We start from the raw sequence: 56435 nt of genomic DNA on the forward strand, positions 1-56435 counted from the left end.
ATGCATCAATGTGCTTTTGATTGATTGTACAGTAATTAAATCAGGAATGATCTCCTGAAGCCACAGGAAGGAAGCTTTCTTACAGATCCATGCGTCAAGTTTTCGTAATCAAACAGTCAACGAATCAAAACAACCTTGTCATATTCCCTGCGTACGCTCTTCGCGATTCACTTTTAATCAGAAGAATAAGCGCAAGGAAAACACATGAAACACACAGTCACTTGTAAGAAGCATATCTTGGCGATGTCTGTACTGTCAGCAATCGCGGCAAGCACCACAAACGCGTTTGCGGAAGAGATGCCTCCAGAGCCACGTGATGGCGAAGTTATTGAAGAAATTCAGGTTATCGGCCGCAGCGTGTCTTATGCTAACAACGCCACTGACGAAAACATGAAACAGCAGCAAACGGCGATGACCAGCGTGCTGGCGACAATTGATAACCTGCCGGGGGTTCTGATTAACGAAGGCGACACATTCGGTGCTGATGACTGGTCTACCAGTATCTCCATCCGTGGTTTTCAGGTGGATCTGGATCAGCAACAAATTGGTATGACGGTAGACGGTATCGCGAACGGTAATTCAAACTACGGTGGTGGCTCGAAGGCCAACCGTTATATGGATACAGAAAACCTGCGGGCGGTAGAGGTGTCTCAGGGAACGGCTGATATCGCTTCCCGTTCGAACGAAGCACTGGGTGGTACGCTTAACTTCACAACCATTAACCCCGGTACAGAAGAAGGTCTTATCCTGAGTGGTACGCTGGCTGAATATGAAGGTCAGAAAATCTATGCCCGTTATGAAACCGGAGAGCTGGTAAAAGACACCTACGCATGGGTGAGTGTATCGTCACAGGACAGTTCAGACTGGATGGATCAGGCGGCTGAAAATACCCGTGACCACTTTGCAGCCAAAGTTATCAGCTATGTGAGTGGTATCGATTTTACCGGCTATGCCTCTTACGACGATACTCACGAAGACAACTATCAGCGCATTTATGGCAACGAACAATTTGCCCAGAACCCGGAATGGGATCAGCTTACCAGTGACTGGTCGGGTGTGCCTTATCAGGATCAGGCATATCGCCGCGGATGGTCAACATTGCGTGAGAACTTTTTCACCTATCTGAAAGCTGATATGTCGGTAGGCGCAGTGGATTTCAGTGCCAACGTTTATTACCACAATCAGAAAGGGCGGGGCGACTGGTTGCCTCCTTATGTGGTCGATGTAACAGACGACGGGCTGAATCAGCCTAATTCTGAACTGGTTTCGGGTAACACGGTATACGGCGGTTCTCAGTTAGGTCAGCTTTTCTATGTGTCTCCTGAAGGTGCGGCGTTATCGCCTGCAACAGGCTGTGTCAGCTCACTTAAATTCCCTTACGGCGGCAGTTCTGCCGAATATGACCCTGCCTGTTACGACAGCAGCGCAGTGCCGGTGGGCTCTTACCGTCATACGCATTACAAAAAGGAACGCACCGGCTTTAATGCTGACATGATCTGGAATACACAGATTGGCGATATGGACAACGTGTTACGTGCAGGCTTGTGGTATGAAGATTACAACCGCGAAGAATCACGTGACTGGCACAAGATCATCGATTCGAAAACCAGTTTCTATTACGACCATGTTCCATACTGGGTGCAGTACAGCCGTGAATTCCCGGTTGAAACCATCATGTATTACCTTGAAGACGAGCTGGACGTGGGCGTAGCAAAAGTACGCCTTGGTGCTAAGCAATTCAATGTAGACGTAAAGAAAAACGATTTGTTTGATGCCAATAACAACCTGGCTGTATCGTCTGATTCTGATGTGTTGTTCTCTGCAGGTTTTGTTGCGCCTCTGGCTGACAATCTGGAATTTTTCGGTGGCTTCGCGCAAAACTACGCGGCAATCAAAGATGCAGTGCTAGAGCGTGATGACGCTGACTTGTCAGTGATTGAGCCTGAAACGGCGGACAATATTGACCTGGGTGTGCGCTACTCAACCCCCGGCTTTAACGCCAGCCTGACGTACTACACAATCAAATTTGATAACCGCATTCGTTTTGTCAGTGCCGAGCAGTCTGAAGGGATAGACTTCCTTGAAGAAGGTGCCGGTGGTTATGTTAATGACGGTGGTGTTGAGTCAGACGGCATTGAAGCATCTGCACAATGGCAGGCGACGGAATACCTGAGCGTGTATGCATCGTATACCTACAACAATTCTGAATATGCAGAATCCCGTTACGAAGATATTGAAGGCAATACTGTACTTGGCACCGCAAAAGACATGGCTGTTCTGAGCCTGGACTATGCGAAAAGCAATTACATTGCCGGCCTGAGCACAAAGTATGTCGGCCCCCGGTTTATGGATCAGGCGAATCTGACAGAAGTTGAGGAGTATGTGGTCAGCGATTTCTACGCAGGTGTCGTGCTGGACAACGTGGCAAGTGGCATTAAATCACTGGATGTACGCTTAACGGTGAATAACCTGTTTGACGAAAGCTATCTGGGCACAGTGGTTGCCGGTGCAGGCTGGATTGGTGCACCGAGAACAGCCGCGATAAATGTGAAAGCGGCATTTTAAATCGCTTTGAAAGTGTAGCAAAGGCCGGAAATTCCGGCCTTTGTTATTTCTGAAATACTGTACAGCAGTTTTCATGACCTGAACGCGGATAAAACTTCTAACCTTCAGCACATACGAACAACAGCACTCAGCAAGTCTTCTGCGGAAAAAGGCTTGCTTATGTAATCGTCCATCCCGGCCGCTTCACAGCGTTCTCTGTCACCCTTCATGGCATTAGCGGTAAGGGCAATCACCGGTACATTCATGTATTTCTCGCCGGCGTCTCCGGCGCGAATACGCCGGGTTGTTTCAAATCCGTCCATTTCCGGCATGTGACAATCCATCAGGATCACATCAAAAGTCAGCTTCATTCTGTTCAACGCTTCCAGCGCTTCTTTACCGTTGCGGGCTGTCATGGTTTTATGCTGGCTCAGGTGTTCTCTGGCAATAAGCTGGTTTATTTCATTGTCTTCGACGATGAGAATTTTAGCGCAGAAGTCTTTAGCCGGAAGCAGAGGGGCAGGAGCCTGAGAATCGTTGAGGCTTTGTGCCGGTTGTGTACCTTCAGCATTACCCTGAAGCATCACAAAGCTGAAACAGCTGCCACGGCCCTTCTCGCTGGTGACGGTTAAATCTCCGCCCATCAACTGACATAACTGCCTGCTGATGGATAATCCCAGCCCTGTACCACCAAATTTACGGGTTGTGGACACGTCTTCCTGGCTGAATACTTCAAAGATGCTGTCCAGATTCTCAGGCGCAATACCTATGCCGGTATCTTCGACATCTCCCCGTAACGCCCATTTCTGTTTATCACCAACAGTCAGAGCAATGCGCAGAGTAATGGTACCTTCTGATGTAAATTTCACTGCATTGCTTAGCAGGTTACCCAGCACCTGTCGTAATCTTACCGGATCGCCGGTGACCATAGTCTGACCATTCAGATCGCTTTCCAGTTTCAGTGTCAGTCCTTTCTCACCACAACTGATACAGAACTGGTCGTAAATAGTTTTTATCAGCAGTTCCAGATTAAACGGAATGGCTTCCAGATTGAGCTGACCCGCCTCGATTTTTGAGAAATCGAGTATGTCATCGACAATGTGCTGCAAGTTCTTCAGACTGTCTTTTGCCAAATCGACATAACGTTTCTGAGTACTGTCGAGTGGGGTCTTATTCACCAGTTGCAATGCACCAGATACACCATGCAGCGGGGTACGGACTTCATGACTCATGCTGGCAAGGAAGCCGGATTTCAAACGGGCAGATTCTTCTGCCTTTAAGCGGGCGTCTTCAAGGTACTGCCGTGTTCGCTCACGGTCTGTAACATCCTGAAAGAAAGCCACGAAATGCGTTAGCTTATCCTCAGTGTAGACGGGTGTCAGGATCAACTGGTTGTAGAAAACAGAACCGTCTTTCTTATGACAAATCAGCATTTCGTCAAAGGCATGACCATGTCTGAGGGCATATTTAATTTTATGCAGCTGACTTGTTTCAGCTTTCATCTGATTTAACATCAGGAACGTCTGGCCCATGACTTCATCTTCATCAAAGCCGGTGATCAGACTAAAATGAGGATTAACGTAGATGGCAGGGAAGCCCGCTTCCTGAGCATCGACAATGAGTATCGACACGGTGGCAGATTTCATGGCATGACTGATTACATTTATCTGATTTTCCAGCACCCGCCGTTGAGTCAGGTCGTTGCCCACCAGAATACTGCCAACCTGCTTACGCTCATCGTCTATCAGAGGAAGCACCCGCCAGCTTAACGTGACCGGCCTCTTGTCACTTAAAGAGGCGTAGTGGCCGGTAAGAGACTGTTTGTCAGCAGATAAGTCAGCTTTTATATCTCTGAGCGTGTTGTCTGATAAATCATAATAGAGGGCGTATCGCTTATAAGCACGGTTCGCCAGAATGTTCTCACCGGTTTCGTCCTGCACAACCAGGATCTCTTCCAGTGAATCCAGCACATTAGAAAATTGTCTGTTGGACAGGGAGATAGTAGATAAATTAATGATTAACTGATTAAACGCTGTCCGGATTTCGTTAAGTTCTGCAGGTTCATTTTCACTGCCGGTGCTGGTTCCCCCTTTCTTCCGGCTGGTACTGCGCTGAATATCATCGTGAAGCTGACGCAGGGTTACCGCACTCAGTTTTGCAGCATGACTGGATGCGTAAATACTTACGATCACAGCAAAGGCTAGCGTGATCAAAATTGCCGGAATTAACCAGAGTACATTAGAGTAAGCTTCCAGTGCCGGCGCCTGACTGATAAGAGTCAGTCCCCGCCATTGCTCTGATTCAGACTCCCAACCGGAATAGGCTGCATGGTCGAACACACTGCCGGGCCTGAACATCGCCGGTTTATTTGAGTAGAGGATCTTCCTTTCACTGTCGAGAATTAACTGGCTTGCATCACTGTCCCGCTGATAAATTAATGCCTGCAAAGCCGGAATATGGAGTACCAGCGCCCCTTCTGCTGAATCCGCAAGTAATACCGGTACCGCGATAATTGCGCCGTCACCGGAAATATTACTGTAAGGTTTCGATTCGTTCAGTACCGTTTCCTGCCACGCGCTGGCCATCGATGCCGGCACCTGACCTTCCCAGTTGTTTGTGATGAGCGGTTCACCATTAAACTGAAACAATCCGAGACTGAAAGATCGGGCACGGGTAAAGCGCAAAGACTCAAAAAAGATGGGCAGATAATTCTGCCGCTGTTGAATATCAATAAAACTGTTTATCAGCAGATCGTTAGCCGCGATACCCTCCATAAGCTGTTGCGTACTGTCGAGGGTGAATGTGAGATCTGCCTTAAGGTGTGAGATATAGGTGCGCTGTTCATTCGCCACCTGTTTCTGTGCCACATAAAAAATACACAGGCACAAAATCATGCTGACAGCAATCAGTGCGACTAAAAGCCGTGGGAGTATGGTTTGCTGCAGCTGGGTATACAGCGAGGGGCGGGTACTCACCGGATATCTGAAACCGGGATAAGGTGTCCGTCTTCGTTAAACTTCGCCATAAAATAATCCTCCGCCATTAATGCATCATGCATATTTTCCGTAAACGCCGGCGCATATTGTTTCACTGCGCCCTGCAATACCGGCAAGTTCTCAAGAGCCTGACGAACAGCATCAGCTTCAACAGAGCCAGCTTTCTTCACTGCAGCAATCAAAATATGGACCAGATCATAGCTATGAGCAAGGCCCACAACAGCCGGAATTGCCTGGGGAGCAATATCGTCATAACGTTCGCGGTACGCCTTCAGTAAATAAGCAGAACGGCTATTGTTCTGATGTAAAAAGCTGAATGTTTGAATGACAGACAAGTCGAGTTTAAATAGATCTGCCAGACCCATTTCCGCGACAAAATCACCACCTGCCAGACCCCAGTGAGCAATTAACGGCATTTCTGCCGCTTCCAGTTTGAGCAGAGTTTTGCTGACAACAGCAGCTTCAGGCGCATTAGATACCAGAATAATAGCCCCTGCACCAGACTGGATAATCGCCGACATCTCATTGGTAAAATCTGTCTGGCGCCAGTTTATCCATTGTGTGCTCACGATTTTCAGGCCCTGATGTTCAGCCGCTTTGGATAATGATGTGAAATTTGAACGACCCCAGCCTGTACGCTCAAGTACCAGGGCAATTTCTTTAACTCCCCGTTCTCTGGCTGTCTTTATCAGAACTTCCCCTGCCTGCTCATCACGGATGGAGACACGAAAAACGTTATTTGGCGTGTAATGATTATCGACCAGTGATGTACCAGCGGCCCAGGGGCTCAGGAACAGCATATTGTTCTTATGCACAGCATCCAGTTCGGCCAGGGCTACCGGTGTGTGTACGCCACCAAAGATAGCCAGTAAATTCTGCCGCTTTGCCAGTTGTTCAACGTTATATACGCCACGGGCCGGATTTCCACGGTGATCCGTTGTGACCAGTGAGAGCTGGTGACCAAGAACCCCGCCATTGTTGTTGACTTCCGCGATGGCAATTTCCATTCCCCGGCGTATGGCGGTTCCGCCTTCCACGGCAACAGCACTGAGATCGGCGTCAAGTGCCAGTACCAGCGGCGCTTTTTCCTGTGCCACGGCCTGGCTGCCGGCACCTGTCAGAGTAAGCAGAAAGATTAAGAGAAATCTGGTCATATTCAGTCACGTAAACGTAAAGGAAAACGGTTGTTGAAAAAAGGTTCGGGATAATATTAGTATTTGCATGTGATTCTGCAATTAGACAAAGGATGGTGGAATTTATCAGAATAAAAACTTGCACCTTTCAGGATAGAGACTTAGTTTTAACGTATAACAAATAAATCAAAATTAGCGTGCAAAATCATTATCCTCCTACCATTTTGGATGTCGAAGCCAGCGGGTTCGGCAGCGACAGTTTTCCCATCGAAATCGGTGTTAAGCGTTCTGATGGTGCGCGTTTTTGCCGTTTGATAAAACCCTATCAGAGCTGGACGCACTGGAACAGCGAGGCCGAATCTCTACACGGTATTACCCGCGATGTGCTTTCCCGATACGGCATTGACGGCAGGGAAGTGTGCATTCAGCTCAATGCCTTCATGCAAAACAGCACGGCTTATTCGGACGGCTGGGTTGTGGATTATCCCTGGCTGATAAAACTCTACGCAGAAGCTGGTATAGAGATGAACTTTAAGCTGACAGCGCTGGAATACCTGTTATCTGAAAACCAGATGCAACACTGGCATGGAGTGAAACAGTCTCTGGTCAATCAGCAGTGTGTTAAACGCCATCGTGCCAGTGTGGATGCGGAGCTCATCCAGCAAACCTTCATGACTACAGCATCCATGCCGTTGCCGGCAATGGCAAGATAATACGGATAGGGAACTTCAATGAAGCAGATTGGTATTATCGGTGGCATGAGCTGGGAATCATCGGCAACGTATTACCGCCTGATCAACAACGATGTGAATCAACGTCTGGGCGGGCTGCACAGTGCACGCATATTACTGAACAGCGTGGATTTCGCAGAGATTAGTCAGTGGCAGCATGAAAATAACTGGAATGCACTTTCCGGGGCGATGGTTCAGGCAGCAAAACAACTGGAAGCCGGCGGCGCAGACGGCGTTGCTATTGCGACTAATACGATGCACAAAGTCGCTCCTGAAGTAGAAAAGGCGCTAAACGTACCCTTACTTCATATTGCTGATGCGACAGCCAGTGTGTGCAGGCGTGATGGTATAAATAAAGCAGCTCTGACAGGCACCCGGTTTACCATGGAACAGCCTTTTTACACGGAGCGCCTTCAAGGCTATGGGATCAATGTGCTGACGCCGGACATGGCCGGCCGGCAGGTCATTCATGACATCATTTATAATGAACTGTGCAAAGGCGAAACAAGGGTATCCTCAAAAGAGATTTATCAGCAAATCATTGAGCAAATGGCTACAGACGGTGCGCAGGCTGTCATTCTCGGCTGCACGGAAATTGGTATGTTGATAAAGGCCGGAGATGTCAGTATTCCGGTACTGGACACCACTGAAATTCATTGCGAAAGCATTGTGGATTTTATGCTGGGGTAACGCAGCCCGATGTCTGAGTAAGGGTCAGAAATAGTACTGCACACCGAGCAACAATGAATTGATGTCTTTATCACTCACTTCCCTGTACTGGTACTCCACTGCCATTTTCACCGAATTTAATTCTCCGATTTGCCAGCCGACGCTGGCGGCGGTGCCTGCGTTGTAAGGCAGATAAAGCCAGTCAGAATAGGCGGCCTGTTGAGCGTTACTGGTTTGCAGCGCTGCGAATATGCGTTGACTGGAGTCTTTTAACAAAGAGCGGCTGGCCGAGACCCTCACGGAGTCTACTGAGTGATACGTACTGATCTTGTCAACCCACTGGTCGTGATAAGGCAGCTCGCGGTTGTAGCGCACCCCAAATCGCCAGGCCGGCAGGCGCTGACTGCGAAATGAAATTTCAGACTGATAGGGGGAGGCAACGTATACCGGCTGACTTCTTTTCGTATCAGAAAGCACACTGCCGCCTGCATGACATAGCGTACTTAATAAAGTCAGACAACTCACTAGCCAGAAGCATTTCATGGCATGGTTCCTATGTGTGTGCCTGAGTCTGCAGCTCAGTTAGGGATTGATTATCGGGCAGGCAATGCGATTTATACTTAAGTGTAGTTGGTTTGGATGATTATCCCAGTGGGAAAATGTAATTATTTTTAAAATAATTTAAATAAAAAGGCGGCATGTTTCCACGTGCCGCCTTCCTTTTATCTTTGTTTTTATACAGAGGCTTTAAGCGCTTCTGCTTTGTCTGTGGCTTCCCAAGGGAATTCATCACGGCCGAAGTGACCGTAAGCAGCAGTCGGACGATAAATCGGACGTTCCAGATCAAGCATCTTGATCAGGCCGTAAGGACGTAAGTCAAAGTGTTCACGTACCAATGCCACCAGTGTTTTCTCATCAACCACACCTGTACCAAACGTTTCGATACTGATAGATGTTGGCTCTGCTACACCGATAGCGTAAGACACCTGAATTTCACACCGCTTCGCTAAACCTGCAGCAACGATATTCTTCGCCACATATCGACCTGCGTATGCAGCTGAACGGTCTACTTTCGACGGATCTTTACCGGAGAATGCACCACCACCGTGACGGGCCATACCGCCGTAGGTATCTACTATAATTTTACGGCCAGTCAGACCACAGTCACCCATCGGTCCGCCAATAACAAAACGACCAGTCGGGTTAATGTGAAATTGAGTATTTTTGGTCAGCCATTCCGAAGGCAGTACAGGCTTAATCACTTCTTCCATAACGGCTTCGCGAAGTTGCTCTGTGGTGACCTTTTCATTGTGCTGAGTAGACAAAACAACGGCATCAATACCCACCGGCTTATCGTTCTCATAAATAAAAGTCACCTGACTTTTCGCATCCGGGCGCAGGAAATCGAGCTGGCCGGATTTTCTGACTTCAGCCTGCTTTTGTACCAGGCGGTGTGCGTAGGTGATCGGTGCCGGCATTAATACGTCGGTTTCGTCACTGGCATAGCCGAACATAAGACCCTGGTCACCGGCACCCTGTTCTTCAGGGCGGGCACGGTCAACACCCTGATTAATGTCAGGAGATTGCTTACCAATCGCATTCAGTACAGCACAGGAGTCAGCATCAAAGCCTACATCTGAGTGGTTGTAACCAATTTCTTTTACCGTCTGACGGGTCAATTCTTCAATATCGACCCAGGCGGATGTGGTGATCTCACCACCTACCAGTACCATACCGGTTTTTACATACGTTTCGCAGGCAACCCGTGCTTTGGGATCCTGTTCTAATATGGCGTCAAGCACAGCATCTGAAATCTGGTCGGCAATTTTATCCGGATGTCCTTCTGAGACTGATTCCGATGTGAATAAATGTGCGGCCATAAATCCTCCGTTATTTCTGGGTTAACCAATACATCACTATCATAAGCTTAAGTGACTGGCTGGTTGGGTATATTCGTTCGCCCCCGGGTATATTCTGTCGTCCCGGACGATGAACAGCATTGTACCGGGTTCGCATAAAAATACCATCTTTACTTCTGGACGTCTAAAAGTCTATTTGTTACGTTTCATTGACAGTCCGGTTCGTTATTACGTGAGTACAACGAAAAACGATTTCTGTCAGCAGTAAACCTGTTTTGCGCAACGACTATCCGAATAATTGTTATAAGTTAACTAAATTCGATAAGTGCACCCGGCATAAAACACATTGAACTGGTTATGCGCTTAGGTAAGAATAGTCGCCAGTTTGAAAATTCATAGTCGGCAGCAGGAATTCCTATCCGTTTCCGGATTAATCTCCGGGTTGTCAGTGTCAAAGTTTTAAGCAAATTATTAAAGGAGTTAGCATGCCAACTCGTCGTGAACTTGCCAACGCTATCCGCGCACTTAGCATGGATGCAGTTCAGCAAGCCAAATCAGGCCACCCGGGCGCCCCTATGGGTATGGCGGATATCGCACAGGTATTATGGTGCGATTATCTTTCTCATAACCCGTCTAATCCCAATTGGGCGAACCGCGACCGTTTTGTGCTTTCAAACGGTCACGGCTCTATGCTGCTTTATTCATTGCTGCATCTTACGGGTTACGATCTGCCGTTAGAAGAGCTGAAGAATTTCCGTCAGTTACATTCTAAAACCCCGGGTCACCCTGAATATGGCTATGCGCCGGGTGTTGAAACCACCACCGGTCCGCTGGGACAGGGGATCAGCAACGCCGTAGGTATGGCGCTGGCAGAGAAAGTGCTGGCTGCACAGTTTAATCAGGACGGCCACGATATCGTCGACCATTACACCTACACGTTCCTGGGTGACGGCTGTCTGATGGAAGGTATTTCTCATGAAGTTTGCTCATTAGCCGGCACATTAGGTCTTGGCAAGCTGGTAGCGTTCTACGATGACAATGGCATCTCTATCGACGGCGAAGTTGAGGGATGGTTCACTGACGATACCGTGAAGCGTTTCGAATCTTACGGCTGGCATGTCATTGCCGGTGTTGATGGTCACAACCCTGATCAAATCCGTAAAGCGGTTGATGAAGCCCGCGCTAATACCACACAGCCTACACTTATCTGCTGCAAAACCATTATCGGTTTTGGTTCCCCTAACAAGCAAGGTAAAGAAGATTGTCACGGCGCTCCGCTGGGTGATGACGAAATTGCATTAACCCGCAAAGAACTTGGCTGGACCCACGGTGCCTTCGAAGTACCACAGGATATTTACGCTGAATGGGATGGTAAAGAGAAGGGCAGTGCGGCAGAAGCGAGCTGGAACGAAGCGTTTGCAGCCTATGAAAAAGCGTTCCCTGAACTTGCTGCAGAATTCAGCCGCCGTGTAAATGGTGATGTACCGGCTGACTTCGTTGAAAAAGCGGATGCTTACATTGCGAAACTGCAGGCTAATCCTGATGCTCCGGCTACCCGTAAAGCATCGCAGAATGCATTGAATGCATTTGGTCCGTTACTGCCTGAATTGCTGGGCGGTTCTGCTGACCTTGCCGGTTCTAACCTGACAATCTGGTCAGGCTCAAAAGGCGTTGATGCGAAAGACGCGTCCGGTAACTACATCTATTACGGTGTGCGTGAGTTCGGTATGTCGGCAATGATGAACGGCATTACCCTGCACGGCGGCTTTAAAGCGTACGGCGCTACCTTCCTGATGTTTATGGAATATGCACGCAACGCAGTGCGTATGGCCGCGCTGATGAAAGCGCCGTCTATCTTTGTTTATACCCACGATTCTATTGGTCTGGGTGAAGATGGTCCTACGCACCAGCCGGTTGAGCAACTGGTGGCATTACGCTCTACGCCTAACCTTGACAACTGGCGGCCTTGTGACCAGGTTGAGTCTGCGGTTGCCTGGAAAGAAGCAATTTTACGTACCGAAGGTCCTACCACCTTAATTTTTACCCGTCAGGGTTTACCGCAGCAAGCGCGCTCTGCTGAGCAGGTTGCTGACATCGCTAAAGGTGGTTATATCCTGAAAGATACTGACGGTACACCAGATGTACTGCTAATCGGCACAGGCTCTGAAGTGCAACTGGCTGTCGCTGCCAGCGAGCAACTGGCTGAGAAGGGCGTTAAAGCCCGTGTGGTTTCTATGCCTTGTACTGATGCGTTTGACCGTCAGGATGCTGAATATCGTGAAGCAGTTCTGCCTTCAAGTGTTACTAAGCGAGTTGCAGTTGAAGCATTAGCGAAAGATTCCTGGTATAAATACACTGGTTTCGGCGGCGCAATTGTGGGCATGGACACCTTTGGTGAATCCGGTCCGGCAGGAGAACTGTTCAAACACTTCGGCATTACAACAGATGCCGTTGTTGAGGCAGCGTTGTCTTTATAATAGTTCGACAACAGGCGGTTTTTTATGGTCCGTGTAGCCATAAATGGGTTTGGCCGCATTGGTCGTAACGTACTGCGCGCCCTGTATGAAACAGGGCGCAATCAATTGATTAAAGTAGTTGCGATTAACGACCTGGCAGAACCTCAAGGCATAGCCCATCTGCTCAAATACGACACCACGCATGGTCGGTTCGGGTTTGATGTGGCGCTACAAGACGAACAGTTAATGGTGGCGGGTGACAGTATCCGCCTGTTGGCTGAACCAGATATTCACAACCTCCCCTGGGACACTCTGGGGGTGGATATTGTGCTCGAATGTACCGGTGTATTTTCTGACCGGCAGGCCGGTCAGGCCCACCTTGATGCCGGTGCCGGCAAAGTGCTCTTTTCACAGCCCGGCAGCACCGATTTAGACAACACCATCATTTTTGGCACCAACGAAGAGTCGTTGTTACCTGAACACAAACTGGTATCTAATGGGTCGTGCACCACGAACTGTATTGTTCCTGTCATCCAGGCGCTGGATAATGCTTTTGGCGTTTTAAGCGGCACTATCACTACCATACATGCGTCAATGCATGATCAGCAGGTGATTGATGCCTATAACAAAGATCTCCGTCGTGCCAGAGCTGCCAGTCAGTCTATCATTCCTGTCGACACCCGGTTGGCCGCCGGCATCGAACGTATTCTGCCAAAGTTTGCAGGTAAGTTTGAAGCCATTGCGGTGCGGGTACCCACAGTCAATGTGACGGCCATGGATTTAAGTGTCACGCTGGACACCGAAGTGAACATCACTGATGTGAACAGTGCACTGAAAAAAGCGCGTGAAGGGCGACTTTCCGGTATATTGGGTTATTCGGAAGCGCCGTTAGTCTCAGTAGATTTTAATCACGATCCTCATTCATGCATTGTTGATGGTACGCAAACCCGGGTAAGTCACCGTCAATTGGTGAAAACGCTGGTGTGGTGTGACAATGAATGGGGTTTTGCAAATCGAATGATTGATACCACGCTGGCTATGTACCAGTCGGGGTGTTGAGGAAATTAACTTCAGTTTTTAAGGGAAAACCATGGCAATTCCAAGCATGCAGGATTTAGCGCTGAACGGTCAGCGCGTGTTGATCCGTCAGGATCTCAACGTACCGGTAAAAGACGGTAAAGTTACGTCAGATGCGCGTATCAAAGCATCTATCCCTACAATTAAAGCTGCTCTGGAAGCCGGCGCAGCGGTAATGGTGATGTCTCATCTGGGCCGTCCTGAAGAAGGCAAATACGAAGAAGAATATTCACTGCAACCAGTCGTTGATTACTTAAATGGTGCACTCGACGTCTCAGTGTCGCTGGTTAAAGACTATCTGAATGGCGTTGACGTGAAGCCGGGCGAACTGGTTATTCTGGAAAACGTTCGTTTTAATAAAGGTGAAAAGAAAGACGACGAAACCCTGTCAAAACAATACGCAGCGCTGTGTGACATCTTTGTCATGGATGCCTTCGGTACAGCTCACCGTGCCCAGGCGTCGACACATGGTGTCGCAAAATTTGCACCGAAAGCATGTGCTGGCCCGCTGCTTGCAGCTGAACTGGATGCATTGGGTAAAGCACTAGATAACCCTAAGCGTCCGATGGTTGCTATTGTGGGCGGTTCAAAGGTATCAACTAAGCTCACTGTGCTGAAAACGCTGGCAGAGAAAGTGGACCAGCTTATTGTTGGTGGTGGTATCGCCAATACGTTCATTGCTGCTCAGGGCCACAATGTGGGCAAATCACTGGTTGAAATGGATCTTGTAGATGAAGCGAAAGAGCTCATTGCACAGGCGCAGGCAAGTGGCGGTGATATTCCGGTACCTACCGACGTAGTCACCGGTACTGAGTTCTCTGAGACCACGCCGGCCACATTAAAGGCAGTGGATCAAATCGGCGATGACGATATGGTGTTTGATATCGGTCCTGATTCGTCGGCGGCATTAGAAACAATTTTGAAAAATGCGGGCACAATTGTCTGGAACGGTCCTGTAGGCGTATTTGAATTCGATCAATTCGCCGCAGGCACAAAAGCGTTAGCGCAGGCTATTGCAGACAGTGACGCATTCTCTATTGCAGGTGGCGGTGATACGTTGGCTGCAGTAGATAAGTATGATATCGCAGATAAGATATCTTACATCTCTACCGGCGGTGGTGCTTTTCTTGAGTTTCTGGAAGGCAAAACCCTGCCAGCGGTCGCTGTTTTAGAAGAAAAAAACCAATAATAAAAACAGCGCTCGTGTAACGAAATTCGTTACTCAACTTGTCCGGCGAACAGTGACGTTTGCCGGCATTATTATAAACCCTACAGCCGTCTTTACACGCGGCACATAAAAAGGAGTGTTGCTCATGGCATCACAAGCGCAGCAGGCTATGCTGGATAAAATTAAAGTCCAAAAAGGTTTCATAGCAGCCCTCGATCAAAGCGGAGGCAGTACACCTAAAGCTCTGAAACTTTATGGGATCGATCCGTCTGCTTACAGCACAGACGAAGAAATGTTCGACATGGTACATGCCATGCGAACCCGCATTATTACCAGCGATGTGTTCAGTGGTGAACGCGTTCTGGGTGCCATTCTGTTTGAAAACACCCTCGACCGGGAAATCGAAGGCATGCCTTCGGCAAAATTCCTGTGGGAGAAAAAGCGTGTGGTTCCTTTCCTCAAAGTAGATAAAGGTCTTGAGGATGAGGCAAACGGTGTTCAGCTGATGAAGCCTATTCCTACCCTGGATACCCTGCTTGCTAAAGCCGTGGCGCAGGACGTATTCGGTACCAAGATGCGTTCAGTGGTCAAGCTGGCTAATCATGAAGGTATCAAAGCCATCGTTGCGCAACAGTTTGAAGTGGGTAAGCAGATTCTGGCTGCAGGTCTGGTGCCTATCATCGAACCGGAAGTAGATATCAACAGCCCTGAGAAGGCGGAAGCAGAAGCATTGCTTAAACTGGAAATCATGACGCAGCTGAACCTGTTGAATGAAGGTCAGGAAGTGATGCTGAAACTCACGTTGCCAACTCAGGATAACTTCTACAAGGAACTGGTTGATCATCCTAAAGTGATTAAAGTTGTGGCATTGTCAGGGGGTTATACCCGTGATGAAGCGAATGCAAAACTGGCAGAAAACCCGGGTATTATCGCCTCGTTCTCCCGTGCATTAACCGAGGGTGTAAGCGCTCAGCAGTCGCAGGAAGAGTTCGACAGTACGCTGGATGCTGCCATTGAGTCTATCTATCAGGCGTCAAAATCTTAATTCATATCAACAAACCGGTAAGATCCTGCTTACCGGTTTGCTTTCTTTTTCCTCACACACTTTGCTGTCTTTAAGTTCTGCTTTATACTTTATTAGTAGATTCTAATTTATATTCTGTCCGGGTGCAGTTTATTAAGCATTTCATGCTACGAAATTGACAGATTGAAGCCGGCTGGACTATGGTTTCACATTGGCTAAAACTCCAACAAAGCGGCGCGAAGGCATGCGCCGGAATACTTCGCCAATAAAAGGGATCCGTTGTAGTGAGCAATACAGAACACATCTATTTTTTAATTGGCATTCTCGGTTTGCTGGTAACGGTAGGTGTTGTGTTTACTTTCGCCCTGCCTGTGCCTAATCACCGCTATAAAGCGCAATCGCCGGTTTTCGGACGGCTGTTCCTCATTTCAGTCTGGTTTGCATTTCTGGCTATTTGTCTGGAACCGCTGGGCTATCCTCTGGCCAGCGCGGCCACTCTGAATTTGTGTATTTTACTGGCGATGTATATGTTGCTGATGGTGGTAATGCGGCGCTACGGATTACCTCTCAGGCCACTGGAAGCTGCCGGCATAGTCTGTCACCTGATCTTGTGTGAAGCCGTGTCTTTGTATTTTTATCTGGTCAATGACCAGGTGCTTATCAGAGAACTCATTGTCTCCGTATGTGTGCTGGTACCGCTGGGAATGGCGCTGAAACTCATTTACCGGCATATTCCGCAAAATAAGGGCGGCGATGAAATGATTTTCGTCGTAGTCGCTATCACTACAGTGGGTGTTGTTTTCGGCGTACCGGTTTATCTCTCCATGCTGGAAGAAGGTGAGTCAGTCAGTACCAATGTGGCGTTTGTCGCGATCTTTTTTCTGACTATTCTGTTCATGCTGGGCTTTCCCACCAGTCTGATGCAATCTTTATTTCAGCGGCTCAGTACCCAGGTGTATATTGATGCATTGACAGGCACGAAAAACCGCCACTTTCTCTACAAAGAAGCACCGAAAATGCTGTCTCATACACGCCGGCATAACCAGCCCCTGTCCCTTGTGGCCTGCGACATTGATTATTTCAAAGCTGTGAATGACAAGTTCGGTCATCCCATGGGAGATATTGCCCTGAGGCGATTTACTGAAATTGTGGAAACATCTCTGCGGGATGGCGATACCATGATTCGTATGGGGGGCGAAGAGTTTTTGATCCTGCTTCCGAACAGCAAGCTGATGGAGGCCAGTACGCTGGCTGAACGGCTTTGTGAGCAGGTCCGCAGCAGCGAAATACAACTGGAAAAAGCGACGATCACACTCACTGCGTCATTTGGTGTTGCCGGTATCAGCGACGATGAGACTATTTTCGATGGTATCCGCTACGCTGATGAAGCCCTGTACAGAGCCAAGGCATCAGGCCGCGATCAGGTAAAACGGGCACAGAGCTGAATCTGGCTTATAAACAGCTCTGCATTACTCAGTTTTCCTGAATCACTAACTCCAGTTCCAGTGTTTTCCAGTAAAGAATTTCTTGCTGAAGATCGGCAGACATGATGGGTTTGGTTTCCAGCCATCCGGTAGGAAACGTAAGCGTCAGGGCATGTTTGGATGCATTCACTTTCATTTCCGGCAGAAACGCTTCCTGACGTTTGATGTTCAGCAATGCGCCCAGGCGGATAATACAAATGGCCCGTTTCACGGCATTACTGTCAAACAGTTGAAACTCAGGGATCTCAGCCACTTTAATTTTTTTACGGTGAAAACGAACCAGCGTGGCCAGTAAGTCCTGTTGCTCCTGAGTAAAGCCGGGCATATCCACATTCGCTAAAATGTAAGCCGAGTGTCGCTGCACACCACGGGAGTTTATTTGTAAACCGACTTCGTGTAACAGGGCTGCCCATCCCAGCATGGCGCGGAAATCTTTGTTTTTGAACTTCCAGTCACCGGACGCCTGGTCAAAAAGACTCAGGGTAGTGGTAAGCACCATGTTCGCCTGATCGGTGTCCACATCGTACCGCGTGGCCAGGCTCTTTGCTGTCCGCTCACGGATATCGGTGTGTTTAAGTTCATCTTCCATCTGATACAACACACCTTCCCGCAGAGCGGCCGGGGAATATTGCAAAGTGTCGATGCCGAGGGATTCAAAAATGCCGATAAGAATGGCCAGACCGCCGGCTATCACGCCACGCCGGTCATCACTGATTTCCGGCATAGTGAGTTTGCCGGTGTGGCCTGCCTCGATGAAAGACTTCATCAGATTGCGCAAACTTTTCAGCGTCACCGGCTCATCGTGACCGTTTGATTTATCGCGCTGAGCAAGACTGAACAGGGTTTTAATTGTGCCGGACGTACCGATACACTGAGACCAGCCTAACTGCTTGTAGCGGTTCTCAATCATTTCAAGTTCTTGCTTCGCCGCAGTAATGGCACGGTTGAAGTTTTTGGCTTTTAATTCACCGTCAGCAAAGAAGCGATTGGTATAACTGACGCAGCCCATTTGTAACGAGCGGCAAATCAGCGGGTCAAAACCTTCGCCAATAACGAACTCTGTTGAGCCGCCGCCAATGTCAGCCACTAAACGGCGGCCGTCGCTGTGATTGGTATGGGCTACGCCCTGATAAATTAAGCGGGCTTCTTCCACACCGGAGATAATTTCGATGGGGTAGGGCAATACTTCACGGGCTGCATTGATAAATGCACGGGCATTGACTGCACGGCGAAGGGTATGCGTGGCAACAATGCGTACCGAATCCGGTTCGAAGCCCCGCAGGCTGTCAGCCACCAGTTGCAGCATTTTAAGGCCACGCTCAATCGCTTCATCAGACAGTACGTTGTCTTCGCTTAAACCCGCCGCCAAACGAACTTTTTCTTTCAGGCGGTGAAGGATCTGAACGGAGCCCGCATTAATGCGGGCAACCACCAGGTGGAAGCTGTTGGAGCCAATATCAAGTGCCGCAACCTTTGTGGTGTCACGGCTTTCAACAGCTTCAAATACGGATTCGGATGGACTCAAATGGCGTTACTCATCTTCGAGACGCTTAAGATAGTCATAGATTTCTATCTGTGAGCGTAGTTTTTTACGGTTACCCCTACGAACGTACTTATTCGTCTGTTCCTTGTCAATCACCCGCGCTTTCAACGTGTCTTTAAATTGTAGCTCAAGGACATCGACAATTTGCTGTTGCAGACGTTTATCGTATACCGGGCAACCTACTTCAATCCGGTTGTCCATGTTACGGGTCATCCAGTCCGCTGATGAGATAAATACTTTTCTGTCACCGCCACCCTCAAATACCATCACCCTGGGGTGTTCCAGGAACCGGTCGACGATGCTGGTAATAGTGATGTTTTCGCTGATGCCCGGAAGACCCGGGACCAGTGAACACATACCCCGCACAATACCGCGAATCTTCATGCCGGCCTGGCTGGCGCGGTACAGGTCGTCAATCAGCTCCTTGTCTACCAGGTTGTTTATTTTGAAGGTGATCTGGGCTTTGTGGCCTTCCTTCAAATACTGAATTTCCTGGCGGATTAGCGACTGAATTTTATTACGGCTGTTCAGCGGCGAAATTTGCAGATGCTGGAACTTATAGCGGCGGTACGGGTACTGAATGAGATCAAATACACTGGCGGCTTCTTCTGCCAGTTCCTGATTGCGGGTAAACAAACTGAAGTCGGTATAAATCTTGGCGGTTTTCTCGTTAAAGTTACCGGTACCGAAGTGCGCGTAATTGACCAGCGATCCCCGTTCCTCACGGGTTACCAGACACAGCTTACTGTGAATTTTTAACGTAGGAACGCCTAACACAACGCGGATACCCGCGTTTGTCATCCGGCGGGACCATTCAATGTTGGCTTCTTCATCGAAACGGGCACGAAGCTCTACGACAACGGTTACTTTCTTGCCGTTGTCTACCGCATCAATGAGTGAGTTAATGATCCGCGAGTTGCTTGCTACCCGGTAAATGTTTATTCGAATAGACTTTACGCTCGGGTCGAACGCTGCCTGACGTAAAAACTCGGTGAAATGCAGGAAGCGGTGATACGGATAGTACAGCAGAATATCGTGAGCGGTAATGGCATCGAAGACGGTGTTGTGCGTGGAAAACATCTTCGTGTCGATGGCCGGCAGCTTTGGATTTTCCAGGTACTCGCGGCCTACATTTGGAAAGCCGATGAAGTCTTTGAAGTTCCGGTAATGACCTGCAGCATGCATGGTGTCCAGCTTAGTGACTTTCAGGCGTTTACGTAAATCCACTACCATGTCTTCCGGCATGGAGTAGTCGTGGATAACACGTACAGGTTCGGCGATCAGGCGTTGCTTCATACTCTCGGACATCTTGTCCATATAGCTCTCATCAATTTCGTCATTGATGGAGTATTCAGAGTCGCGGGTCATTTTAAAGGAATAAGCTTCAAGAGAATCGTATTTCACGAAGCCACGGAATATTTCTTCAAGACAAAGCTGAATGACGTCATCCAGCAAAATAATGTGCTTTTTCTTACGGCTTTTTTCCGGCGGAATGACGATAAACCGTGAGGTTTCTGACGTGGGCACCTGAACAACGGCGTATCGGGTATTTTTGCCTGTGCGACGTAATGCAACATACAAGTAAACGGATGTGCCGTTAAGGCGGCTCAGCAGATCGGTTTTTTTATCAATCAGGATAGGCGCAATGTGGCGCAGAATTTTATTGACGAAGAGGTTGCGCAACCACACCCGCTGGTAATCGTTCAGTTCATCTTTTCGCAGAATGAAAATGTTGTAACGGGCCAGAGCCTTCAGCACATCTTTGTGAATTTCATCGAACTTGTTGGAAAGGTGTACCACTTTCTTCTGAATTTCCGCCATTAAAGCCATCAGTTTATTGGCTTCATCATCACTGCCATTGTCTTCTGCAATCGTGATTTGACGTTTTACGTCGGCGGCGCGGACACGGTAGAATTCGTCCAGGTTGTTCGAATAAATGCCCAAAAAGCGAATGCGCTCCACTGCCGGATTATTTTTATCGGCAGCCTCCTGCAGCACCCTTTCATTAAAGGCCAGCCAGCTAAGTTCTTTGGGGTAATACAGTTCGTTGTGTTCCATACTTACGGTTTTACAATTCAAAAGTTGCAAAGCCTGCCACTTATCCGTGACAACCGTGTGACAGGCGGGGTTTCCGGCACGGAACCGGAGGTGATTTTCGCAGCGTTATACGCTGGTGTTGATGTCGACAACCAGGTCGTTCGCGATACCTTCCAGCGCTGTCTGCAGTGCACTGTCGTCAAATGACTCCGGCACGGCGATGACCGCTTTAGCTTTAAACATCAGGCTTCCCCAGTTGGGGGCGCTCTCGCAACGGGAATCAAAAGAGACAATATTCAGGTTGAACTGGTTTAGAATATTTGTCAGTTCCTGTACGATGCCGGGCTTATCGTTACCCATGATTTCTACTTTAAGGGTGTCGCTGAAGGTCTGAGAATTCTCAGCAACAGTGACAGACTGCACAGTTAAATCGGGCAGGCTGTCTAAGGCCGATACCAAATCATCGTGTTTTTCTTTGGGAACATGTACCTCAACGAAACCGGTAAACAGGCCAGCCATATGTGCAAAGCTGCTGCCCAACCAGTTGGCATCGTGACGATAAACACACTTGGCAAGGGCATCAACCAGACCGGGTTTGTCCTTGCCCATGATAGTAATGATCAGAGGTTGCATTGGCACTCCTGTTATTTTGAATGACGGCACCCGGCAACGGTGCTGACGAGTGGGTTGGCGCAGAGAGACTGCGTAACTTTCACTTGATTAGAAGTATTAAAATAACACATCATTGGCAATCAACCCTATCTGATCTTCTGAAAAATCAGGCAAAAGTTGCTTTTACAATAATGAAGTCACCTGCGGACAAACAAATTAAGAAAAGGCAGCGTAAAGACAGGCGCCTGACATTCATCGTGACACTGTTTGGTGGCATGGTGCTGTTCACGTTGGTATTGCTCATTACTCACCTTATTTCACAGGCAATGCCACTGGCTATGCGCCCTGTTGTAGTTAATGTGACCAGTGCGTCACTCAGCCCGGAACAGATACAGCAGGGACAGGCGGTTCTGGCCAGTGGCGATCTGATGGAAGGTCAGCCGTTAATGACGCGGTCAGATGAATGTCGGGTGAAAATGCTGGCGCTGAACGGCACAAAAACAGGCTTTGAGCCTTTTCATGACTATATTCGTCCCTGCGATCATGAAACCCGCGTGGTAAGTGAAACCGGACAACATTTCATTGCTGATGTCTCCTCTTCCGGTCAGGTAAGGATTGTTGAAGTACAGTCGCTGGCTCTGAGTACCGCTGAACCACAATTTAATGCCGGCGAGCCGCGAACAATCGGCGCCGGATTAATCAGCTTTGCATTACCGCAGGATATCTGGCATGGGCGCATCCGTTGGCAAATTGAATTAGGGGAGCAGTGGATTGTCGCCGTTGTTCACACGCCGTCTCAAATTTTCGTCCGCTGGGTAAACCGCAGAAACCCGGTGAAAATAACGGATCATCATTATTCCTCTGATTCCAGTGTACTGCCTTTGCCCGGCAGTGGCATCACGCTGGTTTATGAGAATGGCGTGCTCGGACAATATCCCCTGAAAGGCGCTCCTGAAGAAAAGCTCACCAGAGAGCCGGTTTCCTGGTGGCACAGCCTGCCAAAAGATCGCACCGTGCTGACGGCGTCGCCGGAAGGGAAATTAACCCGCTGGGTGCTGCAGAATACTGACGGTAAGATGCGGTACTACCCGACCTGGACCACTACACTGCCAGAAAAGCAGCTCCCCGCTGATGTGACTGCCCATGCAACCACCAACGGTCTGGCGCTGCTCACAAAGCAACAACAGGTGTTGCTGATGAACAGAGTCACCGGTGAAGTGGTAAGCCATTTCAGGAATGCAATGCCACAAAGTCATATCAGCTGGTACGGACAGCGGCTTTATCTGTGGTCAGACATCGGTGTATCCGTGGAAAAAATTAACTGGCTCACCGGTATCACAACCTGGTCCTCGTTATTCAGTCCTCAGCAATATGAAGGATACCAAGAAGACGGAACCATCTGGCAAACCACCAGTGGCTCAGATTATCAGGAAACAAAATACAGCCTTGTGCCACTATTAATCGGCAGTCTGAAAGCTTCAGTGCTGGCTCTTATTATTGCGATACCTGTAGCCGTGGGGGCTGCGGTGTATTCTGCATATTTCTCCAGAGCGGCACTCAGGCACTGGCTGAAGCCGGCTCTGGAATTGCTGGAAGCAGTGCCCTCTGTGCTTATCGGCTTTGTGGCCGCTATCTGGCTGGCTCCTATGGCTGAGAGGGTACTTTTTTCCTTTGCGTTTTTCCTTGTGGTTGTGCCGTTGATTTTATTTGCAGCGGCTTTTGTACAAAACCGCGTAGCGCGAAAATTACCCCATGTATTGCGTCAGGGCACAGAACTGGTTGTTTTGCCTTTGATGGTATTTTGTCTGGGGTATGTCAGCATGCAATGGGCGCCTGAATGGATATTCAGTCTGGCGGGCGTAGACGGTTTTGAAGCCATGTCGGCATCGTCTGAAACACCGGTAGGAAAAACCACAATCGTGGTTGCGCTGGCCCTCGGCGTGGCCATTTCCCCGACAATTTATTCGCTGGCTGAAGATGCAATCAGCGGGGTACCGGATTATCTTAAGCATGCGTCTTTTGCGCTGGGGGCAACACGGCTACAGACATTGCAATACGTGGTGTTGCAAATGGCCATGCCCGGTATTCTGGCAGCGATTATGCTCGGTTTTGGCCGCGCCTTTGGTGAAACCATGATCGTACTGATGGTCACAGGGAATACGCCGGTATCTGACTGGAGTCTGTTGGAGGGACTGCGGGCACTTACCGCGAACCTGGCTATCGAACTGCCGGAAACCGACGTGCAGGGCGCGCACTATCAGATCTTATTTTTAACTGCCTGTATCCTGTTCGGCTTCACGTTCATTGTGAATACGCTGGCTGAACTGTTGCGGCAAAAACTCCGGGTGAATGCCCGTCATGATTAAAACAAAAATTGAAGCCATTATGACGCCGGCACAGCGTCAGTCGTTTGTTATCAGCTTCACCGCATTTTTAACCACGCTTTTATTGCTGGCGCTTGTCAGTATTCTCGCCCTGATCATTTACCGGGGTGTCGCTTATTTCTGGCCTGCACCGGTATATTCACTTACGTTTATCGATGAGCAGACGGAAGAGGCCAGGTCGGTTTACGCCCAGGTTTTCAGTGAGTACAAGGAAAACAATAACACCGTGCGCTGGGTGGTGTATTCGTCGGAGCAAAATCCCCACGGTACACAGGCGCTTGTAGACGAAGATCGCACGCTTACGCTGGTGGAATCGGTGAACAGTGCCGACATAACCCTCAATGACGGGCTGTCTGTACTGGGGGTGCCGGTGCAGATCACTGCCAGCGGGCAGCATGTTTTCGATGAGTCAGCCTACGGCACGGTCACAGAAAAAGTCAGCCGTCTGGAAGACAGTATTGATGATTTACGTACCCGCTGGTTGTCAGGGATCCATCAGAAACTGGCGGAACTGGATGCGCGGGGAGTGGCTGCAGATGCGCCGGCGCGGGAAAAACTGAATGACGCCTTCCGGCAGTGGCAAAGCAAAATTATTGCACTGGAAACCGAGCGGGACAGTTACACACTGCATATTGCCATGGCTGACGGTTCAGTCATTGCGATTCCGGTGGCGAGCATACAGGAAATGATTTTTCCGGGGCAGCTTGGCATTGCCGGTAAAATCGGGGTTACGCTGAGTCATATCGGACAGTTCCTGATCCAGGCACCCAAGCAGGCCAATACCGCCGGTGGCGTGTTCCCCGCGCTGTTCGGCACAGTGTTGATGGTATTTATCATGACCATCATTGTGACGCCTTTTGGTGTGCTGGCCGCGGTGTACCTCAATGAATATGCGCCGGATAATATCCTCACAGCAACCATCCGCATCAGTGTGTCGAACATGGCGGGTGTGCCTTCCATTGTTTATGGCGTATTCGGCCTGGGCTTCTTTGTTTATATTGTGGGCGGTAACATCGATTCGTTGTTCTTCTCAGACACATTACCCTCGCCAACTATGGGAACGCCCGGACTATTCTGGGCTGCGCTGACCATGGCAATTCTTACTCTCCCTGTTGTGATTGTTGCTACAGAAGAGGGACTGCGCAGGGTACCGCGGGGATTGCGGGCGGGAAGCTACGCCCTGGGAGCGACGAAGGCGGAAACCATTATGCATACTGTATTGCCCATGGCCTCGCCCGGCATCATGACCGGTGTCATCCTGGCGATTGCGCGGGCTGCCGGCGAAGTTGCACCACTGATGCTGGTGGGGGCTGTGAAGTTTGCGCCGAACTTACCTTTCGACGGCGAGTTTCCCTATCTCCATCTGGAAAGGCAATTTATGCATCTGGGTGTGCTGATATACGACGGTGCTTTCCACAGCCAGACTGACGCAGAAGGGGCTTCCATGATGTTCGCCACCTGTTTGCTGTTATTGCTGGTGGTGCTCATTCTTAATATTCTGGCGGTGTTACTCAGAGCACGGTTAAGAAAACGGTACTTAGCGAGCTGATTATGCTGAAGTTATTTGAACATGAAACGCTGGATGTCCATCACCTGAATGATGACGATACGGCCATTAAGGTGGAGCATCTTAATCTGCGCTTTGGTCAGAAGCATGTGCTGCAGGACATCAGCATGAGCATTCCGAAGAACCGTATAACGGCATTTATCGGACAAAGCGGTTGCGGTAAATCTACCCTTATCAGCGCTTTCAACCGGATGAATGACCTGGTTGCTGATTGTCGATACGACGGCAGCATTTACATTGGCGGCCGGGATATTAATGGTCGTAAGGAAAACGTGTCTCAACTGCGTACTAAAGTCGGCATGGTGTTTCAGCGACCCAATCCGTTCCCTATGAGCATTTATGACAATGTCTGCTATGGTTTGCGTTTGCAGGGAATACGGGTAAGACGTTTTCTTGATGATGCCGTCGAACAGTCGCTTAAAGAGGCAGCATTATGGGAAGAAGTTAAAGACCGGCTGTTTGAATCAGCACATATTTTGTCTGGTGGTCAGCAGCAGCGGCTGGTTATCGCCAGGGCGCTGGCGTTGAAGCCGGAGATCCTGTTGTTGGATGAGCCTACATCGGCACTGGATCCGCTGACCACACTGTTTATCGAAGAGCTGATGGCCGGACTGAAGAAACGATGCACTATCGTGATTGTCACCCATAATATGCAACAGGCTGCGCGGGTTTCTGATTACACGGCATTCCTGCATCAGGGGAAACTGATTGAATATGCTGACAGCGATTCACTCTTTACCATGCCCGAACATAAACAGACAGAAGATTATATTACAGGCCGTTACGGTTAACGGGAGATATTCATGCCACGTCAGATTGCGTTAAATACCCATATCTCCGGCAAGTTTAATACTGAGCTGGAGAACCTCAGAAATTCCGTGCTTACCATGGGAGGGGAAGTCGAGCTGCAACTGGTGGATACCCTGCGGGCGATTAAACAGAATAATGCCGGTCTGGCTGAAAAAGTTATATTAAATGATCTCAAGATCAATGCCATGGAAATGCAGATTGATGAGGAGTGCTTACGCATCATAGCCAGAAGACATCCCACCGCTTCCGATTTACGGCTGGTGATGATGGTGTCGAAAGCCATTACCGATATTGAGCGCATGGGTGATGAGATAGAACGGATAGCCCGTCTGGTAACTAAAAATAAGCTGCCGGCTTCAGAAACGATTAAAAGCAGCATGATTCTGATTGGCGACCGTGTTGTACAAATGATGCGGGGTACCTTCGATGCACTGGCGCGGCAAAATGAAAATTCCGCGCTGGAAGTGTATGAGCAGGACAACCGCATTGATGCTGAATATAAGAAGTTACTTAAATACACCACCGGAGAAATGCAGAAAAGTACCGACGATATGCAGGACTGGCTGGAAGTACTGTGGGCATTACGTTCTCTGGAACGGATTGGTGACCGCTGTAAGAATATTTGTGAGTATGTTGTTTACTTATCGCGGGGAACCGATGTGCGGCATTCACCGTTAGAGAACATGCAACAGAAATTAAAGCACCTGAGTTAGCGGCGATCTGTCACAAAATTGAAATATTTGGTGTATAAATAAGCGGACGCGCGTAGTTTTATTGCGATTTAACTTATTCCGCAAATTTACACTATTGCATTGGATTGAATTTCGTTATCATGCGCCGCAGCCGAATTGGAAACGTTTAAAAAATAATCTATGCCAGATATCACACCGTTAGCGCCGGTTGTCATTTTCGACTGCGAAGATAAAACCTCCTTTACTTTGCGCCAAATGGCGTTTTCTAGCTTAGTCAGCGAATAATCCAGGAGCGAGACCTGTGGAACTTCTGCAAAGTTATGGCATGACGCTTATTATCCTGGCCGCGGTAGTCGGCTTTATAATGGCGTGGGGGATCGGTGCCAATGATGTAGCCAATGCAATGGGTACATCGGTAGGATCTAAAGCCTTAACCATCAAGCAAGCAATTATCATTGCGATGATTTTCGAATTTGCCGGAGCTTATCTGGCGGGTGGGGAAGTCACCAGCACTATTCGTAAGGGGATCATCGATCCCATGTTCTTCACCGACAGGCCGGATTATCTGGTTCTGGGGATGATTGCCTCGTTATTTGCCGCAGGTATCTGGCTGGGACTGGCGTCCTGGTTAGGCTGGCCTGTATCAACTACGCACTCTATCATTGGTGCCATCATCGGATTCACTGCCACCGGCGTAAGTATGGATGCCGTTGAATGGGGCGAAGTGGGCGGCATTGTTGGTAGCTGGGTGGTGACACCTGCTATTTCCGGCATCATTGCTTATCTTATTTTCATCAGTGCGCATAAGCTTATTTTTGATACGGCCACGCCGTTTAAAAACGCCAAACGCTTTGTACCGTTTTACATGGGGTTGGCAGGCTTCGTCATGTCGCTGGTTACCATCAAGAAAGGCCTCAAACATGTTGGTCTGACACTGTCTCCGGAAATGGGATATGTGCTGGCCGTTGTTATTGCCATTATGCTGGCAGGCCTGGGCCGGTATGCGATTTCCCGCATGACATTTTCTGAAAATCAGAGTGCTGATATTCAAAGTGCCAATATCGAAAAGATATTCGCAATGCTGATGGTAGTAACGGCCTGTTGTATGGCTTTCGCTCACGGCTCAAATGATGTAGCCAATGCCATTGGTCCGCTGGCGGCAGTCGTCAGTGTGGTTACCTCTGGCGGTGAAATTAACGCAAACTCAGAGCTTGCGCCATGGATCCTGCCACTGGGTGGTTTAGGTATTGTGGCTGGCCTGGCGTTATTCGGTCATCGTGTTATTAAAACTATCGGTCAGGGGATCACCCATCTGACACCGAGCCGTGGCTTTGCTGCAGAGCTTGCTGCTGCCTGTACGGTTGTTATTGCTTCGGGCACAGGTTTGCCTATCTCCACTACGCAAACCCTGGTGGGCGCGGTGTTAGGTGTGGGTATGGCACGGGGTGTTTCAGCACTTAATCTGGGTATTGTACGCAATATTGTCGTCTCCTGGATTATTACGCTGCCTGCAGGTGCCATTCTGGCGATTATATGCTTCTTTGGCCTTAAGGCCTGGTTTGGCGTTGAGTAAGCCGCAAAGCTGATTGCCTGACAGTTGAAACCTGACTAACAAAAAAGCGAAACAGCCACCGTTTCGCTTTTTTCGTTACAGGCCGGCGCTCAAATCCGGCCACAAATCTTCCGCTCGTTGTGATTTAGCCGTCAACATCCACCGGTGTTACAAAGCCGTCAGGCTTTAAGCCCACCACCGCGCAATCAATCTGCTCAATGGTTTCTTCTGCGGTACCACCCATGATATATCCGGGCACGCCAAGACGGGACAATGTTCCCATCACAATAAGGTCGGCGTTACATGCATTTGCTGTAGCGGCAATGTCACGGCGGGGATAGCCCCGCACAAGGTGAACGGCAGGTTCCGCTATGGTTGGTGCTTCGTCGTTGTGATCCAGAGCAATCAGTCCCAGCAACCGGTTGACCTCTTCTTCTCGCTCCAGTTTGATTTTGCTTAAATCGTGCTGCACCGCGTCTTCATCAACGCTGATAAAGCCCTGCCGCAGGATATTTTCAGGCACCGCGTCATACACATGCACAACATGCAGTGAGGCATTTTCCGCTTCAGCCACACGCCAGGCCGTATTGAGGATATCCAGAGCCAGTTGTTTGCGGATAGCCACTTCGTGTTGAGGGTAGTGATAATTTACATCGACGGCTGCCACTACGTTTTGTAGCGATGTGGTGCGTACTTTGTGCATGATCCAGACAGGGCAGGGGCACTTGCGCAGCAGGTGCCTGTCATCACTGCCGGTAATTTTACTGACAACGTCGTTTTCATTCAGCTTAATAACCAGATCATGGCCCGCCGACACTACCTGCCGGATAATATTGATAAACCGGTGACCGGTGCTGACAATGCCTTTGGCCGGGTATTGTTTGCTCCAGACTGCAATCTGCTCATCCAGCCAGCTTTGTGCAGACTGAGTCAGCGATGAATCTGACTCCAGGTATTCAAAGGACTGCATGATCATACGGGCATTAGGGGGAAGTGCCTCAAGTGCCAGCATGATAGTCAGTGATGCGTTATGCTTGTTAGCAATTTGCATCGCCCGTTCCACCAGCACATCCTGGCCGTGTGTGTCGTGCAACACGCACAGTATATTAGTAAATTGCCCTTTCATTTATTCCCTCCTTTTCCGGCAGAAAATGACACGTCTTACCGGAAGCACAAAACTGCTGTGATCAAATTTATACATTATCTTTTTAATTATAGTTTTTAAATAATCCCGCATCAGCCCCTGTTGATGAATATTTGGTGACGGATTTTATACATTTCACCAATCTGCACACTTGATGCTTCAAACCAGAGGAAAGCATGGATAATTGTTGTAGTGCCTTTAATCCTTATGTTAGATTAAATTATCGTTTTTTAATCTGATTTATGACTATGAAATGGCCTAACCTGAAACATCTGCATTATCTGGTGACCTTGCATCAGGAACAGCATTTTCACCGTGCTGCCCAGCGATGTAATGTCAGCCAGTCGACACTGAGTACCGCCATCCAGAATCTGGAAGAGCACTTTGGCAGTCAGTTACTGGAGCGGGAGCACAAGACGTTTGTCTTTACTTCGCTTGGACTGGAGATTGTTGAGCGCAGTAAAGTGTTGCTGCAGGAAGCCGGTGAACTGGTGGAATTCGCGCAGAATGCCGGTAACTGGGAAAAAGGTAAGCTGAAGCTGGGCGTGATCCCCACCATAGCACCGTTCATGTTTGAAGGCATGATTGGCGCATTCAAAACATTTCTGCCGGACATCAGTCTGGAGCTTCAGGAAGACACAACCCACAACTTGCTTCAGCAACTCACTGATGGCCAACTAGATTTGCTTATTCTTGCGTTGCCGATGGAAACACCTGGATGCAAGCAGATGGTGCTGGGCCATGATCCGTTTCACCTCGTGGCTCACGAAAGTCTTGCCAGCACATTGCCGGAACCCTTTGATATTACGACTCTGCCTAACAACAGTATTTTCCTGTTACAACAGGAACACTGTATGACCGGCCATGCCGTAAGCGCCTGTAATCTGCAGCATCGTGAGCAGGTAAGCAGTCTGGCTGCCAGCAGTTTATATACACTGGTGCAACTGGCTAACAGTAAACTGGGCTATACTTTTATGCCCGAACTGGCACTGAATCAGAACATCATTAAAAATACTGAACTGAAAGCATTACCCGCGGAAGATAATGCATACCGGGAGATTGGCCTGGTATGGCGTTCCGGTACCACACGGATGCGTTTGTTCAGAAGAATTGGTGAAGTACTGTCGCCTTTATTACCGGTTCCGGTACTCAAATAATTCTACTTTATGGACGGCCCGCAATCCGCATGATTTCTGGCCGTCAGCTCCTTTCGTAATCCCCCTCCCGGATGAGTCAAAAATCGTCTCCGTTACCTTTTTCGATAAAATTTAAAAACACTTCAAACTATTTCCTTTGTCACTCCGACTTTACTTGTAAGCTTCAGAGAAAAAGCGGCAAAGCAGGCATAACTGTCCGCCGGAAAACCAATTAAACAGTAATAAGGAATGCACGTGTTTGAAAAACACGACGACCAGCTTGTGGCCAGCGCGCTGAAAGGGCAGAAGCGGGCGTGGATAACACTGATTAAACGCTATGAAAAAGCTGTGTTCAGTTACGGGGTTCGTATGACAGGCAGCAGAGATGACGCCGCTGATCTGATGCAGGATATTTTTGTGTCCGTATTTAAAAGCCTCGGAAACTACCGCGGGGAGGGCAGTTTCAAAGGCTGGTTATTTAAGGTAGCGCACTACCGGTGTATCGAATTCTATCGCAAAAGAAAGCCTGAGCAGGGGCTGGAGGATATACCGGAACCAGACAGTGGCCAGCCTTGTCCTGAAACTGTCATGCTGGAAACCTTGTCGGGTCAGGCACTGCTAAAAGCAATGCAAACCCTGCCTCTGGCTCAGAAGGCAGTGGTCGAGCTTAAATTTTTCGGGCAATTCACATTTGATGAGATTGCTCAGCAAACAGGTTTATCACCAAATACAGTGAAGTCGCGCTTATACAGTGCGCTGACCAGACTGAAAGTGTTGATGGAGGATGAGCATGCAAAAGCATGAACAGGAAAAACTACTGGCAGGGTGGCTGGAAGGTACGCTCACTAACACTGAGCAGGAACAGTTTGAGGCACTCTGCGCGGAAAATATTGATTTTGCAGAACGGGTTGCCGCTGCACGGCATTTAACTGAGCTGGCAACGCTCAGCGGCGAAAATATGAATGTACCGGAGTGGAATCGTGACAGTACCTTTACGGCTCCTGAAAAACAGAGGTGGTGGCAATGGCAGGGCTTGCCGGCCATGTCAGTGGCGATGTCATTGGTTGCCCTGGTGATAGTTGTCAGTGGCTTTCAGCTACAGATCTCTGAAGGCGGTGTGACGATAGGGTTCAGTCAGCCGGCTCCCGAAGAAAACGAAGTCGCTGCCATCGTCGATGAGAAATTACAGAAATATCAGCAGCTCAATGAGTTGATGTTCAGCAAGTATGCCGATGCCATGGCTGCCCAGCAAAGAGAGAGTTCAGCGCAACTGACTCAATATTTACTGGCATCCGGCAGACAGGAGCGCCGTGAAGATTTTGCTGAATTCGTAAAGTTTATTAATCAACAGCGGGACGACGACCAACGCTTTATGGCCCGCCAGTTAAATCATCTTAAACAGGAAATCAACGCGATGGAAAATGGCTACAGCGCGGATTTACCGGTAACCGAATAATACGAGGACTTGGGTATGCGTAATCTGAACAAAACGAAACTGGCTAAAATCATTAACCGTACAACACTGGCCGTATTGACAGTGGCGGCATGTCATACGGGACTTGCTGTCGCTGAGAATTATTCCGGGCTGGCTAAGGAAATTGAAATTGTGAAAGGAATTGTCGATACCTCTCTGAAGCAGCAACAGCGTTCAGAGGGAATACGTTACCGTTCACTGGAAGCTATGTATCTGGCAGGTCAAGGCGTTGTATTCACGGTCTCCTCAACGGGAAACGGTAATTGGATGTCGCGTATAACAGATATTGTTGATCGCATTCCTCCCATCCCCCCGGTTCCTGATGTACCGGCGATCGTCAGTAACGGTGAAATTGATATTGAATTAAGCCGTGAGTGGGAAGCCTTTGCTGACGAGACTGCCTCCCGGTTTGGTGAAGCCTTCGCTGAATCTACAGAACAGATGTATGACTTACGAAGTGAAGAAAGGGAAATTGCCTGGGAACGCAGAGATATTGATCGCCGTAAAAGAGATCTTGAATTTGAAGCCGGACAGGCTGACAAAGCGCGGGCAAAAGCTATCAAAGATGAAGTGAAGACCCTTGAAAAAGAACTGGCGGCACTGAGCAGCAAAGAAGGATCTTTGCGTGCCCGCAGAGAAAGTATCGAGCAGCAAAGACAGGAAAGTGCAGACGCCCGAAAGCAGGCACAGTTGAAAGCAGCAAAAGCCTTTCTGAGTAATTTTGAAGCAGGGATAGGGGAAGCGCTTTGTCGCTTTGGCGGCGGGATGCGGGCGTTGCCCGATGATGAGCATGTGACTTTTGTGCTGAAAGGTTTTGTTCAGGGCGGTCAGTCAGGACAGAAGGATAAAGTGTATGTGTTTAAGAAATCAAAAATTGAAGATTGCGTAAAAGAAAAATTGAATACTGACGGACTGCTAAACAGTGCCAATGTTTACGATTTTTAACTGCAACACAGTCTGGCATGAAATAGTTGTTAAAAAAGTGTGTTGAGCACTCGTACAACTGGCAACGCAAAGATTACACACGCCTCAAAAAAAAAGCGCCGCAACTTTCAAGCTGCGGCGTTTTTATTTAGTCAGTCTGGTGCTTATTTACCGGAGTTAATAAGCATTTTTGTCACTAAAGCCCCCGGTGACTGTTTGCAGAATGATTTTCAAATCAAACGGGATAGACCAGCGGTGCATATAATCCAGATCATATTCCACACGCTTCGCCATTTTATCCAGCGTATCAGTTTCGCCGCGCAGACCATTGACCTGAGCCCAGCCGGTAATTCCCGGACGCACTTTGTGTCGCAACATATAACCTGTGATCAGTTTACGGTATTCTTCGTTGTGCGCTACGGCGTGGGGACGGGGCCCGACAATGGACATCCGTCCTTGCAACACATTGATAAACTGAGGTAATTCATCCAGTGAAGTACGGCGTAAGAAGGCTCCTAATTTAGTAACCCGGGGGTCATTTTTAGTCGCTTGTTTTACCACAGAACCATTATCCTGTGTCGACATGGAGCGGAACTTATACACTGTAATTTCTTTGCCATCGAGGCCGTAACGCTTCTGGCGGAATATTGCAGGACCCGGTGAAGACAGCTTCACAGCGGCAGCGATGCACAACATGGGAATTGCCAGTACAGTAAGAATGCCCGTACTTACGACCACATCTTCAATACGTTTAAGAATGTTGTTAGCACCCTGGAAAGGCGTGTCATAAATACTCAGAGCCTGAACATTTCCTACACTCTGCCAGCGAGAATTAAGCAGTGTGTACATAAAGAAGTTGGGGATCAGATACACGTTAGCGGTGGTATCACTGCATTTTTCCAGAATCGCTTTAATGCGGTCTTCCGCAGCCGTAGGCAGAGCAATGTAGATATAATCTACCTTGTGGGTCTTCGCCAGCTCAATGGCTTCATCAATGCTGCCTTTGATCTGGTTACGAAATTCACCGGTAACACGGTCCTGAGGACGGTCATCATAAACCCCTTCGAAACGAATACCCAGTTGATCGTTTTCCATCATCTGTACAGCCATATTGTAGCCGGCTTCGGTGGCGCCAATGATGATGGCTGAGCGGCTGTTAAGCCCGCTGCGGCGTACCTTAAACAGGAACTGACGCATCACAAAACGCCAGCTTGTCAGAGTGATAAGAGAGCCACCAAACCACATTCCGGTTACCGCAACAGTGGTGGACAACGTGTGAGCAAATGCAAACGCGAAAACCAGTGTTGCAACAAAGCTGATAATACCGGCAACGGCTGCCATTTTCATCATTGCGCTGGTATTGCTGGAACGCCAAGAGCGGTATAAATCCAGCGCTTCAGCGGATACCTGAAAAGCCACAACATTTATGAATAAGAGGATCAAAGCACCAGTGGTCACCGGCACGGCGTAGTAGAACATCGCGACATAGAAACACAATGTGATAGCGGTCAGGTCGACTAACCGGTAAATAGTAGAAAAGCTACTTTGATAAGAGCCTGAAAGACCACTGCGTTCATCGCTCATTCTTGTAACGTTGCCATTCAGCGTCTGGCTCTGCAGCAAATTGAATTTCATTTTTCGTCTCTCCGAGTCGTGACGTTCTTTGATAATCAATGGGTTACAGGATAACTACCGGTATCTCATATCATTTATGTCACAGATAAAACCGTTTCCTGTATGAATTAATGCAGATCCCGTTCCACTTTGTTGGGAAGATGATAGTAAATAATGTAAAAGTACTAATAGACTGATAGCAATGGCACAGTAATCGCATAGTCCCATCCGGACGAACGGGCTCGCCTCCTTGCAAAAGGAAAAAGTAGCTATTCAATTTCAAACTCCGGGAGAAACTATGATTAAACGGACTTCAGGCGCAATTCTTGTCACCTTATTTGCCGGCAATGTTGCCCATGCGCAGGATGAAGGCGCTATTCAGGTGGGGAAGTTTGATATAAAACCCGGCCTGACCACCGATGTTCTTCATATCGATAACGTGACGTACGCCAGTGAAGAAGCTGATGAAATAGACAGCTGGGTATCAGTCGTTTCACCAAAAATTGATGCTTACACTGAGTTTAACGGACATATCATTGAAATGGGCTACCGCCTTGAGCGCGGGGACTACTATTCTACCGACGCCGACGATTACACCGACCATTTCGCTCACCTTAAGGGCGACTTTGAAATTAATGACAGAAACAGATTCAAGGGCGTTGCAACCTACGAGGCCGGACACGATGAGCGTGGCCGTAGATATTCGAACGGTTTTGGCAACGAGCTGACCAGTGTGGATACCTACAACAATTCTGAAGTCGGAGCCATTTATTCCTACGGTGCATTGTCTGCTTTTGGCCGTATTGATTTGTCAGTAGGCTATGAAGACATGGACTATGACGGCGACACAGAACTGTATCTTATTCGCGACAGAAGCACGACAAAATACGGTGCCGAATTTGTTTATCGCATTGTAGACGGCACGAATTTGTTACTGGATGCTGACCGCAACGAAATACGTTATGACTATGATGCAAACCCGGCCAATCCACTGGATAGTATTGAGAATCGTCTGCTGGCAGGCTTCAGCTGGGATGTTAACGCAGTAACGCAAAGCTATGCCAAGGTTGGCTATAAAGAGAAATCCTTTGAGGCCGCAAGCCGTGATGACTTCTCTGGTCTGGCATGGGAAGTTGGAATGAGCTGGCTGCCATACTCCTATTCAGAATTTACGGTCAGCACAAAACAGGACACCCGCGAAACAAACACCACCGGTGCGGACTACATTCGTGGCACAGACTATGCTATCAGCTGGGAACATAGTTGGGTTCAACGCTTTTCGACTACCGCCACCATGGCATTAATGAACGATGATTACGTTGGCGACGTAGAAGACTTACGTGAAGACGATACAAAAAAACTGACATTAGCGGCTGATTACGAGTTTCGTCGCTGGTTGACCTTCGGTCTTTACTACTCAATGAACGATCGTGAAAGTAACCGCAGCGATATTGAGTTCGACAGAAATGTTTACGGTTTAACAGCAAAGGTAACCTTGTAATGATGACAAATGCGAAAAGGATATTTGCCACTTTAATTCTGCTGACCATGGCATGTTTTGCCGGCGCGCAGGAAGGAAATGCAAGTATGAGTTCCTATCGCCTGGGTGTTGGTGACAAAGTGCTGATCAATGTGTTTGGTCAAAGTGATTTGTCGATGGAAACCCGTCTGCCTGACGTAGGTAAGATTAACTATCCTTTTCTTGGTGAGTTAAAGCTTGTCGGGCTGACACTTTCTGAAGTAGAAAAACTGATTTATACCGGTCTGGAGGGGGATTATCTTGTTAATCCTTCCGTGGCCGTGTCTATTGTTGAGTACCGCCCGTTTTTCATTGATGGTGAAGTCAAACATCCCGGCGGTTATCCCTATCAGCCGGGTTTAACTGTGAACAAAGCCGCAGCCTTAGCCGGCGGGTATACGGAACGGGCGTCCCGTTCAGACATTCAGATTGTCCGTGAACTGGAAAGTGGCCAGGACACCCTTGAGGTAAACGTAAGTCACATGATTCAACCGGGTGACATCATCACCATTCCGCAACGTTTTTTCTGAGCGTAGTGTATTTTGCAGCCCCGCTGACAACGGGAAGATTAATGGAATTAAAGGATAGAGTATGTCGTTGAAAATGAAGGACTCGCTGCAAGCGAACATCCTGGATGATGAAACCATCGACTTTGCGCACTACTGGCAGGTATTTAAACGTTATTTTGGTCGCATCATTACGTTGGCGATTGTCTTTACTGCACTGGTGGCAATAGTGGTGATGAAAATGACCCCTATTTACTCCGCCACAGCCAGTTTGCTGATTGAATCGCAACCGGCCAACGTGATGTCTATTGAGGAAGTGTATAAGTCTGACACGACCCGCAAAGACTACATGCGCACCCAGTATCAAATTATCCAGTCCCGGCAGGTTGCAGCCCGCGCTGTGGATGAGCTGGATCTTGCGAACGATCCCGTATTTATGCCGCCTTCCGACGGGGAAATCTCAATTATTAAAGAAGCAAAAGCCTGGCTTTTCGCTAATTTGCCTTTCATTGAAAAAGCGCCAAAAACTGAGTTAACCGAAAGCGAACGTGAAGAAAAGCGTCGCCAGGCAGCAATCAATAAATTGATGAAGTCTATTAATGTGTCACTGGTAGAAAATACACAGGTCATCAATATTACTGCGACCAGTGATTCTCCGCGACTGGCAGCCGCCATTGCCACTACGATGGGCGATGTGTATGTAGAAAACTATCTGCAGGCCAAGGTGGAAATGACCACCAAAGCAACCTCTTTTCTGACTGAAAGTATGGAAGGCCTGCGGGATAAGCTTACTTCTGCTGAGAAAGACTTATCTGACTTTTATGAGAAAAATCAGCTGGTAAATCTTACCAATGGTGTTGTCGGACTGGCAGCGGAAGAACTTGAACAACTCAGTAATCAATTGCTGAAAGCTGAAACTACGTTAAAGCAAAACAGAACGATTTACGAACAAACTCAGCGAAACGGTGCTGACTACAGTGCACTGGCCCGCTTGCCGGAAGTACTGAATCATCCGAATATTCAAAGCGTCCGTCGTCAGGAGGCGGAAGCTATGAGCCGTGTATCAGAACTCAGCAAAGTATTCGGTCCTAAGCACCCGCAAATGGTGTCCGCCAATGCGGAACTGGATTCCGTCCGCGACACACTGCAAACCCAGATCCGCGATCTTATTTCCAGTATTACTACCCAATATCGTGCTTCACAGGACCGGGTTGTGACTTTGCAGGAAGAAGTTTCAGAGGCTAAATCTGAATATCGTCAGTTGTCTAACCTGGAAAATACACGGCGGGCATTACAGCGGGAAGTGGATATCAACCAGCAGTTGTACAATTCCATGTTTACCCGTCTGAAAGAAACCAGTGAGATGGGCGGCTTCGAGTCAGCAAATGCCCGTGTGCTGGATCCTGCTCCGGTACCGAATAATCCCACTGCACCGAACAAAACGCTGCTAATCGTGGCGGCATTCATTTCCAGCTTTGGATTCGGCGTACTGCTGGCCTTTGTACTGGAAGCAATGAACAGCGGTGTGCGCTCTGTGGATGATGTTGAGAAGAAATTGGGTCAGCGCATGTTGGGACTTATCCCTGTTATTTCGGTAAAACGCCGTAAAGACATGGACCTGCGCGCCTTCTTTGACAGTAAATATCATCAGTTCAGTGAAGCGGTAAGAACCCTGCGTACCAGTTTATCTCTGATAAATCTTGAAAAGCAGAATCAGGCCATACTGGTGACGTCATCAGTGCCGAAAGAAGGTAAAACAACGGTTTCTATTAACCTGTCCTTCGCTCTGGGTCAACTGGATAAAACCATTCTTATCGACGCCGACTTACGTCGTCCGGCCGTTGGCAAGCGGTTCGATGTACCTAATTACCAGCCCGGACTGTCTAACCTGATCATGAAAACCCATTCTCTGGAAGAATGTCTGGTTCATGACGAGCAATCGGGTATTGATATTATTTGTGCGGGCAGTATTCCTTCAAATCCTCAGGAGTTGCTGGCGGGTAACGGCTTCAAAGCACTGATCAATTATCTTAAGAAAACCTACAAATACGTGGTTGTCGATACTGCGCCTACACAGGCGGTCTCTGATGCCATGGTTGTATCGAAAAGCTGTGACTCGGTTATTTATGTTGTGCGTGCTGACAGTACCAGTGAAAAAATGATTAAAAACGGTCTGGGCCGGTTCCTGCAAGTGGGGCACCGTGTTGACGGCGTAGTATTGAACCAGGTCGACCTTAAAAAATCAGATGTGTCTGAGCGCTATGGTGGTTTCTATGACCAGTATGGTTACAATGCTAACTGATTTAGTGTGAGGACAAATTGTGATTGATTTACACAGTCATATAATACCGGGTATCGATGATGGTGCCCGCGACATGGACATGGCTCTGGATATGGCGCGGCAGACTGTTGCAGCCGGAGTCACTCACCTGGTGTGCACACCGCATGTTCACTGGGGCACTTTTGACAATACCCCCGAAATTATTGCCACAGGATTCAGTGCTCTGAAAGAGGCTGTCGATAAAGAAGGGATCCCGTTGTCTTTGTCCCGTGCAGGGGAAGTGCGGATAAACGAAATGGTGCCGGTGTGGTTCAGGGAGGATAAATTACCTTATCTGGGTGAATACCGTGGTAAAAAAGTACTACTGCTGGAAATGCCCCACAGCAATATGCCGGCAGGACTCGATCAACTATTTCGCTGGTTACTGAATGCAGGCGTGCAGCCTTTAATCCCACATCCTGAGCGGAATCGTGACGTTTGGAAGCGTCCGGAGAAGATCCAGTGGCTGCGCAATCAGGGTTGTCTGTTACAGGTGACTGCAGGGGCTTTCACCGGGCGCTTCGGCGAACATGTAGAAAAGATTGCTAAAGACATGTTGCGTGATAATCAGATTGACCTCGTAGCATCGGATACCCATGATACCAAACGACGTCCTAACGATATGGGCGAGGCTTTTGCGGTGGTCAGTGAACTGGCTTCTGAAGAGGTGGCGAATACTCTGTTCAAAACCACGCCCGGCAACATCATTGCGGCTGGTGCAACCGCCTGACGTATACAATGTTTATAACAAACCCGCCATCCGGCGGGTTTTGTATTTTTAAGCCTCTAATTAAGAATGTTAGCTTTAAACCAGCTCCATATCCCCAGTGAGAAGTTTTCAAACAAGTTAATTCCCAGTGCTGACTTGATCAGATAAAGGATAAGCAGCCCGCTCAGAACACTGAATGTAATGAACAGAGCAAACATCAGAGCCATTGTCGCCCGTCCAACCTGTTGTTCCAGCCGGGACAATTCGCGGCGGTTCTTGCCCGCCAGCACCACAAAGTAGAAACTCGTCCGCCATATATTGATTGTGCCCCGGACATCCAGTTTATGTCTGGCCCAGCTGCGCCCGCCAATCGCTTTGTTCATGGCTATCAGCTGTTCTTCTGAAAAAGATGCGGCAATATCCGGTGGCATTTTACTGAGTAGTTTTTGGATCAGTTGTGACTCATGGACAGGATGAGGTGTGTTATCCACGGCGAATAATCTTCCGGTGATGTGACTTTCCGTCATCTTAACTCAAAAAGACAGCCGGTATAAATGTGCTCTGCTTCAGGAAGTACTGAGACACGGGCAGAGAAAATTCATGTGACAGGGAATAAATTGCCATCAACAGCGTAAATGTTGCTTCACAGCAACAGTCATTCAGATCAGAAATGCCATTTCTTATACTAAAGTTGTAATTTTGGGTTCGGTGCATGGATTCTTAATCCGCCTGCAAGCATAAAATGAACTCAAGCTAAACTTTAAAATTGATTTAAAATCAGTTGTTTACTCTTTACTGGTTTAGTGGGAGAGAACATCGGATTTAGATATTCTTTCAGCCAGACATAAAGCCCGTGCATTATTTTACGATCTGGCATAAAAGCTGAATAGACCCCGTATATCGCATTTAAATATGTGTCGGAAGTGACCAGCAGGGAAAAGCACATGCAACAGGCAAAACACAACATCGCGTTTATTATCAACTCCCTCGAAGGCGGTGGAGCTGAGCGGGTGATGTGTAAGTTGTTGACTATCATGGAAGCGGATTTTCAGAGTGCTGGCTATAACGTTCATTTGATACTGCTTGATGATTTGCCGCAGGAACAGCAGTGTCCTGAGTATGTAAATCAGGTCGTACTCGATACGAAAGGTAGTTTGCACAGCGGCTACAGCGCACTGAAAAAAGCGCTGGAAAAAATAGCGCCGCACACCTGCGTAAGTTTTTTAACCCGCGCCAATATGCTTAATGTCTCTCTGGCTAAACGCCTCGGGTATCGCGCTGTGATCAGCGAACGGGTAAATACATCCAGTCACCTGTCCGGTGGCATCAAAGATTTTATCTCCCGCTGCCTGGTGAAAGCGACATATCCTTCTGCAGATTGCATAATTGCTGTGAGCGAAGGCGTAAAAGCGGACCTTATCGAAAACTTTTCGGTAAAACGGGAACGGATTAAAACTATCTACAACCCGTACAACATGGCCAATATCAGCGCCATGGCACAACAACCAGTAGACGATCTACCGTCAAAGCCCTACATCATCGGCACTGGCAGACTGGTTCGCAATAAGAATTTTGATTTGCTGCTGCAAGCCGTAGCGGCTTCTTCTGTCGGGCACGACATCGTGATTCTCGGACAGGGAGAGGAAAAGCAGGCCTTATTGCAACGGGCTGAGTCTTTAGGGTTAAGCGGGCGTCTGCATTTGTTTGGCTTTAAGTCCAATCCGTATCCTTATATCAAAGGCGCAGATTTTTTTGTGTCGACGTCGAACGCTGAAGGTTTCCCCAACGCCATTGCTGAAGCTATGTGCTTGGGCAAGGCCGTGGTGGCGACCAACTGTGAGTCAGGTCCTGCTGAAATTCTTACCGGTGAGTATCCTTACAAAGTATCAGGATTTGAAGCTCAGTCATACGGCTGTATTTGTGAAGTAAACAGTGTATCAGGCGTTGCCGGTGCTCTGGATTACATGTCGCAGGACGAAAACAAACGGCGTTATGAGCAGCGCAGTGCTGAACGTGCCGCTACATTCAGTAATGCCGTGTTCCGCGAAAAACTGCTTAAAGCGCTTAAATTAGAACAATCACTGCCGGAGACAGAGCATGTTTCTGGCCGTTAAATTACTGTTCAGCCTAATCAGCGCCTGGCTGGTCTGGCAGACTATTCGTCAGCACTGTAATAAGTATCTTGCCTTCGTAGTTGTCGCAATTTGGTTACGCTTTTTCCTTTCCGCGTTCCATCAAATCACTTATGACCCGCTTATTGCCGGATTTTCTATTAATGCCCTCGCTTCAATCGGCATTGCTGCAACCGGTTTACTGATGCTGCCGCCAAAAGTGTACCAGTTGCGTGTTTTGCTGCCCCTTTACGCTTTCTTCGCTGCTGTGGTGGCCAGCGGACTGATTAACGGCGGAGTAAGCGGTCTGATTAACGTAATGGTTAAGTGGATGTTTTTCTTATCAATAGCGTGTGCAATGTTCATGGCGATAAGAAAAACTGACAAAGATTTTGTATTAAAGAAGCTGCTGGCGAGCTTTTTTTTACCTGTTTCTCTCGCTGTGATGTCAGTACTGCTGGGTGAGGTGAAAGCCACTGAAGCCGATGGTTCTGCCAGCTATATCGGGGGTTACAACCACGAAGCGGCGTTTTCGATGATCATCGCCGGCTTTATTTTAGTGGTGGGTTTGCTGTCTCCGGGCGCAATACGATTTCGTGGCGCGCTGTTTGCATTAGGTTGTTTAGTACTGGTGTTGGTGAACTACCGCACCTCGGTTCTGGCGATATTACCGCTGGCTGCCATTTTTGCTTACACCGCAATGTCATCAAAAATCGCACCGCGTTACCAGACTGTGTTTTTCCTTGCCGCGTTCTTCGGCATGGGCATGTTGTTCCTCATGGCCTCGTACACCATGCAGGACCGTTTTGCTGATGTATTTGTATTCCTGACCAGTATCGACGATCTGATCAAGGCACCGTTCTACTACTCCGAGGCTGAAAAAGACATTTTCTCTGCCCGGGTGTACCTCTGGAGTTTGTATATCTATGAGTATGTGAACGGTTCATTTGTACATCAGCTGGTGGGGTGGGGACCCGAATCATGGTCCGGCGTATTCCCGAAATACGCTCACAACACCTACGTATCGTATTTGTATGAGTATGGCCTGATTGGTCTGCTCACATTCCTCTTTGCTGCAGCCAGCTTTGTAATGCAGGCGATGAGGATTAAGAACAAGCAGTTTGCCTGGATGCTTTGTTCATCAATGGTGGGATTTTTGATTATGAACTTCGCCACCATGCCTCTTTGGAATATCGAGGGGTTGATTTTATTTGCCATCTTAATTGGCAACGCCATCGGACCGGTGAAATTACCTCGCAATGCATGGTTTGACTCACCTGCCTTTGCGTCTCGTTTGGCGAATTGATTTTAACTCAGGTTTGTCCTGAGATATTGGAGAAAGTTATGAAACTATGTGCCGTAGGACTAAGAGGAATTCCCGACGTAATGGGCGGAATCGAATCTCATTGCCAGCAACTGTATCCGCGGCTGGTCAAATCGGGCATGGATGTCACTGTGATTTGCCGCTCACCGTATGTGGATCAGTCTGTTGAAGAATACAAAGGCGTAAAACTGCGTTCTGTGTGGACTTTGAAGCATAAGTTCATCGAGACATTTTTACACACCTTCCTGGCTATTTTTTACGCCCGCTTCGTGGTGAAGCCGGATGTATTGCATATTCACGGTATCGGGCCGGCTCTGTTTACACCACTGGCAAAGCTGCTGGGTATGCAGGTTATGGTAACCCACCATGGCGCTGACTATGACAGACAGAAATGGAATCAGTTTGCCAAAAATATTTTGAAGTTTGGTGAAACCATGGCAGTAAAATTCTCAGACCGCGCCATTGTGGTTGGCCGTTCTCTCACCGGCGTGCTGAAGAACCGTTTCTCCGGTAAATCGAACCGTATCCTGTTCGTACCTAACGGTGCTAAAACAGATATGGATACTCAGATGGGTGCAGAAGCATTGCCAAAGGATTTAGGTATTGAGCCGGGTAAGTATGTACTTACTGTTGGTCGCCTCGTTCCTGAAAAAGGCTTTCACGATTTAGTCGAAGCATACAAAAAGTCTGATACAGATTTGAAACTGGTCATTGTCGGTGGTGCAGACCACGAAGATGAATACTCTATGAAACTGAAAAAGCAGGCCAGCGATAAAATTATTTTTGCCGGCCGCCGTCAGGGGGATGAACTGAACGCATTGTATAAGTTCGCCCGGGTATTTGTATTACCGTCTTACCACGAAGGCTTGCCTATCGTCGCACTGGAAGCCATCAGTGCCGGTACAGAAGTGATAATCAGTGATATTACTCCGAACACTGATATTGGTTTTCCGGAAGATGCTTACTTCAAGGTTGGCGATACTGACGCGCTTGCCTACAAAATCACCCACGTGGATGATATGAAGCTGGCTATTAATAAAGAAGCGTTCCTGAACACCTTCAACTGGGATGCTATCTCTGATGATACTTACGTGATTGCGAATAACCTTGCCATGGGCATTCCTGTTCAACCACGTACGGCGGCCTGATGACTGAAAGACGTAAGCTGTTTCTGTATCCTTTTGTACATAGCAACGGGTTTGTCGACAGGATAAAAGGGGCATTCAGCGAGCTGGGATATGATATCCGCCCGTTCAAACACCTCTTCCGTCCGGCAAACCTGTTCAGCAGAAAGGAAAACTGGCTGGTATTAAACTGGTATGAAGATCAGCCCTTTCGCAAGGGCATGAACGGGCCCAAACGCTGGGCCTTCCTCCTCGCATTCTTTCTTACTGTCTGTTCCATTCCCTTGTTCAGTAGCAAAGTAATTTGGGTACGTCACAACTACAAGCCTCACAATGTAAGTACTCACTCTACCCTTTACACTTTCATATTGAAGCTCTTGACGCTTATTGCGGACCGGGTTGTCACTCTTGAAATGACCGACAGAATAGAATCAAGCGTAGTGAAGCACCCGCTTTATTTTAATGACAGGGATTTATTTCAATTCTTTGAGGCCATCGGAGATTCCCAAAAAGGTATCGACTTTCTGTACTTTGGATCAATTAAGCCCTACAAGCGCCTCGATAAACTGTTAGAGGTGTGGCCGCTGAATCAAACATTGCAGGTGATGGGTTTTTGTTCCGACAAGGAATATGCGGCCAGGTTGTACAGTATTATTGACCAGAGAGGTTTGCAGGTGGACTGGAATAATGAATTTGTAAAAGAAGAAACGCTGGAAGACGCGGTGTCTGACACGCGCTTTGTTATCATGGCCCACGATGATAATGCGATGATATCCTCCGGCACCTTTTACATGGCTATGAGTTTAGGCGCCAATGTGCTGTGTTTCGATTCCGCCTTCGCGCGAATGAAGGCCAGAGAGTTTCCTTTCGTTAAAATAATTGAACCGGATAATCTGGAAACCCAACTGGCAAATCTGGAGTACGTTGATTCCAGTGTGGTAGTGAATCAGGCTGTAGACCGCTACGGTGAGGAAGCTATCAGAGAATCCTGGCGGGTAGTACTGACTACCTGATTATCTCTTGCAGTTTCATAACAAAAAGCCCTGCGTCGTAGCAGGGCTTTTTCGTTGCAGGCAAATATCAGCTCGCTCTGGCCTGTAAGGTTTGTTTATCATTCACCATTGCATACACAGCATCATAAATGGCCTGGTCAACGCGGTTCAGCTCTGTAATTACACCCATTAACTTAGGGTTACTGGTAATGGCTGATGAGGCTCCACGATTCGGGCTGGTATTTTTACTGGCAATATTAATACGGGTACTGAAGCGATGATTAAAATCTTCCTGCCATTTATCCATTTGCTCCAGCGTGCCGTACACCGAAAAATGACGCAAATTTGCAACAGCTTTGGCGATTACATCATCTGCATTCGCCATAATATCAGCGGCATTGCGGTATCCGGAAAAATAGCGGGCATAGGTGACTGCCGAGTTAAGCGCCTTTTCTGACTGCAGATATTCTTCGATGTCAGTTTCGTTTTTCTGCCATTCTGATTCTTTAAAGCGGTTGTATACATATTCAGAGATAAAGCGGTCTGCGGGCTTTCTGAGTATCGTCAAAAAGTGCCAGTCTTTGTAAAAGTTACTGACTACCTCTGGGCGCGCCACACAATGGCCGGTAGTAAATACCTGGTGTTTACTGCTGAGTTGGAAGGTTAACTGGGTTTCCCTTGCGGTCATCATGTCCACTCCCAGTAACTTCTCGCACTCCCTGCTGGCTCTGAGATCAATATGGCCGGTAAAGCGGGTTGCTTTCAGCAGCGACGGATAGACAGACTGATAGATGGCATTAGACAGAGAGACGCCGGCGCACTTGGGAACGTGGCAGAAAAAGATTTTCGGATATCGGGCGAGATACTTCTCTGATTGCTGCTTTAAGATTTCTTGCATGATTCTTGCTCCATCATATTCATGTTCGGGAAATCTACGCAGACTTCCTATTCGGATTGCAACTCACAGGGATACCAATGAGCGACAAATTCAGCGTTGTTATTACAACATTCAATCGACCTGCAGAACTCAAAGAAGCGCTGGACGGTGTATATGCACAAGTTGAGCAGCCGCTTGAGGTGATTGTAGTGAATGATGCATCTTCCTTGCCATATGATGACATTCTCACTGAATTTTCAGAAAAGCCGAATTTCCACTATCACTTTTTGAAAGAATCATCGGGTGCGAACAAGGCACGTAACATTGGGGTAGACAGCGCAAAGGGTGATTACATTGCCTTTCTCGATGACGACGACATATGGCTGCCGGAATATTTGTGGGAACACAAAAAAGCCTACGACAACGGCGCGGACGCTGTGGTCAGCGGTTATCAGGTTTTAGGTGGTGAGCAACTGTTCGTGCAGCCTTCAAGACGGGTAGAGCGTGAAGTACTCCGCACCGGTAATCAATATTGCGGTATGAGCGGTTTCAGTGTGAAACGTGATATCGCTTTAAAGGAACGTTTCGATGAAACCCTGCCCAACGGACAGGACTGGGATATGTATGTGAGGCTCTCAGAGCTGGGCTATTCATTATGGAATATTCCCAAGCCCATCTTCTTATACCGCTTCATGAACATGGACGGCATCGGCGCCAAAGTAGCAAAAATGACGCCGGACGAAGCGGTGGTGCGCCTGCGCTCAGCAGATAAACACCGCCAGTTTCTCGGAGACGGGAATTACCGTAAACGGGTGGCAGCTCAATTACTGGTGTATTTGCCACTCAAAAAAGACAAGCTTAAATGGGTGATGAAGTCTGTTCATATTGCCGGTTTGTCTGTGACATTGAACCACCTGGCTGCGGTAACGGTAAAAAAAGTGCGACAGCGGGTCAGTTAGGGTTACGGGCCCTCATTACAGGAGAAGAATCATGGAACTCTATCAGGATCAGTTTTCTTCAGAACACGACTTCCCTCATCAGACGGAAACCCAAAAAACACTGGTGATTGCATCAACCGTGCGCTCAGGCAGTCATATGCTTGGACATGTGCTTCACGAAACCGGCGCTTTTGGCTTTCCCCTTGAATACGTGAACAGAAAAAACCTCGACGAATGGAAACTGCGTCTTAACCGCAGGACTTTGCCGGAAGTGCTTGATGAACTCAGGGCGCGGAGGACATCCCCGAACGGTGTGTTCGGTATCAAAGTGCACTATTCGCATATTGAGGAGTTTGGCGGGTTCAAAGCGATGTGCAAAATGCTGCCGAATCCGCATTTTGTGTTGCTTACCCGCGAAGATGTGATGGCACAGGCTGTATCGCTGGCAGTAGCCAGACAAACCGGGGCCTGGATCTCACAGCAGGGCAAGCCGGCCGCAGATCCGGAATACAACTTTGAAGATATTGAAGCTGGCCTGCGCCGCGTCAGTTTGGAAAATGCGTCCTGGCGATACACCCTGGCGGCAACCGGCAGCAAATATATGGAATTGAATTTTGCAGATGTAAAAGCCAACACCGCTAATTCTGTACTCAGAATTGCTGACTTTATGGATTTGGCGGTGGAAAGTCATCGTATTCCGCCAACGCCGGTGACCAAAAAGCAAAGTAACATTTTAAACAAACAGTGGCAGGTACGGTTTCAGCAGGAGTTTAACGGCGACGATGAACTGTTACGTTTTAACCGTGAAAGTTTCTGGCACAAGTTGTCGAAGAAATTATCCTGAATCAGACAGGTTCTGAGCCAGATAAAGAGTGGAACGACGGCGTAATCCGCCGTGAGTATTAAAGGAAAACTATGTTAAATCAATGGGCAGAAAAACAGGCACTGGCAGAAGAGAAAAAGCGGGTGTACTGGTGGCAGTCGAAGAAAGACGACCGGCCAAATATCGGCGATTATGTGGCTTACGATTTGGTAAAGCGCGTACTCGCTATGAAAGGAAAGCTCATCAAAGACAAACTGGATCCCTCAACCAAGCTGGTTAGTGTGGGCTCTGTTCTGCATTTTGCGCGGGACGGAGATACATTGTGGGGCACAGGTTATAACAAAAAAATGGGCGATAAGGTCATTCAGTTTGATAACCTCGATGTTCGTGCCGTGCGCGGCCCTCTTACCCGTGAATACCTTATGAACCGTGGCATCAGTGTGCCGGAAGTTTACGGTGACCCGGCGTTACTGCTTCCTCACTTTTATTCAAAACACCTGATGGAAAAGGCGCACAAAAAAGACTACATCATTATCAACCACATGAACGATGATATGGCGCAGTACGAAGGCTATGAGAAGGATCTGGTTACACCCATGCAGTATCCCGGCTCGTTCATTGAAGCTATTGTGAACAGCAAGCGGGTTATTTCCAGTTCATTACATGGTGTCATCATTGCCGAAGCATACGGCGTGCCTGCCATTTTTTACGATTCCGGCAGTGGTGAGTCGATGTTTAAATATGAAGATTATTATCAGGGCACAGGTCGTACTGAAATTCCCAAAGTAACCAGCCTGGCGGAAGGCATCTCTATGAATTTACCTGCGCCACCGGATTTCACCGCAATCACAGATAAACTTTATCAGGCTTTCCCCTTCGATCTTTGGGGCGCAGAGTGACGGTAAACACCAATAGCAAAGTCAGTGTGTCACACTGACTTTGCATCTGCCAATGCACCAGTACTAATTGAAGCCTGTGCCTCCTTTAACCTTACTTTAATAAGAAATTGCGCGCCGCATCCTTCGTTGTCAATGTATTCAATCGTTCCTCCCAGTCCCTGAGTGACGATGGTGTACACAATACTCAGGCCCAGACCGATGTGCCCGTCTTTCCTTCTGGTGGTGTAGAACGGAGAGAAAATATTATGAATATGTTCCGCATCGATACCACACCCGTCGTCTTTATAGAGCAAGGTAAACTGATTGGCAGATTCACGTTTCACAGAAATATAGATATGGCCGTGCTTGTCCGGCCCGTAGCCATGTTGAATAGAGTTTATCACCAGGTTGCTGATAATTTGTGATAACAATTCAGGTTTAATTATGACGTTAATATCTTCTGCACATTCAATATGATTTTCAATCATTGATGCGCTCAGTGATGCGCTCAGTGAACTTTCGAGGCAGTATAAAGTGCCCCCGATATGTGTCTTTACATTTACCGGCTGCTCCTCATCGGCGCTCTGCGTAATGTCAATTCTCTTAAAGCTTGAGATAAGATGGGAGACTTTATCAATTGAGCCCTTCACCATTTCTGAGAGTTCAGTGACGCTGCTGATGAAATCTTCAAATTCATCCTGAGTCAGGCTGCCATCTTCATACTGACGCTGGACAATTTTACTTTCCTCCAGCAGTTGAGTGATACCGGTCAGGCTTATGCCAGCAGGCGTGTTGATTTCGTGGGCGATACCGGCAACAAGACGGGCGATATTGGCCATTTTTTCTGATTGGATAAGCTGTCCCTGCGTTTCAGCCAGATTCTCTATTACAAAGTTCAAGCCGACATTTGAAGCTTCAAGAGCCTGATTTCTTTTATATATCTCCTGTTCCAGTTCCATTTGCAGAGATATGTCCCGAATCATCAACAATAATACGGTGGCATCGCCGGAATCTAATCTGGTTATGGTTGTTTCAGTCCACAGCGATGTTTCATCAGCCTTTTGGTATAACCAGTCAAATCTGAAGCTTGAGTTTTTTGCATTTTCTTTTTGAATACTGTGGAACATCGATTCAGACGACACGTTTTCAGTCTGATATTCTGCAGAAATGTGAAGAAAATCGCGTCCGGTAAGAGAGTCCCTGCTTTCGTAACGCAGAAGCCGGAGAAAGCTGTCGTTACAACTTTTTATACAACCATTTTCGATAATAACTGCGCCATCGATGGTGTTGGTCAGAAAAATGGAAAATAGTGAATCGTCGGTGGTTGATGCTGAATCCTCTGACATTCTTTCCTTCAATACTTTATAAATCATGAAATGTCACTTCCACAGAGCTTATTTATAATGGCGTTCGTCTATCACAGTACGTTAACATTTGCCGGAAGTCAAAGCATTGCCACCGGCGAATTTTTTGGCTACGCTACCAGCCTTTGCCTCTAAGAAAGGAATGCACAGTGTGCGAACTCCTTGGCATGAGTGCCAATACGCCAACCGATTTATGTTTCAGTTTTACCGGCCTGACCCGCAGGGGAGGGGAAACCGGTCCTCACAAAGATGGCTGGGGTGTCGCTTTTTATGAAGGAAAGGGCGTCCGGCTTTTCCACGATCCGGAACCCTGCGCGACTTCTCAAATCGCTGAATTCGTTTCAAAATTACCGATAAAGAGTAAAACGGCAATCTGCCATATCCGGCAGGCGAATGTGGGTAACATCAACCTTTCTAATACGCATCCGTTTACCCGTGAATTGTGGGGGCGTTGCTGGGTGTTTGCCCATAATGGCCAGATCCCCGGTTTTACCCGCAGAGCCGGCATGTACGAAGCTATCGGTGACACAGACAGTGAAGAGCTGTTCTGCGATTTAATGAATCAAATCCGTCAGACTTTGCCCCGCGATGCTATGCCTGAGCAACTGGCCTCTTCGCTGGTGGCCCTGTCAAAAGAATATGCTGAGCAAGGTGTGTTTAACTGCTTGCTGAGTAACGGTGACTGGCTGTTCACCTTTTGCAGTACCAAACTGGCCAGCATTACCCGCCGTGCGCCATTCGGGCCGGCCTGCCTGAAAGATGTGGAGGTGGAAGTGGATTTTGCCTCTGAAACCACGCCGGCAGACGTGGTCAGTGTTATCGCAACAGAACCGCTGACTCACGATGAAACCTGGGATATCTATGAACGGGGAGAATGGCGGTTATGGCAACTGGGTGAAGTGATTGCCAGCGGTAAAGTCGATGTGCCGGTACACAAGTCTGAGGCCGCCATGGTCAGTCCCTCAAACATGCCGAGAGATTGCGCTTAGCAAATCTCTCAGCATGGCTGTCGGTCAATCCGGCAGGATAAGACAGCTACACCTTCTTCTTTTTCTTTCCTGATTTAAATTCTTTCGCAATGGTCAGGGTTTTCTTGCGGAAAAACAGCAGCAGGCTGCCGCAGTAAATCAGTGCGCCAAGACCAACCAGAGCGGGCAGCTCAAGAAATACATTATCCAGTCCCAGTAAGTGATTGCGCTCGACATACAACACCACACAGAACATAACTGTACCGGTAAGGGTGAACATCCAGGTTTCTCTGAATGCGTCTGTAAGGCTAATGTTCAGAGATTTTTTCACCAGCATGAATTTCAGCACCAGGGTGACAAAGTTAGCAACAACCAGCGCGGTGATCACTGCATACAGGCCCCAGGGAACAGCAGCTAACGGAAATAGGAAGTTAAACGTCAGGTTTATCAGGTTAAGTTTAAATGCCTGAGCCGGTAAGCCTCTTGCAATCAGCAAGTTAGGGAGATAGTACGCCATCACGTTACAGGGCGTTTGCAGCGCCAGAATAGATAATAAGTACGCGCTGTCAGTCCATTTATCACCGAACACCACATCAATAAACGGATGAGCGATTGCACCGACACCGAAGTATACCGGTGTAACGAAGATGGCGGTCATGCTGACCACACGGGCGAAGGTCGCCGGTAGTTTGTCATCCTCAACCCTGGCAAGGCCGGCCAGGGCAATTCTGTTCAGTGGCTGGAAAGTGAGGTTGTTCAGTACTGAAAACCCTTGTCTTGCCACTGAGGTGTAGGCAAAGGTGGCGGCCCCGAGAAAGGCAGCAATGACTATGTTTGATGTACGCTGGGAGAAGAAATTCATGAAAGACATGGCGATCAGCGGTTTCGCAAAGCGGATGATTTCAGGCAGATGGGACTTATCCTCTACCTTACCGGGACGGAAATCCGAGCCGTGCCAGGTCAGGGCCGTGGAAACAAATACCTGAACAACTTTTCCGAAAATAATCGCCCATGCGCCGAAGCCGGTTAATGCCGTGGCGACAGACACTACGCCTCCAACCAGCACGCCGGCTGTCTCGTAGGCCGCCAGCCGTTTATTGGCAAAATCCCGTTCCATTTTTGCTTTATGGACCAGGCGCAAACCGTTGGCCAGCGGAATAATTGCAAGCGCCGCAATAAGTTGAGCGGCGAGTTCGGAATAGGTGTACCAGGCAACGGGCACTGCCACAGCGAACATCAAAATTGCGATGACCAGTGACACACCCATCAAAAACCAGAAGGATAAACTGGCGAAGTTATTGTCCCATTCTTTTCGCTGAATGAGATTTTGCGATACGCCCACGGTGACGAACAGGTTACAGAAATCGGTGACCATCAGACAAATAGCCACCAGACCGAACTCTTCAACGCCCAGAATACGCGCCATGATGGCGTAGACGACAAAATTTACCAGCTGGCCTGCGCCATTCGCGGATAAATTAAAAAACGCGCCCTTAAGGGACTTGGCTTTCAACGACATAGAGACTGACGTCCTTGTTACTGCACTTGATGTTGCTTATTTAATTGTTACTCAATAATTCCGTAGATTGCTTGTGTGCCGTCTTCATTGAGTCTGGTGAAGTTATTTATACGGTATTTGTCAGAATTTGGGAGCAATACGGTTTTGCCTTTTATAAATAAAGCTTCTGCGATTTGCTGATTCAGTTTAGCCTCATCAAATTCATAGGGCACGGTAATATTCGCCTGAATTTTCGGCTTGCCCGCAGAAAGGTTATAGAAGTAATTGTTGATATATTCTGATCCCGGATAGCCCTGCGGATCGAAAACGGCAAAGCCTGAACGGTTTGCGTCTTTTTGATTTATTACCACATTATTCTGTACCTGCGTCCAGAAAGTGTTGTCGTCCTTAAACCGCGAAGCGGTTAATCCGTTACGTTTTGTGGTGATCAGATTATGCAAAATAATGCTTTGTCCCAGCGGGCTGGTGAGCAGGCCGCCCATCTTGATTGATGCCCACTGTTTTCCCCGTAAGTCGCCCAAATCATGGATATAGTTATTAAACACGAAGCCCGGGCCAACGCGAACCGGTGTAATACTTATACCCGAGTAAGTGTGTGAAATGTCGTTATTGTAAACCAGTACATTCTGCTGGCCGCCGTCCACTTCAATGGCATCATCGTTGGAATATGCCAGTACGTTGTTATAAATCGCCGAGTCACGGACAAAACCGCCAAGAGGCTCTGCATTCTTGCGCCCTTCAATGACATCATTTAAACGGTGGTCTGCCGTACCGGTGAAGTGATTGTTACGAACAATCACCTGACCTTTAAATTGCGGGTCAGGATGGTTTGCGTGTGCAAGAAACGCGTTAGGTCCTTTGGGATGACCATGAGACCAGTCATTGGCAATGGCGCGGGGATCGTGCACGTGACAGTTTTCCACCGTGATCACGCCGGACTGACGAAAGTAAATGGCTGAGTCATAGTTAATCGGGCCGGCATCTTCCATTTCATAGGCAATGCCTTTTTTCATGACGTTCGGCGCCCGGCCCCAGCCGGAAATATCACACTGGTTTATCCAGATATCATGGCCTTTTTCACCATAAATAGCGTGCACTCTCGCGCCTTCTATGGTGATGTTCTCAAAGTAGATATAGCTGTTGTCGCCGGTAAAGATGGCGTATTTATCTGTATCGTCAGGGGCAATGACTGTGCCGGCGTCCCCCACAATTTTGGCGTACCCGTCTTTGCTGCCTTCAATGCCCAGCGCTTCAAGATCCAGCATGCCGCCTTTATAAATGTCGGAGAGTTTATATACCTTATCCGGGTCAATCACAGGTTTATCCGCGCGGGTAGTAAACCGGCTTTCAATTTCCCTCACAGGCTGCTGAGGCGCATGCAGAACTATCTTCACATCGTACGCTGTGCCGGCTTCAAGATACACAACCGGCCCGGTCAGGATCCCGTTGACTGGCTCGAAACTTAAATCTCTGGCCTGCTGCCATTGTTCAGCACCTGAGCGGCGATAGAGTAATTCTGCGCGGGTGTCAGCGGTGACATCAAATACCGATATACTGGCAGACTCAATGAGTGGCTGAATAAACAAACCGTTGTTATCCGGTGCCGGCATAGTCGGTTCAGTAAGGACCCCGGCATTTCCTGCCCACTTGTTCAGCAGCGTGTCCCGTATCCCCAGGTGTTGTTGCAAATAATGGTATAAGTCAGCCTGATTAAGAGGAAACAGAATAAATGCCGATTTAACCACATGGCCCATCGCGGTTTCAGATCCAGCTTTTTTGGCTAACTGCAGGGTCGCGTTTTCCAGTGACTCGCCGCGACTCATTATCATTAAAATCTCACCGGACTCGTCGTTGTAGTCCTGCTTAAGCAGATTCAGCATCCGTCCGTAGCGCTTCGAAGCCGCTAAATCTTCCACTAATGCCTCTGCACTTTGTAAATCTGACAAGCCCTGCGCAGCGATTTTCTCAAGCGCCACGCTGCCCGGTTGAGCCGGTGCTACGCTCGCGGCTTGTGCGAAGGGTACAGTCAGGCAGGACAACCCTAACGCAAGTACTTTAACGAAGTGCGAAGGGCGTGACGTGCGAAGGTTTCGTGGAAGATAAAGTGAGGCATAGATTGATTGCGGCGATAGTCGCATTAAGATACTCCGTGACGGGAAAATGAGAAGAAACTAATTACTCATTACTGTCAGAAGCAAAACAAAGGCCACAATGGAGACTTAACGGTGAAGCCTAACGGCTCTGAGGTTTTAACCGGTTCAGGACTGGTCAGAACTGCAGAGTGGTAAGCGGAAACCTGCGGAGTGTCTTGTTTTGAATACACTTTGCAGGCAACCGTGTGCCACATTAATGCACGGATAACCCGAGGCTGGCGGCCCACTGTAATTCTGCGCGGCTTAAACGGTTTGCTGAGCCTGATGACAGGTCGTGTAGCATAGGGTAAGCACTGGATGACGGGATCCTGCGATGGTGAAGCAGGGCAAAAATTAACAACATACAACGGTTTCTGGCATCGTTGCAGTGAAAATAAAGCTGTTTACCTTCAGTGGTAAGCTTACCCAGTTCCTGAATATACTGCCTCAGTAATTCAAGTCCGGTCTCTGTACTGTCGAGAGTTTCGGTAAACGGAAACCAGCGCCAGTGCATGCCCGCATCTTTAACCAGTCGTTCTACCTGTTCAGCATGCTCTGATGAGGTCTGCAGCGTGATAACGTGGGTGATACCCTGTTGTTTAAGTGTCTGAATGCTTTGCGCATCCGGCACCGCACCCAGTGTGATGGATGCCGTTCCGGTGATCAGACGGTGAGAAGCCGGTTTGTCGGTTGTGTTCATGCTTGAGCGTTTACACCACAAAATAATAAATTGAAAAAAAATGGCAACTACAGCCACCCAGCACAAACAGATGCCAGATAGCGTGAGTGTAACGCTTCGATTTAGCAACGTAAAATAACACACCGATACTGAAGCATAAGCCCCCGGCAACAATCAGCCACAGTCCGGCTCCCGGCAGCGCCATATAAAGCGGATAAATCAGGCCTAGGGCTATCCAGCCCATCAGCAAATAAGTTGCCACAGATACTTTCGGGAAACGGTGCCGGGCAATGAGTTTAAAGGCAACACCGCCTGTAGCCAGGATCCACACAATTGCGGTCATTGTAATACCCAGCCATCCGCCGATACCGACCAGAAGGAGAGGAGTGTAAGTCCCGGCAATGAGCAAATAAATTGCGCTGTGATCAAACAGCTTCAGGATCCCCTTTACTTTGGCATGGGAAATACTGTGATAAAGGGTAGAACTGAGAAACATCAGGATCAGCGTGGTACCATAAACGGCGGCTGCGGCGATGGCTACCGGTTGCTCAGCACGAAGCAGTAAAAACACCAGCCCCACAACGGCCGCAACAAACCCCGCACCATGGCTGATGCTGTTTAACCATTCTTCCAGCACAGAGTAGGCTTTTGCCGCAGCAGGCCGCTTTTCTGATTGTGTCATGTGATGCTCCCACAGATCTTACCAGTCGATAAAAACCAGTGTATAGTTTCAGCGTACACTTGTACACTCAAAATACTGCAGAAGTATGACGCTGTCCGGGGATTACGTGTGAGTTTTAGGTTAAGCTTTCAACTCGAGTATCACTTATCCAGCCCTACATTTGGTCTTGACTGAGAGCAATAGTAAACTGACAGGCATTCGGAAAATGATGTAGCGCGAATTCAACTCCGAAGTGCACCACTCGCTAATTTAGGCAGCCCTGCGTAATTCATTGAATACCGCAACAGGTTGCCTGAAGCCGAGGCACTTTCTCGGTCTGGCATTTAATGCCCGTTCTATT

Annotated in this window: 45 protein-coding genes; 29 read left to right on the forward strand and 16 right to left on the reverse strand. The window is 48.3% G+C overall.

Annotated elements, in window-relative coordinates:
* Nucleotides 1–204 precede the first annotated feature (204 nt).
* Complete coding sequence (locus J3369_RS05005) at nt 205–2565, forward strand: TonB-dependent receptor domain-containing protein (RefSeq protein WP_349584451.1); 2361 nt, start codon at nt 205–207, stop codon at nt 2563–2565.
* Between the two features lie 104 nt (nt 2566–2669).
* Here J3369_RS05005 and J3369_RS05010 read toward each other — a convergent pair whose 3' ends face one another.
* Complete coding sequence (locus J3369_RS05010) at nt 2670–5519, reverse strand: ATP-binding protein (protein WP_349584454.1); 2850 nt, start codon at nt 5517–5519, stop codon at nt 2670–2672.
* A complete protein-coding gene (locus J3369_RS05015) occupies nt 5516–6694 on the reverse strand; it encodes an ABC transporter substrate-binding protein (RefSeq protein ID WP_349584456.1) in 1179 nt (392 codons plus the stop codon). The genes J3369_RS05010 and J3369_RS05015 overlap by 4 nt, the downstream gene beginning before the upstream one ends.
* 176 nt (nt 6695–6870) lie before the next feature.
* On the opposite strand from J3369_RS05015, the gene J3369_RS05020 reads away from it, so the two are divergent.
* Together J3369_RS05020 and J3369_RS05025 are read left to right on the forward strand one after the other, a co-directional pair.
* Entirely contained in the window at nt 6871–7386 is a 516-nt protein-coding gene (locus J3369_RS05020) for a hypothetical protein (RefSeq protein WP_349584459.1), read from the forward strand.
* A gap of 18 nt (nt 7387–7404) precedes the next feature.
* On the forward strand, nt 7405–8094 hold the full coding sequence (locus J3369_RS05025) for an aspartate/glutamate racemase family protein (protein WP_349584462.1): 690 nt from the start codon (nt 7405–7407) through the stop codon (nt 8092–8094).
* Between the two features lie 24 nt (nt 8095–8118).
* Here J3369_RS05025 and J3369_RS05030 read toward each other — a convergent pair whose 3' ends face one another.
* Nucleotides 8119–8550: a hypothetical protein gene (locus tag J3369_RS05030; protein ID WP_349584465.1), complete on the reverse strand. Its 432-nt coding sequence runs from the start codon at nt 8548–8550 to the stop codon at nt 8119–8121.
* 257 nt (nt 8551–8807) lie between these two features.
* Nucleotides 8808–9953 (reverse strand): methionine adenosyltransferase, encoded by a 1146-nt coding sequence (gene metK, locus J3369_RS05035; protein ID WP_119500228.1) that lies wholly within the window; start codon nt 9951–9953, stop codon nt 8808–8810.
* A 464-nt stretch (nt 9954–10417) separates the two neighbouring features.
* Here metK and tkt point away from each other — a divergent pair, with 464 nt between their 5' ends.
* The 5 genes from tkt (at nt 10418) to J3369_RS05060 (ending at nt 17102) form a co-directional block, all read left to right on the forward strand.
* Nucleotides 10418–12409, forward strand: coding sequence for a transketolase (gene tkt, locus J3369_RS05040; protein WP_349584468.1), 1992 nt, complete (start codon nt 10418–10420; stop codon nt 12407–12409).
* Between the two features lie 24 nt (nt 12410–12433).
* Nucleotides 12434–13447, forward strand: coding sequence for an erythrose-4-phosphate dehydrogenase (gene epd / locus J3369_RS05045; protein WP_303573638.1), 1014 nt, complete (start codon nt 12434–12436; stop codon nt 13445–13447).
* A 31-nt stretch (nt 13448–13478) separates the two neighbouring features.
* Nucleotides 13479–14654, forward strand: coding sequence for a phosphoglycerate kinase (locus tag J3369_RS05050; RefSeq protein WP_349584472.1), 1176 nt, complete (start codon nt 13479–13481; stop codon nt 14652–14654).
* A 124-nt stretch (nt 14655–14778) separates the two neighbouring features.
* Nucleotides 14779–15678: a fructose bisphosphate aldolase gene (locus J3369_RS05055; RefSeq protein ID WP_349584475.1), complete on the forward strand. Its 900-nt coding sequence runs from the start codon at nt 14779–14781 to the stop codon at nt 15676–15678.
* Nucleotides 15679–15941: 263 nt separating this feature from the next.
* Nucleotides 15942–17102 carry a GGDEF domain-containing protein gene (locus J3369_RS05060; RefSeq protein ID WP_349584478.1) on the forward strand — a complete coding sequence of 387 codons (1161 nt, stop codon included), beginning with the start codon at nt 15942–15944 and terminating at the stop codon, nt 17100–17102.
* 28 nt (nt 17103–17130) lie between these two features.
* On the opposite strand, the gene ppx is transcribed toward J3369_RS05060, so the two are convergent.
* The 3 genes from ppx to J3369_RS05075 form a co-directional block, all read right to left on the reverse strand.
* Nucleotides 17131–18666 (reverse strand): exopolyphosphatase, encoded by a 1536-nt coding sequence (ppx, locus tag J3369_RS05065; protein ID WP_349584481.1) that lies wholly within the window; start codon nt 18664–18666, stop codon nt 17131–17133.
* A 6-nt stretch (nt 18667–18672) separates the two neighbouring features.
* Nucleotides 18673–20742 (reverse strand): polyphosphate kinase 1, encoded by a 2070-nt coding sequence (gene ppk1 / locus J3369_RS05070; protein ID WP_303573633.1) that lies wholly within the window; start codon nt 20740–20742, stop codon nt 18673–18675.
* Nucleotides 20743–20847: 105 nt separating this feature from the next.
* Entirely contained in the window at nt 20848–21354 is a 507-nt protein-coding gene (locus J3369_RS05075) for a glycine cleavage system transcriptional repressor (RefSeq protein WP_119500236.1), read from the reverse strand.
* A 170-nt stretch (nt 21355–21524) separates the two neighbouring features.
* Between J3369_RS05075 and J3369_RS05080 the strand changes: the two genes are divergently transcribed.
* From J3369_RS05080 to J3369_RS05100, 5 genes are all read left to right on the forward strand, one after another.
* Nucleotides 21525–23699, forward strand: a complete 2175-nt coding sequence (locus tag J3369_RS05080; protein ID WP_349584484.1) for an ABC transporter permease subunit — start codon at nt 21525–21527, stop codon at nt 23697–23699.
* Nucleotides 23692–25266, forward strand: coding sequence for a phosphate ABC transporter permease PstA (gene pstA, locus J3369_RS05085; RefSeq protein WP_349584487.1), 1575 nt, complete (start codon nt 23692–23694; stop codon nt 25264–25266). Before J3369_RS05080 ends, pstA begins: the two co-directional genes overlap by 8 nt.
* 2 nt (nt 25267–25268) lie before the next feature.
* The gene (pstB, locus tag J3369_RS05090) at nt 25269–26075 is read left to right on the forward strand and encodes a phosphate ABC transporter ATP-binding protein PstB (protein ID WP_119500238.1); all 807 of its coding nucleotides are present in this window, start codon (nt 25269–25271) and stop codon (nt 26073–26075) included.
* A gap of 12 nt (nt 26076–26087) precedes the next feature.
* The gene (gene phoU / locus J3369_RS05095) at nt 26088–26807 is read left to right on the forward strand and encodes a phosphate signaling complex protein PhoU (RefSeq protein WP_119500239.1); all 720 of its coding nucleotides are present in this window, start codon (nt 26088–26090) and stop codon (nt 26805–26807) included.
* A gap of 280 nt (nt 26808–27087) precedes the next feature.
* Nucleotides 27088–28359 carry an inorganic phosphate transporter gene (locus J3369_RS05100; RefSeq protein WP_349584491.1) on the forward strand — a complete coding sequence of 424 codons (1272 nt, stop codon included), beginning with the start codon at nt 27088–27090 and terminating at the stop codon, nt 28357–28359.
* Between the two features lie 124 nt (nt 28360–28483).
* Here J3369_RS05100 and J3369_RS05105 read toward each other — a convergent pair whose 3' ends face one another.
* Nucleotides 28484–29464 (reverse strand): universal stress protein, encoded by a 981-nt coding sequence (locus tag J3369_RS05105; RefSeq protein WP_349584494.1) that lies wholly within the window; start codon nt 29462–29464, stop codon nt 28484–28486.
* A gap of 266 nt (nt 29465–29730) precedes the next feature.
* Between J3369_RS05105 and J3369_RS05110 the strand changes: the two genes are divergently transcribed.
* From J3369_RS05110 to J3369_RS05125, 4 genes are all read left to right on the forward strand, one after another.
* On the forward strand, nt 29731–30639 hold the full coding sequence (locus J3369_RS05110) for a hydrogen peroxide-inducible genes activator (protein WP_119500242.1): 909 nt from the start codon (nt 29731–29733) through the stop codon (nt 30637–30639).
* A gap of 234 nt (nt 30640–30873) precedes the next feature.
* Nucleotides 30874–31422 carry an RNA polymerase sigma factor gene (locus J3369_RS05115; RefSeq protein WP_119500243.1) on the forward strand — a complete coding sequence of 183 codons (549 nt, stop codon included), beginning with the start codon at nt 30874–30876 and terminating at the stop codon, nt 31420–31422.
* Entirely contained in the window at nt 31409–32074 is a 666-nt protein-coding gene (locus tag J3369_RS05120; RefSeq protein WP_349584498.1) for a hypothetical protein, read from the forward strand. Before J3369_RS05115 ends, J3369_RS05120 begins: the two co-directional genes overlap by 14 nt.
* A gap of 15 nt (nt 32075–32089) precedes the next feature.
* Nucleotides 32090–33037, forward strand: coding sequence for a hypothetical protein (locus tag J3369_RS05125; RefSeq protein WP_349584501.1), 948 nt, complete (start codon nt 32090–32092; stop codon nt 33035–33037).
* Nucleotides 33038–33193: 156 nt separating this feature from the next.
* Here J3369_RS05125 and J3369_RS05130 read toward each other — a convergent pair whose 3' ends face one another.
* Complete coding sequence (locus J3369_RS05130; RefSeq protein ID WP_349584577.1) at nt 33194–34600, reverse strand: undecaprenyl-phosphate glucose phosphotransferase; 1407 nt, start codon at nt 34598–34600, stop codon at nt 33194–33196.
* Nucleotides 34601–34928: 328 nt separating this feature from the next.
* Between J3369_RS05130 and J3369_RS05135 the strand changes: the two genes are divergently transcribed.
* The 4 genes from J3369_RS05135 (at nt 34929) to J3369_RS05150 (ending at nt 39705) form a co-directional block, all read left to right on the forward strand.
* The gene (locus J3369_RS05135) at nt 34929–36131 is read left to right on the forward strand and encodes an outer membrane beta-barrel protein (RefSeq protein WP_349584504.1); all 1203 of its coding nucleotides are present in this window, start codon (nt 34929–34931) and stop codon (nt 36129–36131) included.
* The gene (locus J3369_RS05140) at nt 36131–36679 is read left to right on the forward strand and encodes a polysaccharide biosynthesis/export family protein (RefSeq protein ID WP_502877411.1); all 549 of its coding nucleotides are present in this window, start codon (nt 36131–36133) and stop codon (nt 36677–36679) included. The genes J3369_RS05135 and J3369_RS05140 overlap by 1 nt, the downstream gene beginning before the upstream one ends.
* Before the next feature lie 61 nt (nt 36680–36740).
* Nucleotides 36741–38957 carry a GumC family protein gene (locus J3369_RS05145; protein ID WP_349584507.1) on the forward strand — a complete coding sequence of 739 codons (2217 nt, stop codon included), beginning with the start codon at nt 36741–36743 and terminating at the stop codon, nt 38955–38957.
* A gap of 19 nt (nt 38958–38976) precedes the next feature.
* Entirely contained in the window at nt 38977–39705 is a 729-nt protein-coding gene (locus tag J3369_RS05150) for a tyrosine-protein phosphatase (RefSeq protein ID WP_349584510.1), read from the forward strand.
* Between the two features lie 56 nt (nt 39706–39761).
* On the opposite strand, the gene J3369_RS05155 is transcribed toward J3369_RS05150, so the two are convergent.
* Entirely contained in the window at nt 39762–40175 is a 414-nt protein-coding gene (locus J3369_RS05155) for a 3-phosphoshikimate 1-carboxyvinyltransferase (RefSeq protein WP_303573620.1), read from the reverse strand.
* A 453-nt stretch (nt 40176–40628) separates the two neighbouring features.
* Between J3369_RS05155 and J3369_RS05160 the strand changes: the two genes are divergently transcribed.
* Genes J3369_RS05160 through J3369_RS05175 form a run of 4 tightly spaced genes read left to right on the forward strand, consistent with a single transcriptional unit; the run spans nt 40629 to nt 45256 of the window.
* Nucleotides 40629–41798 (forward strand): glycosyltransferase, encoded by a 1170-nt coding sequence (locus J3369_RS05160; RefSeq protein ID WP_349584513.1) that lies wholly within the window; start codon nt 40629–40631, stop codon nt 41796–41798.
* A complete protein-coding gene (locus tag J3369_RS05165) occupies nt 41782–43101 on the forward strand; it encodes an O-antigen ligase family protein (RefSeq protein ID WP_349584516.1) in 1320 nt (439 codons plus the stop codon). Before J3369_RS05160 ends, J3369_RS05165 begins: the two co-directional genes overlap by 17 nt.
* Before the next feature lie 38 nt (nt 43102–43139).
* Nucleotides 43140–44267, forward strand: coding sequence for a glycosyltransferase family 4 protein (locus tag J3369_RS05170; RefSeq protein WP_349584519.1), 1128 nt, complete (start codon nt 43140–43142; stop codon nt 44265–44267).
* Nucleotides 44267–45256 (forward strand): glycosyltransferase family protein, encoded by a 990-nt coding sequence (locus tag J3369_RS05175; RefSeq protein WP_349584522.1) that lies wholly within the window; start codon nt 44267–44269, stop codon nt 45254–45256. The genes J3369_RS05170 and J3369_RS05175 overlap by 1 nt, the downstream gene beginning before the upstream one ends.
* Before the next feature lie 67 nt (nt 45257–45323).
* Here J3369_RS05175 and J3369_RS05180 read toward each other — a convergent pair whose 3' ends face one another.
* A complete protein-coding gene (locus tag J3369_RS05180; protein WP_303573615.1) occupies nt 45324–46133 on the reverse strand; it encodes a sulfotransferase family 2 domain-containing protein in 810 nt (269 codons plus the stop codon).
* Nucleotides 46134–46210: 77 nt separating this feature from the next.
* Between J3369_RS05180 and J3369_RS05185 the strand changes: the two genes are divergently transcribed.
* The 3 genes from J3369_RS05185 (at nt 46211) to J3369_RS05195 (ending at nt 48772) form a co-directional block, all read left to right on the forward strand.
* Nucleotides 46211–47071, forward strand: a complete 861-nt coding sequence (locus tag J3369_RS05185) for a glycosyltransferase family 2 protein (RefSeq protein WP_349584526.1) — start codon at nt 46211–46213, stop codon at nt 47069–47071.
* Nucleotides 47072–47102: 31 nt separating this feature from the next.
* On the forward strand, nt 47103–47894 hold the full coding sequence (locus J3369_RS05190; protein WP_303573613.1) for a Stf0 family sulfotransferase: 792 nt from the start codon (nt 47103–47105) through the stop codon (nt 47892–47894).
* 71 nt (nt 47895–47965) lie between these two features.
* The gene (locus tag J3369_RS05195; RefSeq protein ID WP_349584529.1) at nt 47966–48772 is read left to right on the forward strand and encodes a polysaccharide pyruvyl transferase family protein; all 807 of its coding nucleotides are present in this window, start codon (nt 47966–47968) and stop codon (nt 48770–48772) included.
* 29 nt (nt 48773–48801) lie between these two features.
* On the opposite strand, the gene J3369_RS05200 is transcribed toward J3369_RS05195, so the two are convergent.
* The gene (locus J3369_RS05200) at nt 48802–50097 is read right to left on the reverse strand and encodes a PAS domain-containing sensor histidine kinase (protein WP_349584532.1); all 1296 of its coding nucleotides are present in this window, start codon (nt 50095–50097) and stop codon (nt 48802–48804) included.
* Between the two features lie 167 nt (nt 50098–50264).
* Between J3369_RS05200 and J3369_RS05205 the strand changes: the two genes are divergently transcribed.
* Nucleotides 50265–51104 (forward strand): class II glutamine amidotransferase, encoded by an 840-nt coding sequence (locus tag J3369_RS05205; protein ID WP_303573610.1) that lies wholly within the window; start codon nt 50265–50267, stop codon nt 51102–51104.
* A gap of 46 nt (nt 51105–51150) precedes the next feature.
* Here the strand turns inward: J3369_RS05205 and J3369_RS05210 are convergent, their stop codons facing one another.
* The 4 genes from J3369_RS05210 to trhA all read right to left on the reverse strand — a co-directional run bounded on the left by J3369_RS05210 (nt 51151) and on the right by trhA (nt 56095).
* Nucleotides 51151–52602: an oligosaccharide flippase family protein gene (locus J3369_RS05210; protein WP_349584535.1), complete on the reverse strand. Its 1452-nt coding sequence runs from the start codon at nt 52600–52602 to the stop codon at nt 51151–51153.
* Nucleotides 52603–52649: 47 nt separating this feature from the next.
* Complete coding sequence (locus J3369_RS05215; protein WP_349584538.1) at nt 52650–54740, reverse strand: right-handed parallel beta-helix repeat-containing protein; 2091 nt, start codon at nt 54738–54740, stop codon at nt 52650–52652.
* A gap of 208 nt (nt 54741–54948) precedes the next feature.
* Entirely contained in the window at nt 54949–55434 is a 486-nt protein-coding gene (locus J3369_RS05220) for a protein-tyrosine phosphatase family protein (protein WP_119500262.1), read from the reverse strand.
* Between the two features lie 10 nt (nt 55435–55444).
* On the reverse strand, nt 55445–56095 hold the full coding sequence (gene trhA / locus J3369_RS05225; protein ID WP_349584541.1) for a PAQR family membrane homeostasis protein TrhA: 651 nt from the start codon (nt 56093–56095) through the stop codon (nt 55445–55447).
* Nucleotides 56096–56435 lie beyond the last annotated feature (340 nt).

It is taken from the genome of Alteromonas sp. NFXS44, from assembly GCF_040148705.1.
Lineage (GTDB): Bacteria > Pseudomonadota > Gammaproteobacteria > Enterobacterales > Alteromonadaceae > Alteromonas.

Excerpts from the sequence above, each read along its gene's own strand:
- J3369_RS05005 (WP_349584451.1), top strand. The coding sequence starts at position 205 with ATGAAACACACAGTCACTTGTAAGAAGCATATCTTGGCGATGTCTGTA.
- J3369_RS05015 (WP_349584456.1), bottom strand. The coding sequence starts at position 6,694 with ATGACCAGATTTCTCTTAATCTTTCTGCTTACTCTGACAGGTGCCGGC.
- J3369_RS05025 (WP_349584462.1), top strand. The coding sequence starts at position 7,405 with ATGAAGCAGATTGGTATTATCGGTGGCATGAGCTGGGAATCATCGGCA.
- metK (WP_119500228.1), bottom strand. The coding sequence starts at position 9,953 with ATGGCCGCACATTTATTCACATCGGAATCAGTCTCAGAAGGACATCCG.
- tkt (WP_349584468.1), top strand. The coding sequence starts at position 10,418 with ATGCCAACTCGTCGTGAACTTGCCAACGCTATCCGCGCACTTAGCATG.
- epd (WP_303573638.1), top strand. The coding sequence starts at position 12,434 with ATGGTCCGTGTAGCCATAAATGGGTTTGGCCGCATTGGTCGTAACGTA.
- J3369_RS05050 (WP_349584472.1), top strand. The coding sequence starts at position 13,479 with ATGGCAATTCCAAGCATGCAGGATTTAGCGCTGAACGGTCAGCGCGTG.
- J3369_RS05055 (WP_349584475.1), top strand. The coding sequence starts at position 14,779 with ATGGCATCACAAGCGCAGCAGGCTATGCTGGATAAAATTAAAGTCCAA.
- ppk1 (WP_303573633.1), bottom strand. The coding sequence starts at position 20,742 with ATGGAACACAACGAACTGTATTACCCCAAAGAACTTAGCTGGCTGGCC.
- J3369_RS05075 (WP_119500236.1), bottom strand. The coding sequence starts at position 21,354 with ATGCAACCTCTGATCATTACTATCATGGGCAAGGACAAACCCGGTCTG.
- J3369_RS05080 (WP_349584484.1), top strand. The coding sequence starts at position 21,525 with ATGAAGTCACCTGCGGACAAACAAATTAAGAAAAGGCAGCGTAAAGAC.
- pstA (WP_349584487.1), top strand. The coding sequence starts at position 23,692 with ATGATTAAAACAAAAATTGAAGCCATTATGACGCCGGCACAGCGTCAG.
- pstB (WP_119500238.1), top strand. The coding sequence starts at position 25,269 with ATGCTGAAGTTATTTGAACATGAAACGCTGGATGTCCATCACCTGAAT.
- phoU (WP_119500239.1), top strand. The coding sequence starts at position 26,088 with ATGCCACGTCAGATTGCGTTAAATACCCATATCTCCGGCAAGTTTAAT.
- J3369_RS05105 (WP_349584494.1), bottom strand. The coding sequence starts at position 29,464 with ATGAAAGGGCAATTTACTAATATACTGTGCGTGTTGCACGACACACAC.
- J3369_RS05110 (WP_119500242.1), top strand. The coding sequence starts at position 29,731 with ATGAAATGGCCTAACCTGAAACATCTGCATTATCTGGTGACCTTGCAT.
- J3369_RS05120 (WP_349584498.1), top strand. The coding sequence starts at position 31,409 with ATGCAAAAGCATGAACAGGAAAAACTACTGGCAGGGTGGCTGGAAGGT.
- J3369_RS05125 (WP_349584501.1), top strand. The coding sequence starts at position 32,090 with ATGCGTAATCTGAACAAAACGAAACTGGCTAAAATCATTAACCGTACA.
- J3369_RS05130 (WP_349584577.1), bottom strand. The coding sequence starts at position 34,600 with ATGAGCGATGAACGCAGTGGTCTTTCAGGCTCTTATCAAAGTAGCTTT.
- J3369_RS05135 (WP_349584504.1), top strand. The coding sequence starts at position 34,929 with ATGATTAAACGGACTTCAGGCGCAATTCTTGTCACCTTATTTGCCGGC.
- J3369_RS05140 (WP_502877411.1), top strand. The coding sequence starts at position 36,131 with ATGATGACAAATGCGAAAAGGATATTTGCCACTTTAATTCTGCTGACC.
- J3369_RS05145 (WP_349584507.1), top strand. The coding sequence starts at position 36,741 with ATGTCGTTGAAAATGAAGGACTCGCTGCAAGCGAACATCCTGGATGAT.
- J3369_RS05160 (WP_349584513.1), top strand. The coding sequence starts at position 40,629 with ATGCAACAGGCAAAACACAACATCGCGTTTATTATCAACTCCCTCGAA.
- J3369_RS05165 (WP_349584516.1), top strand. The coding sequence starts at position 41,782 with ATGTTTCTGGCCGTTAAATTACTGTTCAGCCTAATCAGCGCCTGGCTG.
- J3369_RS05170 (WP_349584519.1), top strand. The coding sequence starts at position 43,140 with ATGAAACTATGTGCCGTAGGACTAAGAGGAATTCCCGACGTAATGGGC.
- J3369_RS05175 (WP_349584522.1), top strand. The coding sequence starts at position 44,267 with ATGACTGAAAGACGTAAGCTGTTTCTGTATCCTTTTGTACATAGCAAC.
- J3369_RS05180 (WP_303573615.1), bottom strand. The coding sequence starts at position 46,133 with ATGCAAGAAATCTTAAAGCAGCAATCAGAGAAGTATCTCGCCCGATAT.
- J3369_RS05185 (WP_349584526.1), top strand. The coding sequence starts at position 46,211 with ATGAGCGACAAATTCAGCGTTGTTATTACAACATTCAATCGACCTGCA.
- J3369_RS05190 (WP_303573613.1), top strand. The coding sequence starts at position 47,103 with ATGGAACTCTATCAGGATCAGTTTTCTTCAGAACACGACTTCCCTCAT.
- J3369_RS05195 (WP_349584529.1), top strand. The coding sequence starts at position 47,966 with ATGTTAAATCAATGGGCAGAAAAACAGGCACTGGCAGAAGAGAAAAAG.
- J3369_RS05200 (WP_349584532.1), bottom strand. The coding sequence starts at position 50,097 with ATGTCAGAGGATTCAGCATCAACCACCGACGATTCACTATTTTCCATT.
- J3369_RS05210 (WP_349584535.1), bottom strand. The coding sequence starts at position 52,602 with ATGTCGTTGAAAGCCAAGTCCCTTAAGGGCGCGTTTTTTAATTTATCC.
- J3369_RS05215 (WP_349584538.1), bottom strand. The coding sequence starts at position 54,740 with ATGCGACTATCGCCGCAATCAATCTATGCCTCACTTTATCTTCCACGA.
- J3369_RS05220 (WP_119500262.1), bottom strand. The coding sequence starts at position 55,434 with ATGAACACAACCGACAAACCGGCTTCTCACCGTCTGATCACCGGAACG.
- trhA (WP_349584541.1), bottom strand. The coding sequence starts at position 56,095 with ATGACACAATCAGAAAAGCGGCCTGCTGCGGCAAAAGCCTACTCTGTG.